Source organism: Kitasatospora sp. NPDC056273 (assembly GCF_042268845.1).
GTDB lineage: Bacteria > Actinomycetota > Actinomycetes > Streptomycetales > Streptomycetaceae > Kitasatospora.
On the sequence record NZ_JBHJSJ010000046.1, the window covers coordinates 1 to 56,331 of the forward strand.

General features: G+C 72.3%; 48 protein-coding genes, 2 tRNA genes, 1 other RNA gene and 1 pseudogene (1 of these 52 only partly in view). 32 read left to right on the top strand and 20 right to left on the bottom strand.

Features of this window, described 5'->3' with window-relative positions; all coding sequences use genetic code 11:
• Together ACFCY1_RS30885 and ffs are read right to left on the bottom strand one after the other, a co-directional pair.
• Positions 1-1,423 (bottom strand): DNA polymerase III subunit gamma and tau (locus ACFCY1_RS30885; protein WP_375876714.1); only part of this gene is annotated, 1,423 nt, incomplete at its 3' end.
• Positions 1,424-1,514: 91 nt separating this feature from the next.
• Positions 1,515-1,605, bottom strand: an RNA gene (gene ffs / locus ACFCY1_RS30890) — signal recognition particle sRNA small type.
• 111 nt (positions 1,606-1,716) lie between these two features.
• On the opposite strand from ffs, the gene ACFCY1_RS30895 reads away from it, so the two are divergent.
• The 6 genes from ACFCY1_RS30895 (at position 1,717) to ACFCY1_RS30920 (ending at position 8,216) form a co-directional block, all read left to right on the top strand.
• Positions 1,717-1,801: transfer RNA gene (locus ACFCY1_RS30895), tRNA-Ser, on the top strand.
• Between the two features lie 1,145 nt (positions 1,802-2,946).
• Positions 2,947-3,897: a hypothetical protein gene (locus ACFCY1_RS30900; RefSeq protein WP_375876715.1), complete on the top strand. Its 951-nt coding sequence runs from the start codon at positions 2,947-2,949 to the stop codon at positions 3,895-3,897.
• A 1,195-nt stretch (positions 3,898-5,092) separates the two neighbouring features.
• Positions 5,093-5,446: a hypothetical protein gene (locus ACFCY1_RS30905; RefSeq protein ID WP_049652311.1), complete on the top strand. Its 354-nt coding sequence runs from the start codon at positions 5,093-5,095 to the stop codon at positions 5,444-5,446.
• Positions 5,447-5,549: 103 nt separating this feature from the next.
• Positions 5,550-6,299: an ABC transporter ATP-binding protein gene (locus tag ACFCY1_RS30910; protein ID WP_375876716.1), complete on the top strand. Its 750-nt coding sequence runs from the start codon at positions 5,550-5,552 to the stop codon at positions 6,297-6,299.
• On the top strand, positions 6,296-7,564 hold the full coding sequence (locus ACFCY1_RS30915) for a hypothetical protein (RefSeq protein ID WP_375876717.1): 1,269 nt from the start codon (positions 6,296-6,298) through the stop codon (positions 7,562-7,564). Before ACFCY1_RS30910 ends, ACFCY1_RS30915 begins: the two co-directional genes overlap by 4 nt.
• 73 nt (positions 7,565-7,637) lie before the next feature.
• Positions 7,638-8,216: a hypothetical protein gene (locus ACFCY1_RS30920; protein ID WP_375876718.1), complete on the top strand. Its 579-nt coding sequence runs from the start codon at positions 7,638-7,640 to the stop codon at positions 8,214-8,216.
• A gap of 272 nt (positions 8,217-8,488) precedes the next feature.
• Here ACFCY1_RS30920 and ACFCY1_RS30925 read toward each other — a convergent pair whose 3' ends face one another.
• On the bottom strand, positions 8,489-9,172 hold the full coding sequence (locus ACFCY1_RS30925; RefSeq protein ID WP_375876719.1) for a hypothetical protein: 684 nt from the start codon (positions 9,170-9,172) through the stop codon (positions 8,489-8,491).
• Positions 9,173-9,282: 110 nt separating this feature from the next.
• Between ACFCY1_RS30925 and ACFCY1_RS30930 the strand changes: the two genes are divergently transcribed.
• From ACFCY1_RS30930 to ACFCY1_RS30945, 4 genes are all read left to right on the top strand, one after another.
• Positions 9,283-9,909: a TetR/AcrR family transcriptional regulator gene (locus tag ACFCY1_RS30930; protein ID WP_375876720.1), complete on the top strand. Its 627-nt coding sequence runs from the start codon at positions 9,283-9,285 to the stop codon at positions 9,907-9,909.
• Between the two features lie 106 nt (positions 9,910-10,015).
• A complete protein-coding gene (locus ACFCY1_RS30935; RefSeq protein ID WP_375876721.1) occupies positions 10,016-11,146 on the top strand; it encodes a hypothetical protein in 1,131 nt (376 codons plus the stop codon).
• 209 nt (positions 11,147-11,355) lie between these two features.
• Positions 11,356-13,806, top strand: coding sequence for a helicase-associated domain-containing protein (locus tag ACFCY1_RS30940; protein ID WP_375876722.1), 2,451 nt, complete (start codon positions 11,356-11,358; stop codon positions 13,804-13,806).
• 70 nt (positions 13,807-13,876) lie between these two features.
• On the top strand, positions 13,877-14,290 hold the full coding sequence (locus ACFCY1_RS30945) for a VOC family protein (protein WP_375876723.1): 414 nt from the start codon (positions 13,877-13,879) through the stop codon (positions 14,288-14,290).
• On the opposite strand, the gene ACFCY1_RS30950 is transcribed toward ACFCY1_RS30945, so the two are convergent.
• Complete coding sequence (locus ACFCY1_RS30950; protein ID WP_375876724.1) at positions 14,287-15,003, bottom strand: helix-turn-helix domain-containing protein; 717 nt, start codon at positions 15,001-15,003, stop codon at positions 14,287-14,289. The genes ACFCY1_RS30945 and ACFCY1_RS30950 overlap by 4 nt on opposite strands.
• 143 nt (positions 15,004-15,146) lie before the next feature.
• On the bottom strand, positions 15,147-16,661 hold the full coding sequence (locus tag ACFCY1_RS30955; RefSeq protein ID WP_117488578.1) for an MFS transporter: 1,515 nt from the start codon (positions 16,659-16,661) through the stop codon (positions 15,147-15,149).
• Between the two features lie 310 nt (positions 16,662-16,971).
• Between ACFCY1_RS30955 and ACFCY1_RS30960 the strand changes: the two genes are divergently transcribed.
• Complete coding sequence (locus tag ACFCY1_RS30960; protein ID WP_117488580.1) at positions 16,972-17,736, top strand: TetR/AcrR family transcriptional regulator C-terminal domain-containing protein; 765 nt, start codon at positions 16,972-16,974, stop codon at positions 17,734-17,736.
• Between the two features lie 102 nt (positions 17,737-17,838).
• On the opposite strand, the gene ACFCY1_RS30965 is transcribed toward ACFCY1_RS30960, so the two are convergent.
• Together ACFCY1_RS30965 and ACFCY1_RS30970 are read right to left on the bottom strand one after the other, a co-directional pair.
• Positions 17,839-18,612: an isocitrate lyase/phosphoenolpyruvate mutase family protein gene (locus ACFCY1_RS30965; protein ID WP_375876725.1), complete on the bottom strand. Its 774-nt coding sequence runs from the start codon at positions 18,610-18,612 to the stop codon at positions 17,839-17,841.
• On the bottom strand, positions 18,609-20,090 hold the full coding sequence (locus ACFCY1_RS30970; protein WP_375876726.1) for a hypothetical protein: 1,482 nt from the start codon (positions 20,088-20,090) through the stop codon (positions 18,609-18,611). Before ACFCY1_RS30970 ends, ACFCY1_RS30965 begins: the two co-directional genes overlap by 4 nt.
• A 163-nt stretch (positions 20,091-20,253) precedes the next feature.
• On the opposite strand from ACFCY1_RS30970, the gene ACFCY1_RS30975 reads away from it, so the two are divergent.
• Positions 20,254-20,949: an ArsR/SmtB family transcription factor gene (locus ACFCY1_RS30975; protein ID WP_375876727.1), complete on the top strand. Its 696-nt coding sequence runs from the start codon at positions 20,254-20,256 to the stop codon at positions 20,947-20,949.
• 43 nt (positions 20,950-20,992) lie between these two features.
• Here ACFCY1_RS30975 and ACFCY1_RS30980 read toward each other — a convergent pair whose 3' ends face one another.
• From ACFCY1_RS30980 to ACFCY1_RS31010, 7 genes are all read right to left on the bottom strand, one after another.
• Positions 20,993-21,496 (bottom strand): DinB family protein, encoded by a 504-nt coding sequence (locus ACFCY1_RS30980; protein ID WP_049660190.1) that lies wholly within the window; start codon positions 21,494-21,496, stop codon positions 20,993-20,995.
• A gap of 36 nt (positions 21,497-21,532) precedes the next feature.
• On the bottom strand, positions 21,533-22,330 hold the full coding sequence (locus ACFCY1_RS30985) for a VOC family protein (RefSeq protein WP_117488588.1): 798 nt from the start codon (positions 22,328-22,330) through the stop codon (positions 21,533-21,535).
• A gap of 128 nt (positions 22,331-22,458) precedes the next feature.
• Positions 22,459-24,948, bottom strand: coding sequence for a germacradienol/geosmin synthase (locus ACFCY1_RS30990; protein ID WP_375876728.1), 2,490 nt, complete (start codon positions 24,946-24,948; stop codon positions 22,459-22,461).
• A gap of 189 nt (positions 24,949-25,137) precedes the next feature.
• The gene (locus ACFCY1_RS30995; RefSeq protein ID WP_375876729.1) at positions 25,138-26,169 is read right to left on the bottom strand and encodes a hypothetical protein; all 1,032 of its coding nucleotides are present in this window, start codon (positions 26,167-26,169) and stop codon (positions 25,138-25,140) included.
• Positions 26,166-28,106, bottom strand: coding sequence for a hypothetical protein (locus ACFCY1_RS31000; RefSeq protein WP_375876730.1), 1,941 nt, complete (start codon positions 28,104-28,106; stop codon positions 26,166-26,168). Before ACFCY1_RS31000 ends, ACFCY1_RS30995 begins: the two co-directional genes overlap by 4 nt.
• Positions 28,103-28,885, bottom strand: a complete 783-nt coding sequence (locus ACFCY1_RS31005) for a toll/interleukin-1 receptor domain-containing protein (RefSeq protein ID WP_375876731.1) — start codon at positions 28,883-28,885, stop codon at positions 28,103-28,105. The genes ACFCY1_RS31000 and ACFCY1_RS31005 overlap by 4 nt, the downstream gene beginning before the upstream one ends.
• 77 nt (positions 28,886-28,962) lie before the next feature.
• Entirely contained in the window at positions 28,963-30,282 is a 1,320-nt protein-coding gene (locus ACFCY1_RS31010; protein ID WP_375876732.1) for a helix-turn-helix domain-containing protein, read from the bottom strand.
• Positions 30,283-30,928: 646 nt separating this feature from the next.
• Between ACFCY1_RS31010 and ACFCY1_RS31015 the strand changes: the two genes are divergently transcribed.
• Entirely contained in the window at positions 30,929-31,573 is a 645-nt protein-coding gene (locus ACFCY1_RS31015) for an HhH-GPD-type base excision DNA repair protein (protein ID WP_049660490.1), read from the top strand.
• Between the two features lie 108 nt (positions 31,574-31,681).
• On the opposite strand, the gene ACFCY1_RS31020 is transcribed toward ACFCY1_RS31015, so the two are convergent.
• On the bottom strand, positions 31,682-33,190 hold the full coding sequence (locus ACFCY1_RS31020; RefSeq protein ID WP_375876733.1) for an MFS transporter: 1,509 nt from the start codon (positions 33,188-33,190) through the stop codon (positions 31,682-31,684).
• Positions 33,191-33,319: 129 nt separating this feature from the next.
• Between ACFCY1_RS31020 and ACFCY1_RS31025 the strand changes: the two genes are divergently transcribed.
• On the top strand, positions 33,320-34,318 hold the full coding sequence (locus tag ACFCY1_RS31025) for a YafY family protein (protein ID WP_117488592.1): 999 nt from the start codon (positions 33,320-33,322) through the stop codon (positions 34,316-34,318).
• Between the two features lie 23 nt (positions 34,319-34,341).
• Here ACFCY1_RS31025 and ACFCY1_RS31030 read toward each other — a convergent pair whose 3' ends face one another.
• Positions 34,342-35,238: a hypothetical protein gene (locus tag ACFCY1_RS31030; protein ID WP_375876734.1), complete on the bottom strand. Its 897-nt coding sequence runs from the start codon at positions 35,236-35,238 to the stop codon at positions 34,342-34,344.
• Positions 35,239-35,252: 14 nt separating this feature from the next.
• On the bottom strand, positions 35,253-35,771 hold the full coding sequence (locus ACFCY1_RS31035; protein ID WP_049650163.1) for a YbhB/YbcL family Raf kinase inhibitor-like protein: 519 nt from the start codon (positions 35,769-35,771) through the stop codon (positions 35,253-35,255).
• A gap of 99 nt (positions 35,772-35,870) precedes the next feature.
• Between ACFCY1_RS31035 and ACFCY1_RS31040 the strand changes: the two genes are divergently transcribed.
• Both ACFCY1_RS31040 and ACFCY1_RS31045 read left to right on the top strand, forming a co-directional pair.
• A complete protein-coding gene (locus ACFCY1_RS31040) occupies positions 35,871-36,530 on the top strand; it encodes a rhomboid family intramembrane serine protease (RefSeq protein WP_375876735.1) in 660 nt (219 codons plus the stop codon).
• A 115-nt stretch (positions 36,531-36,645) separates the two neighbouring features.
• A complete protein-coding gene (locus tag ACFCY1_RS31045) occupies positions 36,646-37,812 on the top strand; it encodes a hypothetical protein (RefSeq protein ID WP_375876736.1) in 1,167 nt (388 codons plus the stop codon).
• Positions 37,813-37,840: 28 nt separating this feature from the next.
• On the opposite strand, the gene ACFCY1_RS31050 is transcribed toward ACFCY1_RS31045, so the two are convergent.
• A complete protein-coding gene (locus ACFCY1_RS31050) occupies positions 37,841-39,421 on the bottom strand; it encodes a helicase HerA-like domain-containing protein (protein WP_074001822.1) in 1,581 nt (526 codons plus the stop codon).
• Between the two features lie 192 nt (positions 39,422-39,613).
• On the opposite strand from ACFCY1_RS31050, the gene ACFCY1_RS31055 reads away from it, so the two are divergent.
• Positions 39,614-39,910: a type II toxin-antitoxin system VapB family antitoxin gene (locus tag ACFCY1_RS31055; RefSeq protein WP_030061387.1), complete on the top strand. Its 297-nt coding sequence runs from the start codon at positions 39,614-39,616 to the stop codon at positions 39,908-39,910.
• A 271-nt stretch (positions 39,911-40,181) separates the two neighbouring features.
• Complete coding sequence (locus tag ACFCY1_RS31060) at positions 40,182-40,865, top strand: LytR C-terminal domain-containing protein (RefSeq protein WP_049650160.1); 684 nt, start codon at positions 40,182-40,184, stop codon at positions 40,863-40,865.
• A gap of 99 nt (positions 40,866-40,964) precedes the next feature.
• Here the strand turns inward: ACFCY1_RS31060 and upp are convergent, their stop codons facing one another.
• Entirely contained in the window at positions 40,965-41,600 is a 636-nt protein-coding gene (gene upp, locus ACFCY1_RS31065; protein ID WP_049650159.1) for a uracil phosphoribosyltransferase, read from the bottom strand.
• A gap of 195 nt (positions 41,601-41,795) precedes the next feature.
• Between upp and ACFCY1_RS31070 the strand changes: the two genes are divergently transcribed.
• From ACFCY1_RS31070 to ACFCY1_RS31105, 8 genes are all read left to right on the top strand, one after another.
• A complete protein-coding gene (locus ACFCY1_RS31070) occupies positions 41,796-41,999 on the top strand; it encodes a hypothetical protein (RefSeq protein ID WP_049650158.1) in 204 nt (67 codons plus the stop codon).
• Between the two features lie 349 nt (positions 42,000-42,348).
• Complete coding sequence (locus ACFCY1_RS31075) at positions 42,349-42,906, top strand: tRNA adenosine deaminase-associated protein (RefSeq protein WP_049650157.1); 558 nt, start codon at positions 42,349-42,351, stop codon at positions 42,904-42,906.
• Positions 42,907-42,956: 50 nt separating this feature from the next.
• Positions 42,957-43,484 (top strand): tRNA adenosine(34) deaminase TadA, encoded by a 528-nt coding sequence (gene tadA, locus ACFCY1_RS31080; RefSeq protein ID WP_082345357.1) that lies wholly within the window; start codon positions 42,957-42,959, stop codon positions 43,482-43,484.
• Between the two features lie 67 nt (positions 43,485-43,551).
• Positions 43,552-43,638 (top strand) — tRNA-Ser (locus ACFCY1_RS31085).
• A 487-nt stretch (positions 43,639-44,125) separates the two neighbouring features.
• The gene (locus ACFCY1_RS31090) at positions 44,126-44,290 is read left to right on the top strand and encodes a hypothetical protein (RefSeq protein WP_181970620.1); all 165 of its coding nucleotides are present in this window, start codon (positions 44,126-44,128) and stop codon (positions 44,288-44,290) included.
• Between the two features lie 94 nt (positions 44,291-44,384).
• Positions 44,385-44,678, top strand: a complete 294-nt coding sequence (locus ACFCY1_RS31095; RefSeq protein ID WP_375876737.1) for a Dabb family protein — start codon at positions 44,385-44,387, stop codon at positions 44,676-44,678.
• Between the two features lie 314 nt (positions 44,679-44,992).
• Positions 44,993-45,838 (top strand): RNA polymerase sigma factor SigF, encoded by an 846-nt coding sequence (locus ACFCY1_RS31100; protein ID WP_375876738.1) that lies wholly within the window; start codon positions 44,993-44,995, stop codon positions 45,836-45,838.
• A 144-nt stretch (positions 45,839-45,982) separates the two neighbouring features.
• Entirely contained in the window at positions 45,983-46,891 is a 909-nt protein-coding gene (locus tag ACFCY1_RS31105) for an RNA polymerase sigma factor SigF (RefSeq protein WP_049650154.1), read from the top strand.
• Here the strand turns inward: ACFCY1_RS31105 and ACFCY1_RS31110 are convergent.
• Entirely contained in the window at positions 46,878-47,867 is a 990-nt protein-coding gene (locus ACFCY1_RS31110) for a tyrosine-protein phosphatase (RefSeq protein WP_375876745.1), read from the bottom strand. The two genes, ACFCY1_RS31105 and ACFCY1_RS31110, sit on opposite strands and share 14 nt — an antisense overlap.
• Positions 47,868-48,221: 354 nt before the next feature.
• Here ACFCY1_RS31110 and ACFCY1_RS31115 point away from each other — a divergent pair, with 354 nt between their 5' ends.
• The 6 genes and pseudogenes from ACFCY1_RS31115 to ACFCY1_RS31140 all read left to right on the top strand — a co-directional run.
• The gene (locus tag ACFCY1_RS31115; RefSeq protein WP_375876739.1) at positions 48,222-50,582 is read left to right on the top strand and encodes a hypothetical protein; all 2,361 of its coding nucleotides are present in this window, start codon (positions 48,222-48,224) and stop codon (positions 50,580-50,582) included.
• 82 nt (positions 50,583-50,664) lie between these two features.
• Complete coding sequence (pelF, locus tag ACFCY1_RS31120) at positions 50,665-52,179, top strand: GT4 family glycosyltransferase PelF (RefSeq protein ID WP_049650152.1); 1,515 nt, start codon at positions 50,665-50,667, stop codon at positions 52,177-52,179.
• 150 nt (positions 52,180-52,329) lie between these two features.
• The gene (locus ACFCY1_RS31125) at positions 52,330-53,868 is read left to right on the top strand and encodes a hypothetical protein (RefSeq protein ID WP_375876740.1); all 1,539 of its coding nucleotides are present in this window, start codon (positions 52,330-52,332) and stop codon (positions 53,866-53,868) included.
• Positions 53,869-54,027: 159 nt separating this feature from the next.
• Positions 54,028-55,020 carry an SDR family NAD(P)-dependent oxidoreductase gene (locus ACFCY1_RS31130; protein ID WP_117488606.1) on the top strand — a complete coding sequence of 331 codons (993 nt, stop codon included), beginning with the start codon at positions 54,028-54,030 and terminating at the stop codon, positions 55,018-55,020.
• A 75-nt stretch (positions 55,021-55,095) separates the two neighbouring features.
• Positions 55,096-55,797: pseudogene (locus ACFCY1_RS31135) on the top strand (NDP-sugar synthase); the annotation flags it as partial.
• 125 nt (positions 55,798-55,922) lie between these two features.
• Positions 55,923-56,331: the 5' portion of an NAD(P)-dependent oxidoreductase gene (locus ACFCY1_RS31140; RefSeq protein ID WP_074001826.1), read on the top strand. It continues 509 nt past the right edge of the window; 409 of the gene's 918 nt are visible here — the first part of the coding sequence; its start codon is at positions 55,923-55,925; the stop codon falls past the right edge of the window.

The following is a 56,331-nucleotide window of genomic DNA, read 5'->3' on the forward strand; positions in this document are numbered from 1 at the left end:
GGGGGGGGGCCCCGCCGGCGGGCGGGAAGCTGCGCGGGATCGGCCAGGCACCCGGCGCCGGCCCGGCGGGCGCGGCGGGCGCGGCGGCGGGCGGCGCGGCCTGTACGGGCTGGGGGGCCTGCGCGGCCGGTACGGCGGCGGGCTGGACCGGCGCGGGCGCCACCGGCACCTCGGCCACCGGCGCCACCGCCATCGGAGGCGTCGCCGTCGGAGCCGCCATCGGCATGCCCCCGGGCACCGCCATCGGCGCGGCGAACCCGCCCGCGGACGCCCGTCGCTCCAGCTTGTCCATCCGCGCCTGCAACGACAGCTCGTCGCTGTACGCGCCCGGCAGCATCACCCGGGCGCAGATCAGCTCCAGCTGCAGCCGGGGCGCCGCGTTGCCGCGCATCTCGGTCAGCCCGGTGTTGACCAGGTCTGCGGCCCGGCTCAGCTCGGCCGCGCCGAACGCGTCCGCCTGCGCCTGCATCACCGCGACCCGGTCGGCCGGGGCGTCGATCAGCCCCTTCTCCCCCGCGTCCGGCACGGTGGCCAGGATCACCAGGTCGCGCAGCCGCTCCAGCAGGTCGGTGACGAAGCGGCGCGGGTCGTGCCCGCCCTCGACCACCCGGTCGATCACCTGGAACACCGTCGCCCCGTCGTGCGCGGCGAAGGCGTCCACCACCTCGTCCAGCAGCGCGGAGTCGGTGTACCCGAGCAGCGCCGTGGCCATCTGGTACGTCACGCCGCCCTCGCCGGCCCCGGCCAGCAGCTGGTCCATGACCGACATCGAGTCACGCACCGACCCGGCCCCCGCCCGCACCACCAGCGGGAACACGGTGTCCTCGACCTGGATCCCCTCCCGGCCGCACACCTCCGCCAGGTAGTCGCGCAGCGTGCCGGGCGGGACCAGCCGGAACGGGTAGTGGTGCGTCCGGGACCGGATCGTCCCGATCACCTTCTCCGGCTCGGTGGTCGCGAAGATGAACTTGAGGTGCTCCGGCGGCTCCTCGACCACCTTCAGCAGCGCGTTGAAGCCGGCCGAGGTCACCATGTGGGCCTCGTCCAGGATGAAGATCTTGTACCGGCTGTGCACCGGCGCGAAGAACGCCCGCTCGCGCAGCTCGCGCGCGTCGTCCACACCACCGTGCGAGGCGGCGTCGATCTCGATCACGTCGATCGACCCGGGCCCGCCGGTCGCGAGGTCCCGACAGGACTGGCACTCCCCGCAGGGCGTCGGCGTCGGCCCCTGTTCGCAGTTGAGGCAACGGGCCAGGATGCGCGCGCTCGTCGTCTTGCCACAGCCGCGCGGCCCGCTGAACAGGTACGCGTGGTTGACCCTGTTGTTGCGCAGGGCCTGCTGGAGCGGAGCGGTCACGTGCTCCTGCCCGATGACCTCCGCGAAGGTCTCGGGGCGGTAGCGGCGGTACAGGGCTAGGGACACACCCCCGACGATATCGGGACGGACCGACAAACGCGTCGCCCCTCACCCCGCCGACCGTCCCCGACCGGCCCCGACCGGGCCCCGGGAACGCAAAGACCCCTCGCGCACCCGCCAGAGCCCTCTTACCCTTGCTGCCTTCCGGCCCTGGGGGGGTTCAGAGAGATGACGCCACACGAGGGGCTGACCCCCACAGTACCGGATCCCCGCCCCAACGATCCACAGGCCACCCCCACCCTCCCGCCTGCGGGACAGGTGGTCGCGAGCACCCCGAAACATGTACTAAGCTCTCCCACGGAGGATTCGCCTAGAGGCCTAGGGCGCACGCTTGGAAAGCGTGTTGGGGGCAACCCCTCACGAGTTCGAATCTCGTATCCTCCGCCGGCAGAAGGCCCGGACCGCTCAGCGGCCCGGGCCTTCGTCGTTGTCCCTCCACGGCCTCCGGCCCAGCTGTCCTCCCCAGGCCCCTTCACCGGGCTCCTCCGGCAGCAGTACCCGAACCTCTCCCTTGATCCGGTCGACCCCGGGCGGGCCACCGAGTCGCTGCACAAACTCTCGAACGTCCGACAGGCCGGCCGGAGCAAGCCGTTGCTCGACCCACCCTGATCGATTCGGCTCGAACAGGCGGGCACATGCGCGAGCGCCAGCCGGGGTACTACAAGCAGCCGGGAAAGAGCACCGAGCCTGCCATCGCCAGAGCCGTGATTCCCCTGGACTCCACGCGGCCCATCACCGATACCTTGCCCGAATTCGAGTGGAACAGCGCAGACCAACGCCCATCGAACAACTCTCCGGCTCCGCCCCAGCCCTATCTTCGGCCGGGCGCTGCTGATCGAGCGCGGTCATGCTCCTCCCCTCTCCCGCTATACCCGCCCGCGCATTGCGGCCGGGATCGCGGCGTCCGCCAGAGCGGACGCCGTGACTCCGCCCGCAGTTTGCGACCGAGAGAGCCGATAGACACTCATGTGCCCGCCAGGAATGGGGTCTTGCAATAACTTTAGCGTAGAGGAAGAGCGGGGCTCCGAACGAATCCACCCCCAGGGTCGCGGCATCACCTGCCCCAACCTTTCGATGCCTGCACCGGCGATCCACCCGGAACAACAAGCGATCTCGATTCCGAGCGATGCACAATCGAAGGGAAATGGCCGGAGTATTCCTGGTCTGGCTTGGTGCGACCCGGACCATCACGCCGGTTCCAAGGCCTTCAGGACCAGCTGCCATGGATTCAGCCTCGACCCCGGCGGCGCGGGCCGCCCGCCAGATGACGCCGCCCGCAGGTGTCAGACTGCCGTGATTCCCGCCCATTCCGAAATAAGCACCCACCTGCGATCACAGTCGATCAGAGTTCGCAGTACTTACGACAGGGCGCCCATTGAGATCGATCGTCTCTTTGCAAGAGTTGACTTAATTCACTATCTGACGACATCTGCCTCTAGCCTCGCCCCGAGGGAAGCGAGACGAACGGCCGACGAGCGCCTTCGAGTCGCGTAGATCTCTTCACCACGCTCCGAGAAGGAAATAGCACGATGGCCGATGAAGTCCGCACCAGCCCGCCCGTCTACACCGAGATCACCGAAGTGACTCCCGACAAGTGCAGCAACTGGATGAGCAAGAGGACATGCAACCGTGTCCCCCTGAAGCGATCCAATGTGGACAAATTCAAGACCATTCTGCGCAACGGCCAGTACCGCACCACGCACCAGGGATTCGCGCTCGACTGGCATGGCTGCCTGATCGACGGGCAGCACCGCGCCGCCGCGATCATCGAGACCGGTGCCACCGTGACCGCCCAGGTGACGTACAACCTCAACCCGGACACGTTCGCCGCGATCGACGGCGGCCGCATCCGCACCGCGGGGGACTTCGTCGCGCAGATCACCGAGATGAAGCAGGCCAACTCCAACGTATACGCGGCCGCTTTGAAGGTCCTCGCCAACCGCAGCGCACAGCTCCACTGGACCCGCTGGACCACCGGCCGACTGACGGCGGAAAAGCTGCAGGAGCTGGTGGTCAAATGGCCGATCGAGGAAGACCTGATCATCCGCATGGTGGGGAAGGGCAAGCAGTGTCACGCCAGCGCGACCGGGCTGGTCGTCGCCTACAAGATCATCACCGAGGAATGGCCGGAACCCGTGGCGAACTCGTTCTTCGACGGCATCGGTGAAGCCAGTCAAGAGTTCGTCGGCAAGGACCCCCGGGCCCTCTACACGAACACCATGACCAACGTGAACCGCGGGGTTGTCAGCCGGGACAGCGTGCAGCAGTCGGCCCAGGCCATCAAGGCCTTCAATGCCCTCGTCACGGGCGAGTCCATCGGCACCCTGAAGAAGATGAAGATGGGTGGCGTGAAGACCGTCATGGATCGGCGAACCGGCGAGGAGATCGAGCAGGAGTACCTCGCAGACCGGTACCCGGACGTCGTTCCGCAGACGCTCGACGTCAGTGACACGTGGCTCAGGGGTGGCGGTACGGACTGAGCACGGCCACCCCGCCAAAGGGCCTGGACCAGCCGGTGCGGACTTGGGCTCCAGGAGTCGTTACAACGCCCCAGTTCAGGGGATGCATTGGACTTCGGGATCCACGAGCGCCGGATGGCCCAGGCACCAGCACAGCCCGGGCATCGCCGCCGAGCCCAGCCCACAGCCCCTCTACGATCAGCCAGGAGATCCGCCGCAACCGCACCGACGGCGCCCGCAGGATCCTGTCGAAGCCGGAGTTTTCGGGATGCCGTCCAGGCGATGCCGGACGAGAAGTGGAGCCCGGAGCGGCTACGCCACGGTCAGCGGGCACAGCTCCCGACCGGCGACCATGACGCCGAGGCCGTCCGTGACGCCAGATGACCACTGCCCGAACTCTTCCGACACAGCTGAGGCTGTCCCTGACCTGAGATCAGGGCGGCGAGATGGACCGCCACCGGGAGTTCACCCTCGCCACCGACAACCCGATCTACTTCTGCGACATGGCCGGCCCTTGGCAACGCCGGCTCCGACGAGAACACGAACGGCCTGCTGCGGCGGCACTTCCCCAAGGAGACCGACCTCTCAGTCCACACCTCGGAGTGCCTGGCCTTCGCTGCCGACCATCTCAACCGCCCCCAGGCAAGGAAGACGCAGCAAACTCCGCGGACCCGGGAGTGCTACTCGTGTGGATCTGCCCTCTTGTCGACGAACTCCCCCAGGACGCCACACCGTTCGCCACCCCGACCCGGGAGGCAGAACTGCTCAGCGCACTCACGCTCGGGACCTTGTCCCCAATTGGTACACAGCAACGTATATGACGCTTCATCACATCAAGTAGACGAGGCGTACACCCATTCGAGAGGGCTTCACGGCCCATTCAACGGAGTTCATGACACCACCGTTACGCAACTGTTACGTGACACAACGAGCATGCCGATGAGTGATCAACCTGGACAAGTGAGCTTCATATAGCTCCGATGCGAACTTCATGTCGTCACACAGAGCGACTCGCTCACAGGCATCCCGACGGTGCCGATCGACCGCTCTTGCGGCCGCTCTTGAGGCACTGTCAGAATCTGAGCCGGGGGAAGACGTCACATGCGCATCAAGAGTTCCGCGTCAGCACTTCTCCCGCTCAAGGCGATCGGGCCCCAGTGCTGTCACACCGGGGCCCCTCCTCGCCACCATCGCATCCCAGCTCAGGAGGAAACTGATGGCGAAGCTCTTCGGCGCGCCCGCACGGGCTCACAGCCTGGCGACCAAGGTGGCTGCGGTCGCAGGCCTGGCCACCGTTGTGGCCCTCGGTGTGGCCCCGCTGGCCAGCGCCAGCGGCACCAGTGGCAAGACGAATGGATGCTACAGCACCTGGGGAACCACGGGGACCAACGGGCACTGCTACCCCGTCACGGCCGACGGCAACTTCCGAGTCTCGGCCGACTGCAACCTCGAGCCCGATGGCTCCAGCGGCTGGAGCTACTTCTACAAGAACGCCAACATCGGCGGCTTCGGTCAGTACGACTGCACCTTCAAGATCAACAGCTCGTGGGTGGAGTACTCCGGCGGCTGAGTCGAACCGGCGCGGAGCGGGCCCCGGTCCGGGTCGCGCCGTCAGTGAACCGTGGGCGCTCCCGGTGTGCCGGGAGCGCCCTTCCCGTACGTGGAAGGCGAACATGGCGCCCATCGCCAGCTTGTCATCAGTGATTCAGGGATACGGCAGCCGCACCGTACTGTCAGGAATCGACCTCGCGGTACACCAGGGGGTGCTGGGACTGCTCGGCCCGAATGGCGCGGGCAAGAGCACCCTGCTCCGCACCCTGGCCACCGCGACGCCGCCGCGCTCGGGCAGCGTCACCGTATCCGGGACGACGGTGACCAGCGAACGCGAAGCCCGCGTGGTTCGCCGTCAGGTCGGCTACCTTCCACAGGACTTCGGCTTCTACCCGTCATTCACGGTGCAGGACTTCGTGGAGTACTGCGCCTGGCTGCGCGGCGTCGCGCGCGGCGAGGCCCGCGACGCCACCAGACGAGCCATCGAAGCCGTCGGGCTGGCCGACCGGGCCGGCGCCAAGATGAAGTCGCTCTCCGGAGGCATGCTGCGCCGGGCGGGCATCGCCGCCGCCGTCGTGGGCGAGCCCGCGGTGCTGCTCCTCGATGAACCCACGGTCGGCCTCGACCCCGCCCAGCGTCTGGAGTTCCGCACCCTGCTGCGGTCGCTGCCGGACACCGCGATCGTGCTCTCCACCCACCTGGTGGAGGACGTGGCCGCGGTGTGCGACCGCGTCGTGGTGATGCAGGACGGCCGTTTCGTGTACGACGGCACCCCCGAAGATCTGGCGGGCCAGGCCAGCGCGGATGCGCCCGGGGACAGTGAGTTCGAACGCGGTTACATGGCCGTGCTACGGAGTGAGGTCGGCGCATGATCCGCGTCCTGCTCATGGAACTGCGTCGCTCCCCGCTGCGTTGGTGGCTGCCGGCACTCCTGCTGATCGACCTCGCCGCCCTCTTCGGCCGGAGTCGGTCCTGGATCGGGGTTTGGCCCGAAACCAGCGTCGCCGCCCAGGTACCCTCCTTCTACTTCGGCCCCGCACTGGCCGCGGCTGCGGCTTGGGCGGCCGGCCGCGAGGGCCGCGGCGGCGCGATGCCCGCCACCCCCACGTCGACCAGGCCCCGCTTCCTGCCCGAGCTGCTCCTGCTGACCGCAACCCTGGTGTACGGCACCGCTGTGTACGCGTGCGGAGCCCTGGTCGCGGCCGCCGTCAGCTGGTCGGAGGCGGGTCCCGGATTCCTGTGGCCGGGATATCTGGTCATCGGCCTGACCGTGATGACCGGGTGCGCTGCCGCAGGACAACTGGTGGGCAAGACGATTCGTTCCACCTTCCTTGCACCCTCGGTGGCCGGCCTCGGCAGCCTGGCTGTCCTCGCGTGGGTCGGCAGCCCACACGCCTTCGGGCTCTTCGTGCTCTCCGGGAGCCCTCAGGCGCAGGCTGCGCCGGCCGCGGTCGCACTTCGTGTGGGGCTCGCGCTGGCGGCGGCAGGACTGGCATTGACACTGCCGGACTGGTGGCAGGCCCGACGGTCGGTCCTGTTCAGGGCACGGTCGGGCCTCGCCGCAGTCGGCTTCGGCGCCCTCTTGGTGGCACTGGTGGCAGCGGCACCGCAGGCGGGCAGGGTGCAGGTGTCACGGAGCGCGCCCGCGCAGCCGCTGTGCACCACCACAACGCCGAAGCTGTGCATCTGGCCCGAGGAGCGCAAATACCTTCCGAAGCTCGCCTCGCTATCGGACCGGATCGCCCTGCTGCCCGCCGGACTGTTCGTCGTGCCCGACGCCTTCTACGAACAAGGGCTGCGCGGACCGGCCCACCAGTACACGGACTTCCCCATCAGTGAGGGCTCGGTGTGGACCGTGGCCGAGAGCATCTCGATTCAGATCCTCAGCGCGACTGCCCCTCCACGGTGCAAGAACCTGACGGAGGCGAACACCGAACGCATGGTGAAGGCCTCGTGGGAGCTCGGGAGGTGGCTGAACGTGACCATCACGGGCGGGCCGCAGCCGGACGACGTTCACGGTGGCCCGCCGGGCCTCGACACGGCCTCGATCGACCAGCTGGCAGGTGCGCCGCAGGCCGAGCAGATCTCCTGGGTGAATGAACGCCTGAGCGTCCTGCGGGAGATGCCCTGTGCATGAGCCCCGCCATTCGGGTGGAAGGTACCTCCGGTTCGCCCACGCACTGCGCTATGCGCGCAGTCGCCGCCTGCACGTGCTGGCGCTGAGCCTGCTGGCGCTCGCGGTGATGGAGGCCATGTGGGGATCGATCGGACTGGTACTTCCAACGGCCCGAACGGGCGATGTGGACGTGCCGTTCCGCCGTGAACTACCACTCGCTTACGCGGCGTTGGCAGTCAGCAGCCTTCACGGTCCGATGGAGGGCCTCGAGGCCGTGGCGGCCGGGTCGCTGCAGCGGATGCGGGCACTCCACCTCATCACCGCCGCAGTGCTGTCCGGGGTGGTGGTCGGTGTGCTGGAGGGCAGGCACGGTGGCGTGGCGGTCGGTGTGGTGGCGGTACGGGCCCTGGCGGTCTGGCTCGGGATCGCCGTGCTCTCCGGCCTCTGCATGGGCTGGGCCCTCGGCTGGGTCCTGCCCCTCGCGACGGTCTTTCCGCTGAGTTATTTCGGCAGCAGCGCCGATCCGCAGTGGTGGGACTGGAGCAGGGGCGCGCCCGGCGACACGGCCGCGAACCTGATGGCGGTCGCCGCGGTCCTGCTGGTGGTGGTCGGTCTGCTGTCCACTCCGTGGCGCCGGCGACGTAGGTCACCACGACGGCGCGGCGCCGTCTGACGCGAATCTGCAAGCGCTCGAGGCGCGGCCCGACGCGCGGGCGCCGACAGCGCGCAAGGCCGGTCAGGACTCGCCCGGTCCCGGACGGGCACTGCCGAGGAGAGCTGGACAGCGTATCGGAGCAACCACTCGCGAGTTCGAATCTCCTCCGCCTGGCCGAAGGCCCGGACCGCTGAGCGGTCCGGGCCTTCGGCGTTCCTCGGGGTCGCAGTCGTGCGCCGCTTGCCGTCGTGCCGCGAGTGGGCACCGGACAGACGCCGGAGGGCCGCGGGTCAGGCCGCCCGGCCGGGGGCCGGGTGGGACGCGCCGGCCGGGCGGAGCCGGCGGCGGACGGCCCAGGCGGCTGCCGCGAGGGCGAAGCCGTAGACGGAGACGAGTCCGTGGCCGTTCTCCTGGGCGATCCACATGGCGAGGCCGAGGGCGGGGACGCCGGCCGCCAGGGCGAGCTCCTTGGGGAGGCGGGTGCGGGTGAGGAAGGCCAGGGCGAGGGTGGCGCCGAGGAAGTAGGTGGCACCGGAGCTGCCGGCGAAGTTGCGGGGGTCGGTGCTGGGGCCGCCGCCGAGGCCGAGCAGGCTGTCGACGCGGCCGGGCAGCAGGATGCCGGCGAGGAAGAAGCCGAGGGTGAGCGGGCCGCCCCAGTACCACTGGGCGAGGGCGGCGACGGCGGCGAGGGTGACGAGGTTCCACAGGCCGCCGAAGAGGCCGCCGTTCTGCATGAACACCGAGGTGAACTCGCGCCACCAGCCGGACTTGGCGGGGTCCGCGTCGAGCGCGTCCATGGCGCCGGACCAGAGCAGCTGGAGCAGGACGCCGCCGACGGCGAGCGCGGTCAGGGCGACCGCCGTCCATGGGAGCGGCCGTCCGCGCAGGGTGTCGCGGCCGACGACGCCGAGCCCGCAGTTGACCATCATGACCATCAGCGCGGCCGTGGTCACGTTGAAGACGATCGCTCCCATGTCTGGCCCTCCCCCCGGTTCCGGCATTTTCCAACGCCGTTCGAAAACCTGATGACGCCAAGCTAGCACAGTTTTCGAACAGTGTTGGAAAACGTTGTACGGTGGACCGCATGAAGCTCACCAAGGAGCGCATCGTCGATGCGGGCATGGCCGTCTTCGCGGAGGTCGGCTACCAGAACCTGTCCATGCGCCAGGTCGCCGACCGCCTGGACGCCCACGCGGGCAGCCTCTACTACCACGTGCGCGGCAAGGACGAGTTGCTCGCCCTGATGGCCGACCGGGTCTGCCGCAGCGCGTACGACGCCGGCACCGAGGCCCTCGCCGCCCTCCCGCCCACCACCACCTGGCAGGACCGCGTCGAGGCCCAGGCCGCCGCCCTGCGCCTGAGCCTCAAACAGCACCCCGGCGGCGCCCAGCTCCTCGCCGAGAGCCCCGGCGTGCTCAGCCCCGGCGCCCTCTCCCTGATGGAACGCCTGCTGCGCACCCTCCTCGACGCCGGCCTCCCCGCCGACCACTGCGGCATCGCCGCCGACACCCTGCTCAGCCACGTCACCGGCTTCGTGCTCCAGGAGCAGAACCAGCCGGCGGCGCCACCGCCCGTCACCGCGGAGCAGTACGCCGAGCTGTGCGAGCGGTTCCCCCTGCTCATGGGCCCGTTGATCCCGCGCGTGGGCCAGGACGAGAAGTTCACCCGGAGCGTCCGCCTGCTCTGCACCGGCTTCGCGGCGCTCTCCTAGCGGCGCCCTCCCGGGCGAGGCGGGCCCGGACCCCTGGCGTCCCCGCGGGACCCCGCTGGGTGAACTCCGCGCGCCAGGCGATTCGACCACGACATAACTTCGCGTTATGAGACTTCACTCTTCGCGCATCAGGTTCTGGGGGCAGGCCGGCCTGGTCGCCGCCGCCGTGGTGGTGCTCGGCGCCACGGCGGCGGGGGGCGCCGTCGGCCGAGCACCGTTCCTCGGGCCGCTGAACACCGTGTCCCCGGTCGCCTCGACCGTGCCCGCGAACGGGGACGTGAACCCGTACGGCACGTTCGTGATCCGGCACAGCACGGGCAGGCTGCACCGCGGCAACGTCCTGATCAGCAACTTCAACAACGCGCAGAACCAGCAGGGCACCGGGACCACCCTGGTCCAGGTGAGTCCGGACGGCGCTGTCAGCACGTTCGCCCAGATCGACCCGGCGCACCTGCCCGGGCCGTGCCCCGGCGGGGTCGGGCTCTCGACGGCGCTGACCGTCCTGCCGGGCGGCTGGGTCGTGGTCGGCAGCACGCCCACCACGGACGGCACCTCCGCCACCGTCCAGGCCGGCTGCCTGCTGGTGCTGGACAGCAACGGAACGGTCCGCGAGACCATCGCGGGCGACGGCATCGACGGCCCGTGGGACATGACGGCCGTCAGCTCCGGCGACCGCGACGAGCTGTTCGTGACCAACCTGCTGAACGGCACGGTCGCGGGCGGCGGGGCCGAGGTCGACCAGGGCACCGTCCTGCGGATCACCCTGTGCCGGCCGGGCGGCGCACCGCCGCAGCGGATCGCGACCACCCGGATCGGTTCGGGCTTCGGCCAGCGCACCGACCCGGCCGCCCTGGTGATCGGCCCGACCGGCGTCGGCCTGGGCCACGACGGCACGCTCTACGTGGCGGACACCCTCGCCAACCGGATCGCCGCGATCCCCGACGCCGTCCACCGCGTCTCCGACGCCGGCACCGGCACCACCGTCAGCACCGGCGGCAACCTCAACGGGCCGCTCGGCCTGGCCGTCGCCCCCGGAGGCGACGTCCTCACGGTGAACTCCGGCGACGGCAACCTGGTCGAGACCACCCCCGCCGGCGACCAGGTCGCCGTCCGCACGCTCGACGACAGCGGCACCCCGCCCGGCGCCGGCGCCCTGTTCGGGCTCGCGGTCGACCTCGACCGCGACGCCGTGTACTTCGTCGACGACGCCACCAACTCCCTGAACGTCCTGCACTGACCGCCCTGCCGCGGGTGCTGCTCCCGTACGCTCCCGTCCCCGAGGGCCCGGACCGCGACCACCGACCGCGGCCCGGGCCCTCGCTGTCTCCCGAACCGCCCGCCGGTGGCTTCGCCGTGCGGCCCGAACCGCCCGCCGGCACACCGTGTTTGCCATGCTTGAGCCCCGGCCGGTTCCGACCTGGGACGGCGTCCGTCCTCTGTGGTGAGGTGTTCCCCATCGGCAAGACAAGTGGATCGACCCTGGTCGCGTGGCTGCGCGGCGCCGACGCGGCACAGGTGATGCGGGTCCTGGCCTCGCGCCCGGACGCCGCGGTGGAGCCGGAGCCGCGATCGGTCGGCGAACTGGCGGACCGGCTCCAGCGCCCGGCCTCGGTCGCGCTGGCGATCCCCCGGCTCACGCTGCCCGAGCTCCAGGTGGCGGAGGGCGCCGCCGCGCTGGCGCCTGCCACCCGGGACGTACTGGCGAACCTCCTCGACGCGACGGACGGGGAGCGCGCTCACCAACTGGACGCGGTACTGCGGGAGTTGGCCGATCGCGCGCTGGTGTGGCCGGGCGGCGACGGGCGGCTGCACGTGGCGGCGCCGCTGCGGCAGGTGTGGGCCGCACCCCTCGGGTTGGACGCGCCACTGGCACGGCTGCTCGCGGACACGACCTCCACCGATCTGGGCCGCATGCTCGCCGCCGTCGGCATCACGTCGACGGGCACCAAGCAGAAGCGGCTGGCCGCGCTGATCGACCACCACGGCGATCCGGACCGGGTCACCGCGCTGGTCGCCAAGGCCCCCGCGGCTACTCGGAAACTCCTGGAGCAACGTGCGCGGCAGGCACCGGAGCGGTCGGCCCGCATCCTGTACGGCCTCCCGCGGCCGGATCCCGGGCCGGGCGAACGGTGGGCGCTGGAACGGGGGTTGCTGATCCGGGACGGGCGCTGGTACGGGCCCGCCCGGATGCCCTCGGAGGTGGCCCTCGCGCTGCGCGGCACCGGCTGGCACGCCCCGTTCACGCCCGTCCCGCCCGCGGTCCGGACGCGGCCCGTCACCGGATCGGCGGTCGACCGGGAGGCCGCCGCCGCGGCGATGGCGTTCGCCGCCCACGCCTCCTCCGTCCTCGCGGCGTGCGCCGCCGCTCCCCCGGCCCGGCTGAAGTCCGGCGGGGTCGGAGCCCGCGAGCTGTCCCGGCTCGGCAAGGCCGCGAAGTGCGACGACACCGTGGTGCGCATCGCGCTGGAGTCGGCCGCCGCGGCCGGGCTGCTGGCCCGGGACGGCGACCGGGTCGCGGCGACCGAGGCCTACGACGGCTGGGCGGAGGGGGAACCCGCCGACCGGCTCGCCGTGCTCCTCCGCGCCTGGTGGACACTGCCGCTGACCCCCGGCGGGAGCCGCGACGAGGAGGGGAAGGCGCTGCCCGCCCTCACCGGAGCCCCGCCCCGCGGGGGCTGCGTCCAGGCCCGGCACGGACTGCTCGCCTCCGCGACGCGGCTCCCGCCGGGTGAGGGGGCGACCGACCCGGCGGACCTGGGGGCGCTGATCGCGTGGCAGCGCCCGCTCGTCGACCAACTCGCCCAGGACGCCAGCCCGTTCGCCACCCTGGTCCGCGAATCGGAGCTGCTCGGCGTCCTCGCCCTCGGCGCCCTGTCCCCGCTCGGGGCGGCCCTGGACGCCGACGGCCCGGACACGGTGGCCGCCGCCTGTCGACGGCTGCTGCCCGCCTCCACCGGGTCCGCCCGCTTCGGCAGCGATCTCACGGCCGTGGTCGCCGGCACGCCCTCGACGCCCCTCGTCACGCTGCTGGACTCCGTCGCCGACCGGGAGGCCACCGGTACGGCGTCGGTGTGGCGGTTCAGCCCGGACAGCGTCCGCCGCGCCCTCGACGCCGGCCAAACCGCCGACACGCTGACGGCCGACCTCGCCGCCACCGCCACCGCCACCGCCACCGCCACCACCACGGAACCGCTGCCACAACCGCTCGCGTACCTGATCCGCGACACCGCGCGCGGCCACGGCCGGGTGCGCGTCGTCTCCGCGGCCTGCGTGATCCACGGCGCGGAACCCGCCCTCCTCGCCGAACTGGCCGCCCACCGCAGGCTCGCCCCGCTCGGCCTGCGGCAGTTGGCACCGACGGTGCTGATCAGCCGGACCCCGCCGGACGAGACGCTCGCGGCCCTGCGGTCGGCGGGCTACGCCCCCGTCGCCGAGGAGCAGGACGGATCCGTCCGCATCGAGCGGACCCGGCGACACCGGGCAACGAACCCGCTCCCGACCCCGCGCCGACCCGCCGGCCCACGGCGGAAGGCCGTCCGCGTCGCGGGCGCCCGGACCGCCACCGACCTGGCAGCCGTCGCCGCCCGGCTACTGGCGGCCCCGCAGGAGGCTCCGGAGCCCGACCCCGACGACGGCCGCCCCTACGCCAGCGACACCGAGGAGATCATCGCCGGGTACGCGCGCAACCTGTCCTTCACCGACGTCCGCCAACTGGCCCACGCCGTCAACGAGAAGCAGCCGATCACCGTCGAGTACACCGCCACCTCGGGCAACACGACCGTCCGCACCCTGAGCCGCCTCGAACTCGACGCGCCCTACCTCCACGCCTGGTGCCACCTGCGCGACGCCGAACGGGTCTTCACCCTCTCCCGCATCCACGGGGTGATGCCCTCGTAGCCGGGCCCCCGGCCGGCCGGTGTCCGATTCGTTCAAGACCGGGTGGGGCGGGGGTGCCTAGCGTGGGGGCATGAACAGCACAGGTGTACCGCAGTTCGCGTTCGTCGGGCTGGCCGTTGCGGATGTGGCCGCCTCGGTCGGCTTCTACCGGCGGCTGGGGGTGGGGTTTCCCGAGGGGGCGGAGGGGGAGCCGCACGTCGAGGGCGAGGTGCCGGGCGGGCCGCTTCTGGTGCTCGATTCCGAGGCCACCATCCGGTCGTTCCATCCCGCCTGGCGGCCGCCGAGCGGCGGTGGCCGGTCCGCACTGGCGTTCCGCTGCGCGAGTCCCGCGCAGGTGGACGCGGTGTACGGGGAGTTGACCGGCGCCGGGTACCACGGGGAGTTGGAGCCGTGGGACGCCTTCTGGGGGCAGCGGTACGCCGTGGTGCACGATCCGGACGGCAACGGGGTGGACCTGCTCGCGCCGCTCGAGGACAGGCCCTAGGAGGAGAGCAGCGCGGTCAGCGGCAGGCCCGCCAACTCCCGTACGTCGCGGGCCAGGTGGGCCTGGTCCGCGTAGCCGGTCCGGGCCGCCGTCTCGGCCTGCGGGACGCCGGAGCGGGCGAGGGCCAGGGCGCGCTGGAGGCGCAGGATCCGGGCGAGGGTCTTGGGCCCGTAGCCGAAGGCGGCCAGGGAGCGGCGGTGCAGTTGGCGGGCGCCGAGGCCGACCGTTTCGGCCGTCGCGGCGACGGAGCGGCCGGCGGCGAGCGAGGCGGCCACGGCGCGGATCAGGCGGTCCTCGGGCTGGGCGTCGGCGGCCAGTTGCAGGGCCAGGGCCTCCAGGGCGGCGGCCGGGTCGGGGGCCGCGTCGATGCCTTCGGTCAGCCGCCGGACCTCGGCGGCGGGCCGCAGGTCGGCCAACTCGACGCGGCGGTCCCGTAGTTCGTGTGCGGGGACGCCGAGCAGGGCGGGAGCGGCGCCGGGCCGGAAGCGTACGCCCGCCCAGGGGCCGCGCAGTCCGGGGCCGGGGTGGAAGGCACGGGTGTCCGGTCCGGCGACCAGCAGCCGGCCCTCCGTCCACAGCAGGTCCATGCAGCCGTCGGGCAGGACGAGCCCGGCACTCGCATGCCCGCCCGTACGCCCGAGGGCCGGCTTCGTCCACAGGACCGCGCCGGGCAGCCGGCACGCGCGTTCCTGGTACGAGGCGGACGGTTCCATGATCCGAGGCTACGCGCCCCGTAGGGACCCGGCGGGCGGACGGCAGCAGGACAGCGACAGGAGGGCGGCAGGACGGCGGGCGGACGCCGACGGCCCCGGCCGCACGAGGCGGCCGGGGCGATCTGCCCGGGGAGAAGGGCCGGTCAGGCGACCGGCTCGGCCTCCGGCACCGCCGGGGGCTCGGCCCCCGTACCGGCGGTCTTCCGGCCGTCGCGCATCAGCACCAGGGTGAGCGCCGCCGCCGCGACGACCGCGATGCCGCCCGCCGTGAAGGTGGTGGAGGTGGCGGTGTTGAACGCCTCCCGGGCGGCCGCGACCAGGCCGCCGTCCCCGGTGGAGCCGGCCACCGCGAGCGCGCCGGTGATGTCGTGGCGGGCGGCGGCGGGGGCGGCCGCGGGCATCGCGCCGGTGTAGGTGCTGGAGAGCACGGTGCCGAGGATGGCCACGCCGAGCGCCGCACCGGACTGCTGGATGGTGTCGTTGAGCGCGGAGCCGACGCCGGCGTGCTCACTGGGGATGGCGCTCATCAGCGCGTTGGAGGCGGCCGGCATGGCGAGGCCGGAGCCGATGCCGAGCACCAGCATGGCCAGGGAGACCTTGGTGAAGCCGTCGCCGACCGAGAGGGTGGCGAGCAGTCCGAAGCCGCCCGCGATGATCAGCATGCCGATCGAGGTGAACACCCGCGCCGGGACCTTCTTGCCGAGCACCGCGCCCAGCGCGTTGAACACCAGCGAGGCGATGGCCAGCGGGATGAAGGCGAGGCCGGTGTCGGTGGGCGAGAACTCCAGCACGAACTGGAGGTACTGGGTGAGGACCAGCATCAGCCCGCCGGTCGCGAAGGTCAGCAGGATGAGCGAGAAGCTGGCGCCGGTGAAGACCCGGTTGCGGAACAGCTTGATCGGGACCATCGGCGAGTCGGTGCGGACCTGCCGGACGGCGAAGCCGACCAGCGAGGCCACCGCGAGGGCGAGTGCGCCGAGGGTGCTCGCGCTGGTGAAGCCGTCCTGGGGCAGCACGATGATCGACCACACCAACGCCGTCATGCCGACCATCGACAGCACCATGCCGAGCAGGTCGGGGCGGCGCCACGGTCCCTTGGACTCCGGCATCAGCAGCACCGCGGCGACGATGGCGACGGCCGCGATCGGCACGTTGAGCAGGAAGACCGCGCCCCACCAGAAGTGCGCGATCAGCGCGCCGCCCAGCACCGGACCGCCGACCAGGCCGACCATGGCCACCGCGGTCCACGCGGCGATCGCCTTCGGGCGCTCCTCGTCGTCGAAGACGGTGATCAGGATGGAGAGCGTGCTCGGCATGACCAGCGCGCCGCCGACGCCCATCAGGACGCGCCCGGCTATCAGCTCACCGGGGCTGCCGGCGTACGCCGCGACCAGTGAGGCGGCGCCGAACAGCGCCAGCCCGACGATCATCACCTTCCGCCGTCCGAAGCGGTCGGAGAGGCTGCCGGAGGTGAGCAGCAGGCCGGCGAAGACCAGGATGTACGAGTCGATGATCCACTGGATGTCCTGCGCCCCGGCCTTGAGGTCCTCCGCGATCGGCGGGATGGACACCGTGAGCACCATGTTGTCGATCACCAGCACCAGGCTGCTGAGACAGAGCACGACCAGGATGAGCCAGCGCTGCGGATGACGTTCCACGGCGTTTCCCCCTTCGAACTTCGGGCTTCGAGCGTCGGGTTCCGAGCTCGGGCGTCGAGCGTCGGAACGGGCGCGCGGGCCGGGCTGTGACGCCGGAGCCGCGCGGAAGTCGTCGCGGGCACACCGTCCTCCGTCCCCAGGGGAACGGTGTGCGCCGCTCCGAACACTGTACGGACACCGCACACTGTTCGCAACGTCGCACACCGTTCGATCTCCGCACGCTGTTCGTCTCCCCGTACACTGTTCGCATCAACCCGTGGCGAGCGGCGCCGAACCGGACCGGATCCGGACGATTGGTGAGGAGGGCCCGATGGCGGCCAGGACAGAGGACGGCGCGACCCCGGGCATCCCCATGCCGTGGAACCGCCCCGAGCGACGGCGGGAACAGCCCGCCCTCAGCCGCGAACAGATCGTCGCCGAGGCCTTCGCGCTGCTGGACTCCGGCGGCATCGAGGCGCTGAGCATGCGCAAGCTCGCCGCCCGGCTGAACGCCGGCGCCACCTCGCTCTACACCCACGTCGCCAACAAGGACGAGCTGCTCGCCCTGGTCGTCGACCAGGTCTTCGGCACCCTCCCGCACCCCTCGGCCGAGGGGTCCGAGGAGCCGAAGGTCTGGCGCGCGAAGATCGCGGAGTGCGCCGAGAGCATGCGCACGGCCATCATCCGCCACCCGTGGATGGTCGGGGTGATCGGAGACGTCGGGATGATCTACCTCGGCCCCAACTGGATGCGGCTCTCCGAAGCCCTGCTGGACGTCCTGGAGGCGGCCGGCTTCGAGATCGTCGAGGCGAACGACGCGATGAACGCGGTCATGGGCTACACCATCGGGACCGCCTGCGTGGAGGCCGCCTGGCTGGCCGCGCTGGCCCGCAGCGGCCAGGACGAGCAGGAGTGGATGAACCGGCTGCTGCCCGTCGTCACGGAGGCCACCAAGGACTTCCCGCGGCTGCACCGGCTGTACACCACCTCGGTTCCGGACGAGGTCGCCGGAGGCCGGGACAGCACCTTCGCCCGGGGCGTCAACGTCATCCTGGACGGGATCGAAGCGGCCAGGACGGCCCGCGGACAGCACTGAGCCCTCCGGGGGCCGCCCCCGCCCGACGTGCCGCCTCCCGCCCGGCCGCACGGTACAGCGCCGTCCCGGCCGCCCGGCCCAGCGCCGCCCCGACCGCGCGGCTCAGCTCCCGCTGAGCGCCTGCACCTCCGCGTACCCCGGCACCGGACCGACCGGCTCCCCCGCCGCGACGGCCGCAGCCGTGGCCACCGCCGCCGCCAGTGCCGCGCGGTACAGCAGCGACCCGAGGCTGACCCGGGCCACCCCGAGCGCGGCCAGCTCGGCGAGGCCCGGGCCGGTCGGCGTCCAGAGGATGTTGAGCGGGACGGCGAGCGCGCCGACCAGCCGGCCGATGGCCGCCGGACCGGTCAGCCCGGGGACGAACACGCCGTCCGCGCCCGCCTGTTGGTAGGCGTCCAGGCGGCGGAGCGTCTCCGCCTCGGGGGCGTCATGCCCGCACCAGTAGGTGTCGGTACGGGCGTTGACGAACAGCTCCGGGGCGGCCGCCTTCACCGCGGCGATCTTCGCGGCGTGGCGGGCGGACGGGGCCAGCGTGCCGTCCGCCCGGCCGTCCTCCAGGTTGATGCCGACCGCGCCGGCCTCGGCCAACTCCACGGCCAGCTCGGCGACTTCGTCCGGGTCGTCGCTGAACCCGGACTCCGCGTCGACGCTGAGCAGGAAGCCGCCGCGCCCGAGCCGACGCGCCAGCCGTACGGTCTCCGCGCGGGTGGCGGCGGCGCCGTCGGGGAGGCCGGCGACGGCCGCCACACCCAGGCTGGTGGTGCCGATCGCGGGGTGGCCCTGGGCGGCGAGGGCGACGGCCGAGGCGTGGTCCCAGGCGTTGGGGAGCAGCAGCGGGCGCCCGGGGCGGTGGTGCAGGGCGGCGAAGGGGGTCATCGGGTCGTCTCCATCGGCTCGTTCGCACGGTGTCCGGTCGGGTCCGCCGGACTGTCGGTCACCCACATCGGGCCGTCGGTCACCCACGCCGGATCCGCGGCACCGCCCCTCGCACCCGCCAGGCTCCCGACCGAGTCCGCGTAGTAGTACCCGGCCTCGGAGACGTGGCAGACGATCTGCCGGAAGCTCCAGCCCGTCCCCGGGGAGTCGTCCAGCCGTTCGTCCGGCAGCGCCGCGACCCGCCGGGACCAGATCCCGGCCAGCCGGGTCAGCCGACTGCGGGCCTCGTCCAGGTCGGCGGTGGTGAACGGGGCCAGGTCGGCCGGGGTGGTGGCGTTGGAGGCGTGCCAGCGGTCGGGCTCGGTCGGTTCGCCGACCAGCCGGGCCTCCACCTCGGCGAGGTGGTCGACGAGATGGTCGGTGATGCGGCGAACGGCCTTGTGCGGCGCGTAGGTTCGGCCGTCGGTGTTGACGATCGGACGGCCGTCCCAGGCCGTCCAGCCGACCGCCAGGGCGAGCACGTACGTGACCATCTCCGGCACCAGGGCGGCCAGTTCGGCCTTGTCGAGGTCCGGGGTAGGCGGCGGCGTCCCGGTGTCCGCCGGGTCGGAGGCGCCGTACAGGATGCCCTCGGCGATCACCAGGGCCTGCGAGCGGCCCGGGCAACTCCGGGGCGGGGCACCGAAGGTGAGCGCGACCCCGGCCGGCGCCCCGGCCTGGGCGGCGGCAATGTCGAGCAGGACCCGCGTGCCGGCCGGCACCGCGACCCCGCCGACCTCGGTCGCCCGGACGGCGATCCGCCGCATCGTCCGGACCGGCGGGTCCGTGCGCAGCACGCCGGCCAACCCGTCCTCGTGCCGGCGGGCGCCCTCGACCAGCGCGGCGGTGGCGTCGCAGGCCTGGACGAGCAGGCCGATCCGGTTCGCGGCGGTCTCCTCGTCCCGGTCCCCCATCGCGGGCAGCAGCCGGGCCACCGCCGCATCGGCCGCCGGGTCGGCCGACGCGCCGTCCACCACCGGGTCCACGGCCGGGCCCGCCACCGGGCCGTCCGCCACCGGGCCGTCCGCCGCCGAACAGGCCGGCGCGTCGGTGAAGTACGCCCGGGACACCGTCGCGACGTCCCGCGCCACGGCCTCCGGGTCGGCCAGGCCGAGCTCCGCCGCGAGCACCCGGACGACCCGCAGCCGGACGTCGGACTCGAAACCGCCGGCCGCGGCCACCCGCAGCCGGTCCGGGTCCAGCCGCTCCAGGTCGGCCAGCACCAGCGCCCGGCGCCGGGCGTGCGGTTCCCCGGAGCTGAACCGGGCGACGGCGGACCGCAGCCAGGCCACCGTGCCGGGGGCACCGCCCGGCACACCAGGCGCGGGGGCCGCCGCGGGCAGCGGCACCAGCGCGGGATCGGCCAGGGCCGCCGTCACATCGTCGTAGCGGGAGAAGGTCGTGGTCGCCGTCCCGGGGACCACCGTGGTTTCGCTCATGCCGTCATCGTGGCCCCGGGTCGTTTCGGCCCCGGCCGAACCGTGCCGGGGCGACCCTGGAGGCATGTCCCCGGCTCCGCTCCCCCACGCGGCCCCGCCGCCGCGACCGACCCGTCCCCCGCACCAGGGCATCCACGCACCGCCGTGCCCCGACCATGGAGGCATGACGCTCGCCGCCCTCGCCGCCCTGCTCGCCGACCCCACCCGGGCCGCCATCTGCTCCGCCCTGCTCGACGGCCGTGCCTGGACGGCCGGTGAGCTGGCCCGGCACGCGCGCGTCGCGCCGTCCACGGCCAGCGAGCACCTGTCCCGGCTGATCGCGGGCGGGCTGCTGGCCGAGGAGCGGCAGGGCCGGCACCGGTACGTCCGGCTGGCCTCGCCCGCGGTGGCCACGCTGATCGAGGACCTCACCGTCTTCGCGGAGTCCGGTCCCGGCCCCGCGAGCGCGCCCCGCAACCTGACCGAGGCCACCCGGCTGAGCGCCGAGGCCCGCGCCCGCACCTGCTACGACCACCTGGCCGGACGCCTCGGCGTGGCCGTGTCGGACGCGCTGTTCGCACGCGGCCTGGTCACCGAGGAGGACGGGCTGGCCCTCACCGGACGGGGCCGGGACTGGCTGGCCGCGCAGGCGATCGAGCTGCCGCCGGGCGCGGGCCGCCGCGGCGGACGCCCGGTGGTGCGCAGCTGCCTGGACTGGACGGAGCGCCGCGGCCACCTGGGCGGGGCGCTGGGCGCGGCCCTCTGCCGGGCCGCCCTGGACCGCGCCTGGGTGGAGCGGATCGGCTCCGGCCGGGCCCTCCGGGTCACCCCGGACGGCGGCCGGGCGCTGCGCGAACTCCTCGGCGTGGAGCTGCCCTGACGGCCGCCCCGGCGCCGCTCCCGCTCAACGGCGCCGCTCCGGCTCAGCCCATCGACTTCGCCCCGTCCAGCGCCTCCCGGATGATGTCCGCGTGCCCGGCGTGCTGCGCGGTCTCGGCGATCAGGTGCAGCAGCACCCGCCGGGCCGACCAGGCCGTGCCCGGCGGGAACCAGGGCGCGGGCGGCAGGTCGTGGGCGGCGTCGAGGTCGGGCAGGCTCCGGACCAGCTCGTCCGTCCCGCGCGCCGTCCGCTCGTACTCGGCGAGCAGCCCGGCCAGGGTGTCGCCCTCCGCCATCCGGAACTGGGCCGCCCAGGCGTCCGGGTCGGCGGCGCCCGCGTCCCCGCTCCGCATCGCCTCCGCACCGCCGGTGATGAACCGCGCCCAGCGCGCCTCGACCCCCGCCACGTGCTTGATCAGGCCGCCGAGGCTCAGCTCGCTGACGGTGGTGCGCTCGGCCGCCTGCGCGTCGGTGAGGTCCCGTACGGTGTGCCGCAGCAGCCCGCGGTGCTTGTCCAGCGTCTCGACGAGTTCCTCGCGCTCACCCATCGGCCACCCCTGTCGCTCGTCGTCCCGTCGGACGCATCAGACGTCCTCCGTCTCCGGCTGCTCCCCTACCCGCCGGTCGAGGTCGATCAACCCGAAGGCCGCGCCCTGCGGGTCGCCGACCGCCGCGAACCGGCCGAACGGGCTGTCCATCGGCCCGAAGTACACCGTGCCGCCGCGCGCCGTCAGCCGCCCGATCGCGGCGTCGGTGTCGTCCACCGCGAAGTAGACGCTGATGTACGAGGGGGCCTCGGGCGGCAGGAAGTCGCCCTCCGCTCCCATCCGGCCCAGCACCGGCCGGCCGCCGACCTGGAACATCCGGTAGTCGAAGTCCCCGCCCGCCATCTTCTGCACGCCGTACGGGAAGACCGCCGGGAAGAAGGCGTCCGCCTTCGCGGGCTCGCGGGTCACCACCTCGGCCCAGCTGTACGCGCCGGGCTCGCCCTGCTTCTCGAAGCCCTCGTGCCGCCCGGCCTGCCAGACGCCGAACACCACGCCGCCCGGGTCCCTGGCGATCACCAGCGTGCCGAAGTCGCCGACCTGCATCGGCCCCATGACCACCTCACCGCCGTTGGCGCGGATCCGCGCCGCGGTGGCGCCGGCGTCCGGTGAGGCCAGGTACAGGCACCAGGCGGACTGGGCCTCCGCGCCGGGCATCGGCGGCACGACCGCGGCGACCGCCTTGCCGTCCGAGTACGCCTGGGTGTAGTTGCCGAACTCCGACGAGCTCTCGCCGAAGGTCCAGCCCAGCACGTCGCCGTAGAAGGCCTTGGCGCCCTCCAGGTCGGTGAACATCGCGTCGGCCCAACAGGGTGTGCCCTCAGGTAGCGCAGCCATCTCTCTGCCCTCGTGTGTGGCGAAGCGCGCGCGCCGGGAGGGCGCACGCCGGCCCCCGGTTCGTCAGCCTAGCCACGACGCGCCGCACCCGCGCGGGCGGGAACCCGCGCGGGTGCGGACCTCCGAGGTCAGCCGCCCGCCGACAGGCGCAGCGAGGCCGTGCCCAGGCCGGTCGGGCCGAGCGGCACCGGGGGCGCCGAGGGCACCGGCACGCTCGGGACCACCGGGGCGGTGCCCGCCGCCGGAGCCTCGGCGGCCGCCGCCGTGGCCGCCCGACGGGCCTGCGAGGCCTCCACCAGGTCCCGTTCGGCGCCGAAGTGCCGCTCCAGGTCGGCCGTGCCGTACCGGAGGCAGCCCCCGTGCCAGTTGAGGATGCCCGCGAGCCAGTTCTCCAGCTCCCCCACGTACCCGTCGAGCAGTTCCCTGGCCGCCTGCTCCAGCCCGAAGTCCTCGTACATGACCGGGAGTTCCTTCTGCGCGACGTGCTGGAACTGGCCCAGCCGCGAGTGCATCAGGTCGTCGACGATCCGGACCCCGGACGGGTAGTCGCAGCCGAAGAAGTTCTGCACCACCAGGACGGCGTTGTGCAGCTCGCCCTCGTACTCGACCTCCTTCTGGTACGAGAAGAGGTCGTTCATCATGCACGCGTAGTCCATCGCGGAGTTCTCCAGCGCGCGCATCGAGCCGTGGTCGTACACCTCCTGCGGCACGGTCTGCCCGTGGCCGAGGCGGGAGAGGCTCGTGGTGAGCTCGGAGCCGAAGGTGGAGCGGCGCATCTCCAGGTAGTCCACCGGGTCCGGGATCCGGTTCTGGATCTGGTTGGCCAGCTCCCAGATCCAGCTGTCCAGCATCACCTCGACGGCCACCCGGAACCGGCCCCTGGCCTCGACGGCCATCGGGCCGGCGGTGCGCTCCCAGATGTCGGCGAGGCCGCGCTCCAGCGCGTTGACGGGCTCCGGCGCCGGGGTGCCGTCCACCGGCATGAACAGGGACAGCCGCGCGTTGGCGGCCTTGGCGCCGCCCAGGTCGCGGGTGCGTCCGAAGGCCCGGGGGTAGTAGTCGTCGGCCCAGGTGCCCCAGGCCAACCAGGCGGAGGCGATGTCGAGTTGGTCGGCGGTGGCGTCCGGGTGGAGGCCGGCCGCGCAGAGCGGGAGGTCGTAGTCGCGCATCGACTCGGCGTCCCAGATGCCGGACGCGGGGACGCCCGGCTCCGCCGCCAGCAGCCCCATCCGCCCGGCCCACTCGATCACGCGCTCCCGGGCGCCGTCCAGGTGCGGGCTCAGCCGGAGCTCGTACGGCAGCTCGAACTCGGGCAGCAGGGACGGCCCGACGGCCTGGTGCGGCACGTGGCCGTGCGACCGCGCCCGCCGCACGGCCGGGCCCGCCGCACCCTCGGCCGCACCCGTCGGGCTCGCCTCCGCCGCTGCCGCCTCCGCCGCGGCCGTCGAGGCCCCGGCGGCCGTGCTGCGCAGGATGTCCAGCGCCGAGGTCCCGATGCCGCCGATCGCGTACTGGTCCCACCAGTTGCCGCCCCCGGGCCCACCCGGCAGCCCCGGCAGCCCACCGCCCGAGCCGGGCGCCACCTCGCCGCCCGAGGCCGCCGAACCGGACGAACTCGCCGCCGCCCCACCGCCGTTCATGTACCGGCTGGAGCGCAGGTGCCACTCGTGCCCGCCGGACTGCCAGTCCTGGAGGCCCTTGACGTACGCCATCACCCGGGCACGGCCCGCCGGGTCCAGCCCGGTCTCCGCGAACAGCACCGGCAGTTCGGTGAACACGGTGTTCTCGAACTGCTGCAGCCGCGAGGTGAGCAGGTCGTTGACCGCCTCGGCGGCCTCCTGGGTGGAGCACTCCAGGAACCGCTCCAGCACCAGGATGCCGTTGCTCAGCTCACCCTCGTCCTCCACCTCCCGCTGGTACGAGAAGATGTCGTTGCGTAGGTGCACCCCGTCGGAGAAGGCGTCCATCAGCACCCGCAGCGCCCGCGAACCCGACACCTCCTTCGGCACCTCGGCGCCGGCCGCGTACTCCACCAGCTGCGCGGACCAGGGCGCGCCGCCGACCTTGCGGCGCATCTCGATGTACTCGACCGGGTTGGCCACCCGGCCCTCGTTGATGTTGGCGAGCTCCCACAGCGACTCGTTGAGCAGGTTCCGGGTGCTCGCGGCGAACCGGAGCCGCCAGTCCTCACCCATCACCGGCACGGTGCGCCGCCACAGGTCGGCCAGTCCCGCCTCGACCGGGTTCTCCGGTTCCGGCAGCTCGGCGGCCGGGTCGGCCGGCATGAACAGCGGCAGCCGGTCGAGGTGGGCCTTGCCCGCCCCGCGGTCGTTGGTGCGCTTGTACATGTCGAGGAAGTGGTCGTCGAAGAAGAAGACCCACACGTACCAGTCGGTGACCAGGGACAGCGCCTCGGCGGAGGCGTCGGGGTGGGTGTACGCGCAGAGCAGTCCGTAGTCGTGGGCCTCCAGGTCGGCCTGATCCCAGATCCCCGACCCCTCCAGCATCCCCATCTCCCGGGCCCAGCCGGTGGAGTGGGCCCGTGCCTCGTCCAGATGCGGGTTGAGGCGTGCCGGGTGCGGCACGTAGAAGGACGGCAGTTCGAACGGCTGGGTCACGGCGGGCGGGCCTTTCTGGACGTGTCGAATTGGACCAAGAATGACCCGCCGTCAGCTCGCCGCACCGTCACAACAGAAACAGTCATATGAAATGACTCGTTCCCCCCGTCCAGAACCACCCACCCGGCCGAGCGCCCTCCCCAACCCCCCACGCCCCGGCATCCGATACTACGTTCGAGCTTTCAGTCGTCACTCGTCCGTCGGTCCCGGCTGACCGGGCACGACGTCGTCCTCCCCCAACAGCTTCGCCCGGATCAGCCGTGCGAACTCCGGTCGGCCGGCCGCAGCGGTGAAGTCCGCCACACGGTGCGTGTAGACCTTCCGTTCGGCGGAGTCCTCGTCCAGCTCGACGTCGTCCAGCAACTGCCTCAACGGCCCGATCACGGAGGGCCCCCCGGCCGGACCGTACGGCCCGGCCGGTCCCGCGGGCCCCTCCTCGTCATCGTCCCCTGAGTCGTCCGGAGAAAGCCCGGCTCCCGGCACCAGGTGCGTGTACAGCTCGCTCACGGCCTGGTCGTTGGCAGCAGCCGAGAGTTGTGCGAGCGGGCCGATCAGGTCGACCGCCTCCCTGATCTGCTCGTCGTGGCGGGCCAGCCACCACACCATCGCACTTCCCGGCGACTTCAGGACGTCGTCGCCGAGATAGGCCCGCTTGCTCTGCTCGTGGCGGCGTTCGTGCTCCCAGACCTCCTCGGTCTTCCGCACCTCCGACAGCTTCCCGAGCCGGTGCCGGTCGTCCTCGGACAGCCGGAGCTCGACCCGCCCGCCCATGGCTTCCACCAGGCCCGACCGGTCCTGGCTCTGCGTTCCGAGAACACCGTTCAACCGGTGCTGCACCAGGTCCAGCCGCCCCGGGATCTCGCACGCCGTCACCTCACGGGCCCGCTCCAGCACCGTTTCGACCGCCAGGCCCGCCGGGTCCGCGTGCACCAGCCCGGTGAGGTTCGGGATCGGACGCCACCACACCGTGGCCGAGAAGTGGAAGTCGTAGTCCGGCACCAGGCTCGGCAGTGCCACTCCGGCCACCCTGGTCTTCTCCCACGGCGGCTCCGCCGGCTTCGGAGCCCTGGCCGATGCCTGCAGGACCGCCAACAGGAGGGCCATCGTGGCCGGCACCGCCCACAGCCAGACCGGCCACCTGGCCAACAACCCGAGTACCACGGTCACCGAGCCCGCCGCCAGCGCCAGCCCGACCAGCGGCGCCTTCCCCGTACCCTTCACAGCCCTCTCCCCCCGGTCGCCCCGACAAGTGGTTCGATCCCCTGGACGTGGTCGATCTTTCGGCAGAAGCGCGTCGCGACTTCCGCCCGGCTCACCGGCCCCGGGTGATCTTCGGGTCCGGCCGCCCACTCATGGGCCAGCAGGTAGTAGCGGCTGAGTACCTCGCCCCGGCCGTCCGCGGCCTGGACGAGGATCCTCATCAGCCGCTCGCCCCTGTCCTGCGCCTGTCGCGCGGCCGACAACCAGCTCCTGACTCCGGGCTCCCACGCCTTCGGAGACAGAGCCACGGCCAGTACCCACTGCCAGGCCCGAACCACCTCCTTGTCGGGCACCCAAGACGGCAGCGGGTCCACCAGCTCCAGGAAGATGTCGATGTCCGATCGCACCGGCTCGCTCTTCTCCAGCCCGTCCCGGACTCGGGAGAGCAGCCCGAGGTACAGGCGCTTGTCCTTGCCGGCCAGTTCCCGCAGGGCCTCCCGGGCATGCCGTGGGCCATCGACGGCCTCTCTCCGCGCGAGATGGTGCAGGCGGACAAGGGCCTGGTCCGGATGGTACGCAGCCATCACGTCGACGCAGATCCGGGCGAGGACCTGCACCAGGTTGGCGTGCAGAGGCGGGCCCACCGCCCAGTCGTAGATCTTCGCCCGGAAGGCCGAGCCACAGGTCTCGCTCGTGATCCCCTCCTCCAGCACCAGCATCGCCTCCGGCAACAACCTGGCCTCTTTCGCCCATGCCGCCACCAGGCCGGTCAGCAGGCCCACGTCTCGGGCCCGCAATGCCTGTTCGGTGAGTCGAACGACCACCTGCTGACGATCAGGCGTGTCCAGCCACGTCGTCGCCCTGATCGTGTCTCCGAGCCACGCCCCGAACGTGTCCCGCAGATCCGGGTAGTAGAGCCAGACGTGGGCCCGGACCGCTTCCGCGTACGCCAGCGCCTTGAATCCGATCCGGCCTTCCTTCACCGCCATCCCGAGCTCCCGCACCCGTTGTCCGAGGTCGGCCCGGTCAAGGCGGGGCCGCTCGTCCTCCGGGTGGCCGACCCTCGTCAGCAACTGATCGGAAAGGCGGAACGCCGCGGCTGCGGGTGCCCCATCCAGCATGGCCGCCGTGAACAGCAGCGCCCGTTGGCGACCGTCCGCGAGTTCGGCGATCTGCCTGGCCACCTCTCCGGCACGCTCGCTGAGAGCCGTACTGGCCTTCTCCGCCCACTCCGCAAAGTCACCTCCCGCCGAACGTGCTTCGACCACAAGCTCGTGCAGCCGTTGCAACTCCCGCATGGGAGAGCTGTCCAGAAGCTCGCCGAGGGTCGACCGGCGCAGTTCCGCGAGGGTCACCGTGACACCGGCCCGCCCCAGGTGCTTGGCCAGCACCTGGTCACCCGCAGGTCGGCCGATCCGCATCAGCAGTTGCCGTACATCCGATTGCAGGAGCTGCTCGTGATCCCGCGACAGAACCACCGCCAGTCGGCCGCCGTTGTGTTCCGCCTTGGCCCAGTACGACCTCACCAGACCCTGTGCGTCGGCGACCTGCTGGTCGGACATATCCGACAGGTCGATCAGGACGAGCTCACCTCGGGCGAGGTCCTCCGGTTCCTCCTGCCCGTCCTCCAACGCGATCTCGCGGAACGGAGCACCCGGCTCGCCCGCGCGGTGCAGAAGCACCACGGCAGCCGTGCGGCGTCCACTGCCCTCGGCTCCTGAGATCAGAACGGCCGTACCGGGGCCCTCCAGCTTCCTGAACGCCTCCGCGTATCCGTCCGGTGGAACGAAGCGCTGACTCAACCAAAGCCGTCGCTCAGCCGCCATCCGCAGCGGATCTCCTCCACTACGGATCAGCCTGTCCGAGGCAGAGACGATGTAGTTGTACTGGTTACCACTGCCCGTATGCGTCTGCCCCTGGGCGTTGCCGATCCACGTCGCGTCCCCGTGGTCACTCACCGCCGCCGGCCCTCGCGGTCACGACGGTCGCCGAAGGTGTTGTTGACGGTGCCGCGTTCGACGTAGTTGCTGCCGTCGCCGTGGAACTCGACGCCGCCGTTCCGGATCGTGTTGTTCTGCGTGCCGTTGCCGGTGTGGACCGGGCCGCTCGCGTTGTTGATGAACGTCCCCACGTCGCGGCCCACGTTGCCGATCCCTCCGCTCTGGTCGTGCCGGTAGTCCCCGGCCTGCACCACGCTGCCGTTCACCCGGCCGACCTCGTTGCGGGTCTCCGTCGCCCCCTTTGACTTGGCGATCTGCCGCTCCGCCTCCGCGAGCCGGGGGACCGCTTCGGCAAGGTCGTCACCGAGGCGCAGGAGGCAGTGCTCGGCGTCGCGATCGTCGTACCGGCGGTACTGGCAGTCGGCCAGCTCGGCGATCTCGGGCGGGAGGGTCCGTCGGTCGAGCCGTGTCAGGCGGCCGACGAGGACCGGAACGACCAGGGCTTCGTTCTCGAAGGCCTCGACGATCTCCCGCCGGGTCCAGTCCTCCGGGTCGTCCAGCGCGCGTCGACCGTCCGCCGTACGGGCATCGGTCCAGCGCGGACCGATGACCGCGATGAGCACGCTGCTACGGCGGACGGCGGTCAGCAGTTCCTGGGGGAAGGGTCGGCCGATCTTGATGGACTTGCTGGCGCGGAACACCCGATCGGTTCCGAACCGCTGGGAGAGCTCGCGCTCGATGACCGTGGCGGCCGTGCCCTCGTCGCTGGTGCGGTAGTTGACGAAGATCTCGGGCATGACGAAATCACCTCTCCAGGTGAGTGAGGGATGAGGAACGGTGTGGCGGCCGGGGACGGGCCGGGAGTTCAGGCGGTCTACGGGTGCAGCGCCTGCGCGAGCAGGGGCTGGAGGGCCTGCACGGGTCGGCCGGCCCGGAACCGGTGCAGCTCGTGGGCGAGCCTGCGGACGTCGGACCGGATGGTGGCCGACCGCAAGGCCGGGATCAAGGGCAGGAGCTCCGCGGCGAGTTCGCAGGCGCGTTGCGGTTCCCCCGTGGCCGCGTGGGCGAGGGCGCGCCGGATGCCGTACCGGGCGCGGCTGCGGACGGCGTGCGCCGGGATCCTCGGGTACTCGTGGTCCAACACTTCGGCGGCCTGGCGCGGGCGGCCGAGGTCGTACAGGCACCAGCCGGTGACCACGGCCGCCGGGTCGGCCAGGTGGGTGGTGCCGAGCAGGGGTGTACCGCCGTTCTCGGTGTCGGCCCTGGCCAGCAGTTCTCGGGCCCGGTCGAGGCTGCGCAGACAAGCGGTGTGGTCGCCGGCGAGAGCGTGCCCCTGAGCCTCCCGCTGTGCTGCGAGGCCCCGGATCCGTGGTGGCAGGGCATCGTCCTGCGCCGGTTCGACCAGTTGTACGGTCTGGGTCGCGTCACCTGCGTAAAAGGTGATCAGGGCGCGTCGGACCAGCGCGTACGACGCCAGGTCGCGGTCTCCGCCTGCCTGTGCGAGTTCGACCGCCCGGGCGGTCCACCACAGTGCCGAGGTGTTGTCGTCCGCCTCCTGCGCCATCCAGCCTGTGTACTCCGCGTACCGCGCGGCCAGCACGAGCAGTCGGCCCCGGTTCACCGGGTCGGCCCGGGCGGCGAGCTCGCGCAAGGTGTGGGTCTGGACCGTGAGCAGCGGGATCAGCGTGCCCGGGTCACCGGACTGGCCGAGTTGTCGCATCTGGTCGAACTGGGCCCGGAAGATCTCGACCGGGCCGGATTCCGCGACGGCGGTCGCCGAGGCCTCCGTCGGCAGGGTCGCGGTCAGCCCGCCACCGATCAGTGAAGTGGCCCCGACGGCAAGCAGCTGCCGCCGTCCAAAGGCCCCGGGCCAACGGACCCCTTCCTGGTCGGCCCCGATCACTGCTTCCGCTTCACCGACGACGCCGCTCTGCACCGGTCCGCCGGACGGCGCCGACTCGGCCCCACCACGTCCCGCCAGCAGCCGCTCCAGCTCGCCGCCCGCGTCGAGCTGAACGTCACAGCGACGCGCCAACTGAGGCGGGGGTGGCTTGTGCCCACGTTCGATCTTGCTCAGGTGTCCCTTGCTGTAGCTGAGCAGTTCGGCCAACCGGGTGAGGGTCAGCCCGGCGGCGATCCGACGTCTGCGCAGTTCCGGACCGAACTCTCCGGACGACAATCTGGACACGCTCATGCCAACCCCCGTCTGGATCCGACCGCCCTGGCATCTGCTGCATCACGGGCCGGAAGCGGTCACCCCTCGCTTCCGCCTGGAATCTTGGCATGCGATCAAGCCGGTCAAACGGCGATCGACGGGGTTTCCCGTTTCCTCTTTCCCCCTCGAATGACCATGCGAACAAAACGAGTTGGCGACATGTCCACGCACCAGAGCAACACATATGAACGCGCTCCCGCCCGGGCGGGCCGGTCGTGGCCTGCCCGGGCGGGAGCAGCGGTTCCGGCTCAGGCCGCGAGGCCGAGGGCGAGGGCGGGGGAAGGTGGGCGCCAGACAGAGAAGAGGGAAGGGAGCGTGGGCGCGGACGCCGAGCGGTGACGACGGTGTGGGCGGCGGGCTTTGGAGTGCCCTCCATTCGACGGCTGTTCGGTTCGACGCGCCCCCACTCCGGGACCCCCGGCGGATGCGACAGGCGCGGGCAAAAAATATCCCTCGCGCCCCCGCTGGCACCCCCGGCAACCGCTCCGCCAACGAACAATGCAGCTCTGGCAAGGCCTTGAACAGACAAGACTTCCCCGGCTACGGGCGTGTTGACCGCGTACGCCAACGCCGCTTCCACCAGACTGGGCGCCGACCCGACGTCAACTCCGAGGAGGGCAAGCCCATGAACGTCACCGTCCGGCTCGCACAGCAGCCCGAGGCCGACGAACTGCTCGGACGCAGCGCGCTCGCCGCACTCGTCGGCATGCTGCTGGACCAGCAGGTCCCGATGGAGTGGGCGTTCACCGGCCCGCTGACCATCGCCCAGCGCCTCGGCCACGACGACCTGGACGCCCACGAGATCGCCACCTACAACCCGGAGGAGTTCGTCGCGCTCCTCTCCGCCAAACCGGCGGTCCACCGCTACCCGGCCGCGATGGCCAAACGGGTGCAGCAGCTCTGCCAGTTCCTCGTCGCGCAGTACGACGGCGACGCGGCCGCGCTGTGGAAGAACGTCCGCACCGGCAAGGAGCTGCTCAGCCGGCTCAACGCCCTGCCCGGCTTCGGCAAGCAGAAGTCGCAGATCTTCCTGGCCCTGCTCGGCAAGCAGTACGGGGTACGGCCGGAGGGCTGGCGCGAGGCGGCCGGGGTGTACGGCGAGGAGGGCGCGCACCGCTCGGTGGCCGACATCACCGGCCCCGAATCGCTCACCCTGGTGCGGGAGTTCAAGCAGGAGGTGAAGCGCGCCGCGAAGGAGGCCAAGGCCGCCGCCAAACCGCGCACCACCACCCGCGCGTCCGCCGCCCCCACCCCGACGGGGGTGCGCTGAGCACCGGCTGACCCACCCGGCCGGCCGTACCGGGGCCGGCCCCGCCCAGAGCGCGACGCGGGCCCCGGCCGCGCCGCGCGACCGGGGCCCGTGAACGGGAGCGCTCCGTCAGGCCACGACGGGCGCCTGCTGCTCCGCGGTGGAACCGTCCGCGGAGCCACCCGCGCCCCCGGAGCCGGCCACCGCCCCGAGCGCCTTGCGCCGCCGCGGCAGCGCGAACATCAGCAGGAAGACCGCGAGCAGCACCCCGGCGACCCACCACATCGCGTGCACGAAGGCCCCGCCGAACGCCGTCCCGACCGCCTCCGGCGCGACCACGTCGTCCATCGCCCCGAAGAAGGCCACCGACACCAGGCCGAGCCCGAGCGCGTTGCCCACCTGCTGCACGGTGTTGATCAGCCCGGACGCCGAACCGGCGTGCTCACGCGGCACCTCGGCCAGCACCGCGTCGGTGATCGGCGCGACGATCAGCCCCATCCCGAGGCCCATCACCACCAGCGGCAGCGCCATCTGCCAGGCGGTGATCGTCGTCCCGTACCGGTCCGCCTCCCAGATGTAGACGAGCACGCCCGCCGCCATCACCAGCGCGCCGGTCTGCAGCACCTTCCGCCCGAACCGCGGCACCAGCTTCTGCACCGACAGTCCGGCCGCCGTGGAGACCGCGATCGAGAACGGGATGCCGGTCGCGCCGGCCTTGAGCGGGCTCCAGCCCAGCCCGATCTGCATGTAGAGGGTCCAGACCAGGAAGTAGATGCCGAGTGCCACGCCGAAGGCCAGCTGCACGCAGATCCCGGCCGCGAAGGACTTCACCCGGAACAGCGCCAGCTCCACCAGGGGAGAGCCGTCCCGCCGCGTCTTGACCTTCTCGTACGCCACGAACAGCGCGAACACCGGCAGGCTCCCGGCCATCGACAGGTAGCCCCACAGCGGCCAGCCGGCCTCCCGGCCGTGCGTCAGCGGGTAGATCAGCATCAGCAGGCCGAGGCTGGCCAGCGCCACGCCCACCAGGTCCAGCTTCAGCGCCTGGTCGGCCTTGGACTCGTCGATGAAGCGGCGGCCCAGCAGCAGTCCGGCGATGCCGACCGGCAGGTTGATCAGGAAGATCGGCCGCCAGGCCAGGCCGAACAGGTCCCACTCGGTGAGCAGCGCACCGATCATCGGACCGGAGACCGCGCCCAGCCCGACCACCGCGCCGAACAGGCCGAACACCTTGCCGCGCTCCTCCGCCGGGAAGGTCGCGTGGATGATCGACAGCACCTGCGGCACCATCAGCGCGGCCGTGCCGCCCTGGAGCACCCGGGTCGCGATCAGCATCTCCGGGCTGGAGGCCAGCCCGCACAGCGCCGAGGCCAGCGTGAAGCCGCCGATCCCGATCAGGAACACCCGCTTGCGGCCGTGGATGTCACCCAGCCGGCCGCCGGTGATCAGCCCGATCGCGAAGGCCAGCGCGTAGCCCCCGGTGACCCACTGGACGGCGCTGAACGAGGCGCCGGTGTCCTGCTGGATGCTCGGGATGGCGATGTTGACGATGGTCACGTCCACCAGGTCCATGAAGGAGGCGACCATCACGATCGTCAGCGCGATCCACCTCCGGCGCTCCGCTGCCGCGGTGCCCATTCCGTACTCCTCTACCTTTTCCACGTCCACGACAGTAGCGGGCATCTAGGTCAGAATCTGTCCCAGTTGGTCCGGCATTCTGGACGGCACGAGCGACGGCACGAGCGAGCGAAGCATCGAGAGGCGCACATGAGCGACACCCCGGCACGGCTGTTGAACCTCCTCTCGCTGCTCCAGACCCCGCGCGAGTGGCCCGGCAGCGAGCTCGCCGAACGGCTCGGCGTCAGCCCCCGCACCATCCGGCGCGACATCGACCGGCTGCGCGAGCTCGGCTACCCGGTGCGGGCCAGCATGGGCGCGGAGGGCGGCTACCGGCTGGTCGCGGGCACCGCGATGCCCCCGCTGCTGCTGGACGACGAGGAGGCGGTGGCCATCGCGGTCGGGCTCCGCGCGGCGGCCGGGCACGCCGTGGTCGGCATCGAGGAGGCCTCGGTACGGGCGCTCGGCAAGCTGCTCCAGGTGCTGCCGGGCCGGCTGCGGCACCAGGTCGGGACGCTCAACTCCGCGACCGTGCCGCTGCTCGCCGGGGACGGCCCGACCGTCGACCCGGAGGACCTCACCGTGCTCGCCCGCGCCGTCACCGCCCGGGAGCGGCTGCGCTTCGGCTACCGGGCGTACGACGGCGCCGAGACCAGTCGGCAGGTCGAGCCCGAGCGGCTGGTCTCGGTCGGCCGCCGCTGGTACCTGGTCGGCTACGACCTGGACCGCGCGGACTGGCGGCTGTTCCGGGTCGACCGGCTGAGCGGCCCGGCCGCCACCGGCGTCCGCTTCACCCCGCGCCCGCTCCCCGCCGAGGACGCCGCCGCGTACGTGGCGGGCAAGCTGCGCCGCCCGTCACCGAGCGGCACCGTGGTCGCCACCGTGCACGCCCCGGCCGAGCGGGTCCGCGACAGCCTCCGGCCGGGCGACTCCGAGGTCGAGCCGATCGACGGGCACAGCTGCCGGCTCCGCTCCCGTTCCGACTCGCTGGAGTGGACGGCGATGCGGCTGCTGTCGCTGGACTGCCCCTTCGAGGTGCACGAGCCGCCGGCGCTGCGCGAGCACCTGCGCCGGCTCGCCGACCGCGCCCACCACGCGGCCGGCCCGGAGGCTCGGACCCCGGGCCCCGCCCTGGGGGCCGGCACCTGAGGCCGCGACCCGAGGGCCGGAACCTAGGCCTCGACCCGGAACCAGCCGTTGCCGGAGCGGAACCAGAGCACCCCGTCCCGGCCGTGCGCGCGCCCCCGGTCGAGGCCGCCGGGGACGCCGACCCGCTCGCGGCGCACCTCCCGCCAGCCCTTCCGGCTCTCCCGTTCGCACCGGATCAGCTCGCCGCCGGGCTGGAGGAAAACGGCCCGGTCCCCGGCGATCGCGAAGCCCACCGGCTGGCGGGCCGGCAGCCGCATGACGACGGGCTCGCCCCCGTCCGGGTCGATCCCGGTGAGGTGGCTCCTGTCCCCGTACCAGGCCAGCCAGGCCCGCCGTCCCTCGGTGGCGGCGGCGAGGCCCTCCAGCGGCTGGTCGCCCAGCTGCCCGAAGTCCGGCTGCCAGACGATCCGTCCGGCGGTGTCCAGCCCGAGCAGGCCGTACTGGCCGAGCGGGTTGTCCCCGTAGTTGCCCTCGTCCCCGAAGGCGAGCCAGATCCGGCCGTCCCGGTCGGTGGTCAACGCCTGGACGTCGTCGCCGAGTTGCAGCTCCCGTGTCAGCCGGCCGTCCGGCCCGAAGACCTGGCCGTTGCACTCCCAGCCGTCCGCCGACTCCTCGGCCCTGCCTCCGACCAGCAGCACCCGGCCGCCCGGCAGCAGCGCCAGGAAGTCCGGCGGGACCCCGACCCCGGTGAGCGGCACCCGCCACTCGCCCCGCGGGCCGCGCACCACCACCTCGCCGTCGAACGGCAGCCGGGCGCACGGCCACGAACCGGCCGGTGCCGCGTACCGCTCCGGCACCACCAGGACGGCCAGCTCCCCCTGCGGGCCGACCGTCCAGGTCAGGGCCCGGTGGCCGGCCCGGACGTCCTCCGCGGGCAGCCGCCAGACCTCGACCGGACGGTCGGACACCGGTATCGACATCGATCGGGCCCCGCTCAGACCCCGTACTCGGCGGTCAGCAGTGCCCGGCCCAGGGTGTGGAAGGTGAGGTTGAAGCCCACCTGGGCCGGCGGGGTGTCGGCGGCGACGTCCAGCTTCTCCACGTCCAGCGCGTGCACCGCGAAGACGTAGCGGTGCGGGGCGCCGGGCGGCGGGGCGGCGCCGTCGTACCGGTTGCCCGGGAAGTCGTTGCGGCCGTGGAAGGAGGCCTCGCCGGGCAGGCCGGCGTCCGAGGAGCCGGCGCCGCGCGGCAGGCCGGCGGTGTCGGCGGGCAGGTTCAGGGCGAGCCAGTGCCACCAGCCGGAGCCGGTCGGCGCGTCCGGGTCGTAGCAGGTGACCGCGATGCTCCGGGTGCCCTCCGGCAGGCCCGACCAGGCCAGCTGCGGCGAGAGGTTGCCGTCGGCGTGGACGAACTCCGGGCCCAGCGTGCCGCCTTCGGTGATGTCCTCGCTGCTCAGCGGGAAGGACGGCACCTGCGGAAGGAACTCGTACGGCAGCGGCGCGCGCTTGCTCATGGGCTGGTCACCTCTCACGGTCGGAATGACACAGGTCACTCTAAACGGCTCGCCGTAATCGGGTGCGTGTGCGATCCCGCCGCCCCTAGAGTCGACGGCATGGCCTCCAGAATGACCCGTCTGCTCTCCGACTCGCGCGACGCACTGTTCACCATGCTCGGCCTCCAGGCCGTCATCTGGTCCGTCCAGGTGGTCAACTGGCTGGACGACTACGGGCTGTCGCAGGAGTTCGGCCTGCGCTCGGAGCGGATCGGCGACCTGCCGGAGATCTTCACCTCGCCGTTCCTGCACTTCAGTTGGGACCACATCGCGGCCAATGCCTGGCCGCTGTTCCTGCTCGGCTTCCTGTCCGCCTACCGGGGCATGAAGAAGTTCCTGCTGGCCAGCCTGGTGATCACGATGTCCGACGGGCTGCTGGTCTGGCTGCTGGAGAGCCCGAACACCGTGACGGCCGGGGCGAGCGGCCTGGTCTACGGCTACCTCGGCTACGTGGTGCTGCGCGGCGTCCTGGATCGCAACGTGCTGGACGCGGCGGTCGGCATCGTCATCGCGGCGGTCTACTCGACCATCCTGATCGGCGTGCTGCCGGTCACCCCGGGCGTCAGCTGGCTGGGCCACCTGGGCGGACTGATCGGCGGGCTGGCCGCCGCCTTCCTGCTCCGCAGCCGGCCGGCCGAGCAGCGGGCCCCGAAGCCCGCCGCCGCCCCGGACAGCCCCGGATCCGCCCTGCTCAAGCAGCTGGACGACCTGGGCCTGTAGCCCCCGGCCCGGCGGCTGTCGGCCCGGTAGCCCACCCGGGCCATCAGGTATAGACCAATCCCACCCCTGCGGCTAGCGTGGACGGCTCACCCTCCCCCAGCTCCGGAGCCGCACCGTGGAGTCGTCCGTCCTCGCCTTCGCCACCGACCTGCTCGACGAGGGCGCCGACACCTTCTTCGGCAACCTCACCGACCGCGCCGGGGTCGGCGGCGTCACCCTCGCCTCCGTCTACCACGAGGCCCGCGACGTCTTCCCGCACAACCCCCGCCGGGTGGTCCGCTACCTGGAGCCGGGCGCGGCGTACTTCCGCCCCGACCCGGCAGCCTGGCGGGGCCGCCGGCTGGCCCCGGCGCCGTCCACCGCGATCGGCGACCGCGACCCCTTCGCCGAGGCCGGCGAGGAGGCCCGCCGCCGCGGCCTGAAGCTGCACGCCTGGACGGTCTTCTGCCACAACGACCGGCTCGGCTTCGCCCACCCCGGCTGCGCCCCCGCCAACGCCTTCGGCGACCGCCACCTCACCGAGCTCTGCCCGGCGAACCCGGAGGTCCGGGAGTACGCGCTGACCCTGGTGGCCGAACTGGCCCGGTACGGCGTGGACGCGGTCCGCGCCGAGTCCCTGCACTTCCACGGGCTGCGCCACGGCTACCACCACGAGCGCTACTTCGAGGAGCTGGGCCCGACCGCCGAGGCCCTGCTCGGGGTCTGCTTCTGCCCGCACTGCCGCGCCGCCGCCACCGCCGCCGGGGTCCCGGCCGAGGAGGTGGCCGAGGCGGTCCGCGCCGAGCTGCGCCACCGGCTGGCCGACGAGTCCGCCGCCGCCCGGCCCGCCGACCTCAGCGCCCTCGCCGACGGCGCCTTCGCCGCCTACGTGGACGCCTCCGCCGCCACCGTCACCGCGCTGGCCGCCGACCTCTCCGAGCAGGCCCGCCGGCACGGCATGCGGCTGAGCTTCATGGACGGCGGCGGCCCGGGCACCGGCTGGCTGGCAGGCATCGACCTGCCCGCCCTCGCCGGGGCCGCCGACCAGATCGAGACCCTCGGCTACGCGAGGACCCCGGAGGCCGTCCGGGAGAAGCTCGCCGCCTTCGCCCTGCACGGCGTCCACCCGAAGTCCATGGCGGTGATCCTGCGCCCGATGTCCTCCGACTGCGACGGCCCGGAGAACCTCGCCGCCAAGATCGCCACCCTGCGCGAACTCGGCGTCCCCGAGGTCGAGTTCTACCACTACGGCCTGATGCGGCTGTCCTCCCTGGACCGGATCGGCGCCGCGCTCTCCGCCTGAGGCCGGCCGCCGCCCGCCCCGGAACCGGTCACCGCCGCCGCTTGGACGTCCCGAACAGGCTGCGCGAGATCTCCTGCCCGAGCTGCTTCCCGGCCGAGCGCGCGAAGGACTTGACGCTCGGGTTGTTCAGCAGCGACCCGAGCAGCCCGCCCACGCCCGCCTGCTCCCGCGCCTTCCCCTCCCGCTCCTCCCGCCGCGCCGCCGGCTCGGGAGGAGCCGAGGCGGGAGGCCCGGCCGGCGCCGCCTCCGGCCGGGGGGCGCGCGCCGCCAGCTTCTCGTACGCCGACTCCCGGTCGATCGCGTCCCGGTAGCGCGCCGTCAGCGGCGAGGCGTCCACCACCGCCCGCAGGTCCGCCGCCTCGATCGGACCCATCAGCGACTGCGGCGCCCGCAGCCTGGTCGCCGCGACCGGGGTCGGCGCGCCCTTCTCGGAGAGGACGGTGACCACGGCCTCGCCGGTGCCCAGCGAGGTCAGCACCGCGCCGAGGTCGTACGAGGAGCGCGGGAAGGTCGAGACGGTGGCCTTCAGCGCCTTGGCGTCGTCGGGGGTGAAGGCGCGCAGCGCGTGCTGCACCCGGTTGCCCAACTGCGCCAGCACGTCGGACGGGACGTCCCGCGGCGTCTGGGTCACGAAGAAGATGCCGACGCCCTTGGAGCGGATCAGCCGCACGGTCTGGGTGATCGCCTCCAGGAAGGCCTTGGAGGCGCCCTTGAACAGCAGGTGCGCCTCGTCGAAGAAGAACACCAGCTTGGGCTTGTCCGGGTCGCCCACCTCGGGCAGCTCCTGGTAGAGGTCGGCGAGCAGCCACATCAGGAAGGTGGAGAACAGCCGCGGCCGGTCCTGTACGGCGGGCAGTTCCAGCACCGAGACCACGCCCCGGCCGTCCGGAGCGGTCCGCAGCAGTTCGGCGGTGTCGAACTCGGGCTCGCCGAAGAACGCCCCGGCGCCCTCGTTCTCCAGCACGGTGAGCGCCCGCAGGATCACCCCGGCGGTGGCCGCCGAGAGCCCGCCGATGGTCCGCAGCTCCTCCTTGCCCTCGGGCGAGGCGAGGAAGGCGATCACCGCAGTGAGGTCCTTGAGGTCGTAGAGCTCCAGGCCCTTGGCGTCGGCGTAGTGGAACACCAGGGTGAGCGAGGACTCCTGAGTCTCGTTCAGGTCGAGCACCTTGGCCAGCAGCAGCGGCCCGAAGCTGGTGACGGTGGCCCGGATCGGGATGCCCGCGCCCTGCCCGCCGAGCGCGTAGAACTCGGCGGGGCAGCCGCGCGGCTCCCACTGCTGCCCGACCTCGGCGGCCCGGGCACCGGTCCGCTCGCTCGGCGTCCCGGGCGCGGCGACACCGGAGACGTCCCCCTTGATGTCGGCCAGGAACACCGGCACGCCCTGCGCGGAGAGCTGTTCGGCGATCAGCTGGAGGGTCTTGGTCTTGCCGGTGCCGGTGGCCCCGGCGACCAGCCCGTGCCGGTTGAGCACGCCCAGCGGGATGCGCACCTGGGCGTCCGGGTACGCGGTGCCGTCCAGCAGCACCGCGCCGAGGTCGAGGGCAGGGCCGGTGAAGGCGTACCCGGCGGCGATCTCCCGGACGGCCTGCGGGGTGAGGTCGGAGTCCATCGGTGAACACTCCTGAGCGGATCGGAACGCTTCGGAACGCTTCGGCATCGGCACGGAACCCGATCGGCACCGGGCGATGTTCGCGACATTTCCCATCAAACAGCGGCATTCGTCCATGCGCAGTTCACACCGGCGCGCGTGGCGGAGCCTCGGCTGCTGCGCCATCCGCCGTCCGAACGGTAGGCTTTCCGTGTGATCTTCAAGCGCATCGGCAATGGGCGGCCGTACCCGGATCACGGCCGGACGAGCACCCGCCAGTGGGCTGACGTCGCCCCGCGCCCGGTGCGACTCGACCAGCTGGTGACCACCAAGGGCCAACTCGACCTCGAAACCCTCCTGGCCGAGGACTCGACGTTCTACGGGGACCTCTTCGCCCACGTGGTGAAGTGGCACGGCGACCTCTACCTGGAGGACGGCCTGCACCGGGCCGTCCGGGCGGCGTTGCAGCAGCGCCAGGTGCTGCACGCCCGCGTCCTCGAAATGGAGTGACGGACCCCCGACCGGGCCGTCGGACCCCCACGGGCTTTCCGGACCGCCCCCTCGCCACCCGGCGGAGGGCGGTCCGCGCGTACCCCGGTACCCCCTTTCGGGTACCGGGGTACGCCAGATGATGATCGTTTAGTACCTTCGAGGCTGTCCGGCACTACGCTGCTGACTACGGCCGCGACCAGGGGATTCCGCCCGCACCGGGGGAAGCCCCCACCCGGCCGATCCGTCATCCCGACCCCGCCCTGGTACGAGGGGGAGACAAACCGTGAGCATGTTGACTCCCCAAGGCCTCAAGGGGAAGCAGTACCGCGTCACCGGCAACACCTACCCGCGCCTGGGCCGGCCTCCGAAGAAGAGCCGCAAGGTGATCGCCGCACTCGCCGGCCTGCTCGCCCTGGCCCTGGTCGCGCTCGGCGGCGTGCAGCTGTACGACATCTTCACCGGCAGGAACAAGAACGCCTCGGCCCAGGCCTGCGCGGACCCGTCCGGCAAGCCGCTGGCCGCCCCGACGCCGGGGGCCGCCCCGGGCACCCCCGCCGCCTCCGGTGCGCCCGCCGCCGCGCAGGGCGACCCGCACGCCGTCCCGCAGGCCTCCGCCGTCACCGTGAACGTCTACAACGCCACCACCAAGGCCGGGCTGGCCGGCCGGACGGCCGAGGAGTTCAAGAAGCGCGGCTTCGTCATCGGCAAGGTCGGCAACGCCCCGGCCGAGCTGGACAAGAAGGTGCCCGGCACCGCCCAGGTGATCGCCGGTCCGGCCGGCGCCGGCGCGGGCACCCTGGTCGGCTCGCAGATCGCCGGGGCCGCCGTCACCGCCGACGCCCGCACCGACACCACCGTGGACTTCGTGATCGGCGACAGCTACAACGCCCTGCTGGACGAGACCCAGGCGGCCGCCGCCCTCGCGCTGGCCACCAAGCCCTCCCCCGCCCCGACCGCCACCGGCAGCTGCTGAGACGGCACCGACCGGACGCGCGGCACCACCGAACACCGAGAGCCCCCGGCAGACGCAGTGCCGGGGGCTCTCGGTGTTCGGTGGTTCGGGAGGGGAGGCTCAGCCGGCCGTGCCGTACAGCCGGTCGCCCGCGTCGCCGAGGCCCGGGACGATGTAGCCGTTCTCGTTGAGCCGCTCGTCCACGGCGGCGGTGACGACGGTGACCGGCAGGCCTGCCAGCTCCCGCTCCATCACCTCGACGCCCTCGGGGGCGGCCAGCAGCACCACGGCGGTGACGTCGGTGGCACCGCGCTCGATCAGCATCCTGATCGCGGCGACCAGGGTGCCGCCGGTGGCCAGCATCGGGTCGAGCACGTAGACCTGGCGGCCGGAGAGGTCGTCCGGCATCCGGGTGGCGTAGGTGGAGGCCTCCAGGGTCTCCTCGTTGCGGACCATGCCGAGGAAACCCACCTCGGCGGTCGGCAGCAGCCGGGTCATCCCGTCCAGCATGCCGAGGCCGGCCCGCAGGATCGGGACCACCAGCGGGCGCGGGTAGCTGAGGCGGGTACCCAGCGTGACCGCCACGGGGGTGGTGATCTCCACCTCGTCGGTGCGGACGTCCCGGGTGGCCTCGTAGGCGAGGAGGGTCACCAGCTCGTCGGTCAGGCGACGGAAGGTCGGCGAGTCGGTGCGCTCGTCGCGCAGGGTGGAGAGCTTGTGGGCGACCAGGGGGTGGTCAACAACGTGGAGACGCATGTATCGAGGTTAGCCCGGTCCTGGACGGGTGTACGACTCGCCGTGCCCACCGGGGCGCCGGTCCGGGTGACGCTCCCGTGACTCGCCGTGACCCGGCGCGGCCGTCCGGACGGAAGTGCCTCCTGTGGTATCAACCGGGCCGTTCTGGGAATGTCACCTCTTATGACGAGCAACCCGAACCCTGGGGACGGCTCGATGGACGAGCCCGTCGACGGGGTGGGCCGGAGCCCGGGCCCGCCGTACGACCACCCCGAGACGGAAGCGGAGCGCCGCAAGCGGCGGGCCGTCTTCCTGCGCGAGCTCACCGAGGCGCGCGAGCTGCGGGAGCGGGTCCAGCCGCGGCGGACCAAGGAGCGGCGGATGCGCGAGGCGATGCGGATGCGGACCTTCCGGATCTGACCGGGCCCGGGGCCGCCCCCGGAACCGCCTCGGGAGGCACCCCCGGGCCACCCTGATGCCGCCCTGGCGCCCGTCCGGCGCGACACCCGGACGGCCCCGGGAAGGGACCCGAACGGCCCCGCCGGGCGTTCGGAGCAAATTTCGACCGGCCTCGGACCGCCCCGGCCCGGCTTCGCCGTCCGCCACCCGGTCCTTCCGACACGACCTGCAAAGACGCGCTGCAGAACACCCCCCGCAAGGGCGGGCTTTCTGTCACGATTCCGATGGGACGGTCCGAACAAGCGGACCGCCTCTGGCGCGGGGGCGGCCAGATTTCCGCGTTGCCCGTGCGCGCCGACAGCCGAGACCGATGATCTTGGGAGTGTCCCTGGTGGCGTACTTCGCTGCAGTGCTTGCTCGCACCGAGGACGGGTGGGATGTGAGCGAGACGGAGCTCGACGACGTCGAAACCCTCGCCGATCTGGCCGACCTGGCCCGCGGATCCGCCCAGGACGACGACAGCGTCCTGATCTTCATCGAACAGGAGGACGCCTGGTTCGCCGTCGTCCGCGTGGACGGCGAGGAGGACCCGCGGATCTTCGTGTCGGACGGCGCCGCGGCCGCCCGCAGCTCCTACGGCTCCGTCCTCACTGACGAGTTGGTCGACCAGGCCGGCGAGAGCGAGTTCGGCGACCTGGACCACCTGCTGGACGAGGCCGAGGAGGCCGAGGAGCAGGACGAGGAGGACGCCGACGCCCGCGGCGGCGTCCCGGTCGGCCCGCTCGGCGACGCCCACCTGCTCACCGAGTTCGGCCTCGCCGCCGACGAGCTGCTGGCGCTCAGCGGCGAGGGCGCGGTCCCGGGCGACGCCCTGGAGGAGATCGCCGAGGCCCTGGGCTGCGGCGAGGTCCTGGAGGCCGTCCGGTAGCGGCGTCGGCCATGCCGGTGTCCACCACCGGATACCCGACACTGGATGCCATGCAGCCCGCATCCACTCCGCTGACCGTCCCGCACGTCCCCCCGCTGCCCGCCCCCGTCCGCCCCGACCCGGTCCGCGACCGCTGGGCGGCGCCGATGCGCCTCGCCATGGCCGAGGCCGCGCTGGCGCCGGCCACCGGGGACGTACCGGTCGGGGCGCTCGTCCTGGACCCGGACGGCGAGGTGATCGGACGCGGCCACAACGAGCGCGAGGCGGTCGGCGACCCGACCGCGCACGCCGAGGTGGTCGCGGTCCGGCAGGCCGCGGAGAAGACCGGGGAGTGGCGGCTGAGCGGCTGCACGCTGGTCGTCACGCTGGAGCCGTGCACCATGTGCGCCGGCGCCATCGTGCTGTCCCGGATCGACCGGGTGGTCTACGGCGCCCTCGACGAGAAGGCCGGCGCGGCCGGCTCGCTCTTCGACGTGATGCGCGACCGCCGGCTCAACCACCGGCCCGAGGTGATCCCGGGCGTCCTCGCCGACGAGTGCGGCGCGCAGCTGCGCGCCTTCTTCGACACCCACCGCTGAGGGCCCGCCGGGCACCGCGGTGATACGGATTTCGTGACTGCGCCACCCCTCCGGTAGAGTTCCTCTCGGTAGCGTGTCCGAGCGGCCAAAGGAGCACGCCTCGAAAGCGTGTGTGGGGGCAACTCCACCGTGGGTTCGAATCCCACCGCTACCGCTCGAGAGCCCGAGGGCCCGTCCGATCCGGACGGGCCCTCGGCGTTTGTATGCCCGCGTCGCGGGAGCCGCGGGGCATCTCCGGAGCGGCCCCGGACATGGGAACGGCTCCGTACCCCGGGCCGATGACCACCGGTGCCCGGTCCGTACGGAGCCTGGAGGGGGAGCGGTTCGGGGGGACTGACCGCTCCCCCGGCGGAGTCCCACAACCGGCGCCGCGTCGGGGGGAAGCCGCGGCGACCGGTCCCACAGCGGGGAGCTCCGGATCCATGCACCGGGGATTCCTGCCAGATCCTCGGTACGTCTTCCATCCTGCCGTCCGGCCCGCGAGCGGGCATCCGGAGAAAGGCCCCACTCGCGGGGACCTTCGTCCCGCCGGCCGAACGCGTCGCACACTTGATAGCCCGTCCGGGTGGATAAGCTGCCCCCTGCAGGCCGCTCGGGGACCGGATGACGGCGGCCCACAGCTGGGAGGAAGAGGTCACCCGATGGCGCAGGCGAAGAAGATCGGCATGGCCCTCCTGCTCATCTTCGTGCTCTACTCGATCATCACCTCACCCTCCCGGTCCGCCGAGCTGGTCCAGCTCGGCTTCGAGGGGATCTCGAACGCGGCCAAGGCCGTCGGCACCTTCATGACCGGTCTGATCAAGTGACGGACGGCCCGCACCCATTCGGGTAGCGGTCGGCCCCCGGGCACCGGCTACGGTGAGCGGGACCCTCTGTCCCCGTCCGCGAGGAGCGGCAATCGTGATCCGCCACCTGGTCCTGTTCAAGCTCAACGAAGGCGTCAGCAAGGACGAAGAGCGCGTGCTCGCCGGCGCCAAGGCCTTCGACGCGCTCGGCTCGGTGATCCCCGAGCTGCGCGAGTGGGAGTGCGGCTGGAACACCACCGAGCGCGACATCGCGTACGACTACGCGATCAACAGCCTGGTCGAGGACCGCGACGCCCTCCAGGCCTACCTGACCCACCCGGACCACCAGGCCGCGGCCGGCCTCTGGCGCGAGTTCGCCACCTGGGTGATCGCCGACATCGAGGTCTGAGCACCCGTCCGGCCCCACCCGTCCGACCCGGACCACCCGAAGCCCGACCCCGGCGCTTCCCCCGGACGGACCGCGGCGCCCCGTCCGGCTTCCGGGCGGGGCGCCTTGCTCCGTCCCGGAACGATCCCCGCGGCGGTTCGCCGGCCGGCCCGGGAAAGGTTGAACGGCCCACCAACACACCTCCATCGGGTGCTTGCCCGACCTGTGCCCACCTTGTGATGCTATGACCGGTTTTGCCGGACATGGCGAGGTCGTGAACCCGCCGTGGCACCCGCTCCGCAGGGCCCGCCGTTGACGACTTTGGGAGGGGTGAGGTGTCCGTGGACGAAGTGCTGGCTGCGATCACCAGCCCGGCCGGCGAGCTCCGACCGGACCGGCTGCGCGGCCCCGGCGGCCGCCCCGCCGTGGACGTCCGGACGCTGACCCGGGTGCTGTTCGAACGGCTCGCCGAGCTGCCCCCGGACGCCCCCGAGCGGGAGCGGGTCCGGGCCGCCCTGATCGAGGTGAACATCCCGCTGGTCCGCTACGCCGCCACCCGCTTCCGCAGCCGCAGCGAGCCGATGGAGGACGTCGTCCAGGTCGGCACCATCGGCCTGATCAACGCGATCGACCGCTTCGACCCCGGCCGCGGCGTCCAGTTCCCCACCTACGCGCTGCCGACCATCCTGGGCGAGATCAAGCGCTACTTCCGGGACAACGTCCGCACCATGCACGTCCCGCGCCGGCTCCAGGAGCTGTGGGTCCAGGTCAGCGGCGCGATGGAGGAGCTGACGGTGCTGCACGGCCGGGTGCCCAAGGTGCCCGAGATCGCCGCCAGCCTGCGGATCCCCGAGGAGGACGTACGGGCCTGCCTGGACGCCGGGCGGGCGTACAACGCGGCGTCCCTGGAGGCGGCACAGGAGCACGAGGGCGGGCTCGCCCTGCTCGACCGGCTCGGCTACGAGGACTCCGCGCTGGCCGAGGTCGAGCACCGGGACATGGTCCGCCACCTGCTGGTCCAGCTCCCCGAGCGGGAGCGGCGGATCGTGATGCTGCGGTTCTTCGCCAACCTGACCCAGTCCCAGATCAGCACCGAGCTGGGGATGTCCCAGATGCACGTGTCCCGGCTGCTCTCCCGGATCCTGACCAGGCTTCGGACCGGCAACTCCTGGGAAGAGTGAGATTGCAGCGAGTTACCCCGGCGTGACATCTTGCGACGTTCGGGTTTGCCGTGGACCGTGTTCCGGTATGCAGGGGGAAGGCCCTCGCCGGGAACCACCGCGCGACGGCCCCCGTTCAACTGACAGTCACAAGGGGGTGGGTGCATGTCCGGAGAGCTGGGCACTGCGGAGATCCACGCTGGCGGCCAGGCCAACGGCACGGCCGTCGTCGAGGACCTGGTCCCGCGGCAGCGGGTCGAACCGGCCCGGCCGCCCGGCCCCGACACGGGACCGGAGACGCCGCCCGGCTCGGTGCTGGACACCCGGACGCTCTCCCGCTCGCTGTTCCTGCGGCTGGCCGCGCTGGACCCGGGCAGCGCCGAGCACACCTACGTCCGCGACACCCTGATCGAGCTCAACCTGCCGCTGGTCCGGTACGCCTCGGCGCGCTTCCGCAGCCGCAACGAGCCGATGGAGGACATCGTCCAGGTCGGCACGATCGGCCTGATCAAGGCGATCGACCGGTTCGACCCGGAGCGCGGGGTGGAGTTCCCCACCTTCGCGATGCCCACCGTGGTCGGCGAGATCAAGCGCTTCTTCCGGGACACCAGCTGGTCGGTCCGCGTTCCGCGCCGGCTCCAGGAGCTGCGGCTGGCGCTCACCAAGGCCGGCGACGAGCTCTCCCAGCGGCTGGACCGCTCCCCCACCGTCGCCGAGCTGGCGGCCTGCCTGGGGGTCAGCGAGGAGGACGTGGTCGAGGGCCTCGCGGTCGGCAACGCGTACACCGCCAGCTCGCTCGACTCCAGCACCGGCGAGGAGGACAGCGACGGCCCGCTGGCCGACCGGCTCGGCTACGAGGACCTGGCGCTGGAGGGCGTCGAGTACCGGGAGTCGCTCAAGCCGCTGCTGGCCAAGCTGCCGCCGCGCGAGCGCCGGATCATCATGCTGCGGTTCTTCGGCAACCTCACCCAGTCGCAGATCGGCGAGGAGATCGGGATCTCCCAGATGCACGTCTCGCGGCTGCTCACCCGGACGCTCACCCAGCTGCGCGAGGGGCTGATCAACGAGGGCTGAGCCGACCGCCGGGAGCCGGGCCGCCCCGCTCGGCTCCCGGGTCGTCCAGCAGGTTGGCGCGCAGCCCGGCCAGCACCTCCCCGTCCAGTCCGAGTCCGTCCCGCCAGTAGGCGTCGAAGCCGCCCCAGCCGGCCGCGACCTCGGCGAAGGCCGCGTCCAGGTAGCCGCCGTCGGCGTGGAAGACCGGCAGGAGCAGCTCGGGCTCGCGCATCAGGCCGCGGGCCCCGAAGTCGTCCAGCACCCGCCGTACGACCGGGGCGGAGCGCTCGTTGGTGAGCAGGTAGTCGGCCAGGACGGTCTCCCGGTCCACCCCCAGGGCGGTCAGCAGGAGGGCCGCGGCCCAGCCGGTGCGGTCCTTGCCCGCCGAGCAGTGGAACAGCAGCGGCGGCCCCTGAGGGTCCGCCAGCAGCCGTAGCAGGGCGGCGAATCGCTCGCGCGCCACCCGGTCCGTGACGAACCACCGGTAGAGGCCGGCCATCCGGGCGGCCGCCCGGCCGTCGCCGAGCAGCGCCCGCTGGCGCTCCGGGTCATGGTCCGCCAGCGCGTCGCGGACCAGCAGGACGATGTCGAAGTCCGGTGCCAGCAGCGGGAGATGGTGGAGCGTCACACCGCCGGGCAGGTGGTCCAGACCGGTCTCGCGGACTTCGGCCATGCTCCGCAGGTCCACCACGCTGTGCAGGCCGAGCGCGCCGAGCGGGCCGAGGTCCTCGGCGGTGACACGGTTCAGGCCATCGCTGCGCAGTGCCACCCCGGGCCGGAGAATCCGCCCGTCAGCCGTCCGGTACCCGCCCAGATCACGGGCATTCAGCGCACCGCGCAAACCGAGACTGCGTCCGACCAGCGGCGTTCCGCCCGCCTCCGGTGACGCATTCCGTACGCTCGGGAATCCCCCGGACTCGGTATGCTGATCGACCATGTGAGCACCTCCATTGCATATTCGGACTGTCACATGGCACAGCCGTGCCCGATATTGCATGAACCTGCCCAACTGGGCGGCGAGATGTGCAAGAGTGTCATGCGCAACGACGACAGTGTAGGTGTCCCGCCCGCCCCACTGGGCCGCACCGTCGGTAACCACGTGTAGCAGTCAGCTTCCGGTTTTTCATTTTCAATTCACTATTTGCGCCGCCGGTCCGGTTCCGGTCACAATCAGCGCCTTCATGGCTTCGCCATGAACGTTGGTAACAGGTTCGCTGCACTCTCGCCCAATTGGTCCCTCGCACCACCGTCCCTCGACCAGGATGGGCCCGGGCAGCCTGCTGCCCGCGAACAGCTACACGGGCAGGCGAGCGCCGAGCAGCGTGACGCCTGCACCAAGGGGAGGATCACCATGGGTCGAGCGACCCGAAGAGTCGCCGCGTGCGCGGCGGCAGTCCTGCTGGCCAGCGGCTTGCAGACCACCCTGGCCCACGCCGACGCGGCGCCGCCCAGGATCGACCTCACCGTCCTGGTCGTCGACGACGGCGGCCCGTCCGTCGCTGCCATCACCGCCGAGTTGAAGAGCCAGGGCACGCCCTACAAGGTCATCAGCCTCAATGACCCCAACCGCCCCGTCATCAACTCCGCTTTCCTGAGCGACACGCTGAACGGCCAGCCCCGCGGGAAGTTCCAGGGCATCGTGCTGCCCAACGAAAACCCCTTCCCCAACAGTGCCACCGAGATGACGGCGATCGCGACCTACGAAGCCGCATTCAACGTCCGCCAGATCGACGCGTACACGTGGGCCAACCCGGCGGTGGGGCTGAACTACGCCCAGAATCCCGGATTCGTGGGCACTCTCGACGGATTCCAGGGCGCCACCACCGCGGCCGGAACTTCGGGCCCGTTCGGGTACCTCAAGGGCAGCGTCCCGTTCGAGGACAACGACCCGAACGTCGGCGAGAGCTACGGCTACCTGGCCACTCCGCTCGCCAGCCTGCCGGCCGGCGCCTCGTTCGTCCCGCTGGTCGACGCGCCGATACCCAACACGGCCAGCCGCGGTTCGCTGGTCGGCGAGTACACCCACGACGGCCGCAAGGAACTGGTCGTCACGTTCGTCTACAACCAGTACCAGCAGCAGTACCGGCTGCTGGCCCGCGGCATGGTCGACTGGCTCACCCAGGGCGTCCACCTCGGCTACGACCGCAACTACTTCGCCACCCACGTGGACGACGTCTTCCTGGCCGACGACCGCTGGGACACCGTGCTCAAGTGCACCCCCGGCGACGTCACCTGCCCGCCCGGCACCCCGGACACCGCCAACCCGATCCGGATGACCGTCGACGACGCCAACCACCTCAAGCAGTGGCAGGCCGCCAACAACTTCACCCTGGACATGGTGTTCAACGGTGGCGGCAGCGAGGACTGGAAGGCCGACCACCAGACCACGGTGGACCCCACGGCGAACCAGATGATCGCCGACCAGAGCAACTACCGGTGGGTCAACCACACCTACACCCACCCGTACCTGGGCTGCGAGCAGAACGTCACCGTGGTGCCGTGGGTCTGCGCCAAGAACACCGCGGGCGCCACCGTCTGGGTCGACCAGAACACCATCTCCTCCCAGATCAAGACCAACGCCGACTGGGCCACCGCGAACGGTCTGGGCTTCGACCCGCAGTCCCTGGTCACCGGCGAGCACTCCGGCCTGCTGACCGCCCCGCAGGAGACCAGCGACAACCCGAACCTGGCGCCGGCGCTGGCCGCCAACGGCATCAAGTTCACCGCCAGCGACGCCTCCCGCGAGACCGGCCAGCGGCCCGTCGGCTCGGCCCTGACCGTGCCGCGGTACCCGATGAACGTCTTCTACAACGCCGGTACGGCGAAGGAGGAGGCCGACGAGTACAACTGGATCTACACCAGCAAGGCCAACGGCGGCAGCGGCGTCTGCGAGAACAACGCCAACTCCACCTGCCTGCCCCAGCCGCTGGACACCACCACCGGCTACCAGTCGTACATCGTGCCGCTGGAGGCCCGGATCGACCTCGGCCACGTGCTGAGCAACGACCCGCGGCCGCACTTCGTGCACCAGTCGAACCTGTCCGAGGACCGCATCCTGTACCCGGTGCTGGAGAAGATCCTCGGCACCTACCGCTCGCTGCACGCGGACAGCGCCCCGATCGTGAACCTGAGCCAGCGCGAGATCGGCCAGGAGTTCCAGCGCCGCGCGGCCTGGAACAGCGCCCTCGCCTCCGGCCAGGTCACCGCCTACCGGGTCGGCAGCACCGTCACCGTCAACGCGCCGTCCGGCGTTCAGGTCCAGGCCACCATGCCGACCGGAACCGCTCAGAAGCTGGCCATCGGAACGGGCGGGTTCGGTTCGTCCTACGCCGGTACCCTCTCGGGTTGGGTGTCCCCGGGCGCGCTGCAGAGCAGCGTCACCCTGCAGCTGCCGTCCGCGCCGGCCGCCCCGGCCCCCGTCGCGCCGGGCGTCGCGGCCAAGTCCGTCCCGGCCCCGGCGCCGGCGGACAAGAAGGTCGTGCCGCAGGGTGTCGCCACCCCGGTCCCGGTGGGGCCGAGCGACACCACCCGCAAGCCCGCTCCGTCCCTGGTCCCGGGTAGCGGAACCCCGGTGCCCGGCAAGGATGTCCTCGCTGGCACCATCGGTCAGGGCGGCAACGGCCACGACGACAAGGCTGCGACGAAGAACGGCAAGGCCTCTGGGGGGACGGCCACGCCGAGCAGCACCACCGGACGCTCCGGCAACCGGTAACCGGTAACCAGCACCACCCGCCACGGCTCCCGTTCCGGTCATCCAGGCCGGAACCTACGCAAGAACAGGAGGGGGGACAGGAATGCGCGTCACCCTGCTCACCGAGGGGACGTATCCGCACCAGCACGGCGGCGTGAGCGTCTGGTGCGACCAGCTCGTTCAGGGCATGCCGGACGTCGAGTTCGACGTCATCGCCGTCACCGGAACCGGCCACGAGCCACTGGCCTGGGAACTGCCCGCCAACGTACGGTCGGTCACCACCGCGCCGCTGTGGGGGCCCGCCTCGGAGGGCCGAGCGCCCCGCGGCAAGGAGATGCGGCGCTTCCTCAACGCGTACGAGCGCTTCCTGCACTCCATCCTCGACCCGGTCTACACCACCCACTTCGGCACCGAGCTGTACAACTTCGCCGACCTCGCCCGGCACGGGCTGCTCAGCCCGGCGCTGCGCAGCGAGCGCGCGCTGCGCACCCTCCAGCAGGTCTGGACCCGCGACTACCTGCCGACCGCCGTCTCCCGGCCCACCCTGCACGACGCCCTGAACGCCACCGACCTGCTGGAGCACGCCCTGCGGCCGCTCTCGGTCGAGCCGCCCAAGGACGGCGTCGCGCACGCGGCCAGCGGTGGCCTCGCCACCCTGCCGGGGCTGATCGCCGCCCAGCAGTACGGCGTACCGTTTCTACTCACCGAGCACGGCATCTACCTGCGCGAGCGCTACCTCGGCTACCGCACCGGCCCCTACCGCTGGCCGGTCAAGGCGCTGCTGCTCGGCTTCTACCGGATGCTCGCCGAGGAGAGCTACCGGCAGGCCGCCCTGGTCACCCCCGGCAACCGGTACAACCGGCGCTGGGAGGAGCGCGGCGGCACGCCGTCCTCGCACATCCGCACCGTCTACAACGGGGTGGACCCGGCGGCCTTCCCGCCGGCCGGCCCCGAGCCCGAGACGCCGACCCTCAGCTGGGCCGGCCGGGTCGACCCGATCAAGGACCTGGAGACGCTGATCCGGGCCTTCGCCATCGTCCAGCGGGAGATCCCCGAGGCGCGGCTGCGGCTCTTCGGCGGCACCCCCAAGGGCGGCGAGGCGTACCGGGACGGCTGCATAGCCCTGGCCGCCGAGCTCGGCATAGCCGACTCGGTGGCCTTCGAGGGCCGCGTCGCCGACATCACCGACGCGTACGCGGCGGGCAACGTGGTCATGCTCTCCAGCATCAGCGAGGGCTTCCCGTTCACCCTGATCGAGGCGATGTCCTGCGGCCGCGCGACCGTCTCGACCGACGTCGGCGGCGTGCGCGAGGCCGTCGGCGACACCGGACTGGTCGTCCCGCCGCGCGAACCCGAACCGATGGCGGCCGCCGCGATCGAGCTGCTGCGCGACGCCGAACGGCGCGCCCGGCTCGGCGAGGGCGCCCGGCTGCGGGTGATCGAGCAGTTCACCCTCCGCCAGAACATCGACGGCTTCCGCGGCATCTACACCGAGCTCCTGGGCACCGCCCGCTGGATGCCCGGCGGCATGGTCGCCGTCACCGACCAGGTCCCCAGCCCCGACTGGGACCAGCAGCTGGCCGCCGCCCGCCCCGAGCCGAGCGAGGTCGGCGCGTGAACGGGCACGGCGACAGAACCATCGAGAGGCGCGTGTCCCGCTCAGCGGCCGCCGAGCACAGCGAGGTGGACGCGTGAACGAGCGCAGCGAGCGAACCATCGAAAGGCGCGTGTTCCGCTCAGCGGCCGCCGAGCACAGCGAGGTGGACGCATGAGCGGTCCGTTGCGACTGATTCCGGGCGAGGCCGGCCCCGACCAGACCGTGCAGCTGCGCGCCCTGCCGCTCAAGCGCCGCCGTCCCGCCCCGTCGGAGCAGGAGCCGGAGCCGGAGCCGGAGCCGGAGGACTCGCTCTACCTCCCCGCGGACCCGCTGGACGAGCTCGCCGAGCGCCTGCGCGACGTCTGCGCCGACGCCGTCCACCCGTACGAGATCGCGGCCTTCCTGGAGTCCGACGGCCTGTCGGACGAGCAGGCCGCCCTGCTGTACGGCCGCCCCGACGCGTTCACCGTCGCCGAGGAACTGTTCGAGAAGGTCGAGCGCCGCTACCCCGGCCCGAGCTCCGAGTTCGCCAACCCCTGGCGGGCCGACCCCTGGCGCTGCGTGGTGCGCGGCCTGGTGTTCGCCCTGCCGGGGCTCGGCTACCTGCTCGGCGCCAACCTGTTCGCGACCACCCGGATGCGCTTCGGCCTGCCCTCGGGCATGCTCGCGCTGTCCGTCGCCACGCTGGTCAGCTGGGGCTTCAACCAGGCGCTGGCGCACCGCTCCTACCGCTGGCTGGGCCGGCTGCGCCGCCGTGAGGCCGCGGTCTGCCTGGCCATCGGCGCCCCGGTCGGCGCGCTGGTCGCGGCGGCCGCCGCGTACGTGGTCGGCGGGCCGCTGGGCGCGCTGTGCTTCGCCGCCGGGCAGTCCTGCTACCTGGGCGCGGCGACCGTGCTGCTGGTGCTCGGGCGAGAGAAGTTCCTGCTGCTGGCGCTGGCCCCGGCCTCGGTCGGCGCGGGCGTGGTGCTGGCGGCGGACGTCCCGCAGCCGGTCCGTACGGTCGTGCTGCTCGTCTCGCTGGTGCTGGCGGTCGGACTGGCCGTCCGGGAGCTGCTGGTCTGCATCCGCGGCGGCGAACGCGAGTCCGTCGAGCTGAGACTGCCGGTCCGCCAGGAGGTCCCGCACCTGCTGTTCGGCCTGGCCTGCGGCGCGCTCACGCTGATCGCCGGCCTCGGCGGGACGATCCACCAGGCCGTGCAGTCCGGCGGCCTCCCCGCGCAGGCCACGTCGACCACCCCGACCGGACCGGCCATGATCGCGCTGACGCTCAGCCTGGGCCTCGCCGAGTGGCTGCTCTTCCGCTACCGGGCGATGGCGGTGGCCGCCCTGCGCACCAGCCACACCAGCGGCCAGTTCACCCGCCGCACCGGCGGGATCCTGCTCGGCTGCCTGTTCATCTACCTCACCACCGTGGCCGCGCTGGACGCCGCCGCGACCGTGCTGTGGCCCGGCGCCCCCGCGCTCGGCGTGCCGCAGCTCGGCGCGATGCTGCTCCTCGGCGGCTCGCTCTGGCTGGCGCTGCTGCTGAACGCCTTCGGGTTCAGCTGGAGCACCGCCCTCGTCTGTCTGGCCGCCGCGGTCGCCGAGAGCGCCGGGCTGCTGGCGGGTGCGGACCCGATCGTCCTGCAGCTGATCGGCTGCGGGACGGCCGCCTTCGTCCTCACCGCACTGGCCGGGCCCGCGCTCGGCCGCACCACCCAGCACCGCTGAAAACGCACCACCCAGCACCGCTGAACACATCGAATATCCCGCACGCCTCCTTCGCGTGCACCGCCGTACCCGTTCCACCTGAGACACCCACCGGGCCAACGGCGGCCGGCCACCCCAGTGCGTCCGGCCGCCCCGGCAGATCGAGAAAGCGACATCCGCATGAGCAGCGTTGCGGTTACCGGAGCCGAGGGCTTCATCGGCTCCCACCTCGTCGAGACCCTGGTCGCCGACGGGCACCACGTCCGCGCGATGGTCCAGTACAACTCGTTCTCGTCCTTCGGCTGGCTGGAGACCCTGTCCGAGGAGGTGCTGGACTCGGTCGAGATCGTCCTCGGCGACGTCCGGGACCCGGGCTCGGTCAACGGCCTGGTCAAGGGCACCGAGGCGGTCTACCACCTGGCCGCCCTGATCGCGATCCCGTACTCCTACCGCGCCCCCCACTCGTACGTGGACACCAACGTCACCGGCACCCTGAACGTGCTGGAGGCGGTGCGCCACCAGGAGATCCCCCGCCTGGTGCACACCTCCACCAGCGAGACCTACGGCACCGCGCAGACCGTGCCGATCACCGAGGACCACCCGATCAACACCCAGTCCCCGTACGCCGCCTCCAAGGCCGGCGGGGACCGGCTGGCCGACAGCTACCACGCCAGCTTCGAGACCCCGGTCGTCACCCTGCGCCCGTTCAACACCTTCGGCCCGCGCCAGTCGATGCGCGCCGTCATCCCGACCGTGATCGCCCAGGTCGCGGCCGGCCAGACCGAGATCACCCTCGGCGACCTGCGCCCGACCCGCGACTTCACGTTCGTCAAGGACACCGCCAACGCCTTCCGCACGGTGGGCACCGCGCCCGCCGACACGGTGGTCGGCCGGACCTTCAACGCCGGCACCGGCGGCGAGATCTCGGTCGGCGACCTGGTCACCCTGGTCGGCAAGCTGATGGGCGTGGACCTGGTGGTGAAGGAGGACGAGCAGCGCATCCGTCCGACCAACTCCGAGGTCATGCGCCTGGTCGCGGACGCGACCCGGCTGCGCGAGGCCACCGGCTGGGCCCCGAACTTCAGCCTGGAGCAGGGCCTGGAGCAGACCATCGAGTTCTTCCGCGACCCGGCCAACCTGGCCCGCTACAAGACCGACATCTACAACGTCTGACCCGCCCCGACCGATCTTGCTCGTCCTGGTAACCAAGGTTCGTGTCCTGCACATCCTTTCCGTGGGGGAAACACCATGCACGCAGTGATCCTGGCCGGCGGTAAGGGCGTCCGTCTCCGCCCGTACACCACCGCGCTTCCCAAGCCGCTCGTCCCGATCGGCGACCAGCACGCGATCCTGGAGATCGTGATGCGCCAGCTCGCCGCCGCGGGCTTCCAGAGCGTCACCCTGGCCATCGGCCACCTCGGCCACATCATCCGCGCCTACGTCGGCAACGGCTCGCAGTGGGGCCTGCGGGTCGGCTACGCCGTCGAGGACAGCCCGCTCGGCACCATGGGCCCGCTGCTCACCATGCAGGAGCGCCTGCCCGAGCACTTCCTGGTGATGAACGGCGACATCCTGACCGACCTGGACTTCGCCGGGGTGCTCAAGCACCACGAGGCGTCCGGCGCCCCGCTGACCATCGCCACCTACGCCCGCCAGGTCAAGATCGACTTCGGCGTGCTGACCTCCGAAGAGGGCACCATCACCGGCTTCCAGGAGAAGCCCAGCATCGACTACCGCGTCTCGATGGGCGTGTACGGCGTCTCCCGCTCGGCGCTGGCCAAGTACACCCCCGGCCTGCCGCTGGGCTTCGACGAGCTGGTGCTCGACCTGCTGGCCGCCGAGACCCCGCCCGCCGCGTACGAGTTCGGCGGCTACTGGCTGGACATCGGCCGGCCCGACGACTACGACCGGGCCAACGCCGAGTTCTCCACCATCCGTCCGGTCCTGATGCCCTTCGAGTCGAGCGGCATCACACCGGGTGTCGCGGAGCTGCCGATCCCGGCCGCCCGCACCGCCCCGGACGACGCGACCACCGAGCCCGCCACCGCGGGCGTCGAGAGCGACGGACGGGCCGCGTGAGAATTCTGCTCCTCGGCGGCGACGGCTTCCTCGGCCGTCACGCCACCGCCGTCCTGCGGTCAGTGCCCGGTGCCACCGTGCTGACCGCGGGCCGGCGGCCCGCCCACGACCTCCGGCTGGACCTGGCCACCGCCCAGGCCGGCCCGCTCGGCGAGGAACTGTCCGCGCTGGCCCCCGACGCGGTGGTCAACTTCGCCGGCGCGGTGGCCGGCAGCGCGGTCAAGCTCGCCGAGGTGAACGCCCGCGGCCCGGCGGTGCTCTGCGAGGCGCTCTCCCTCGGCGCCCCGAAGGCCCGCCTGGTGCACATCGGTTCGGCCGGCGAGTACGGCGTCTGCGCGCGGGGCGAGTCCCTCGCCGAGGACGCCGACGCCCGCCCGGTCGGCGTGTACGGCGCGACCAAGCTGG

What these genes read in the sequence shown, in the direction of transcription:
- tadA (WP_082345357.1), top strand. Translation starts at nt 42,957, where the DNA reads ATGCAGCCCGCATCCACTCCGCTGACCGTCCCGCACGTCCCCCCGCTG.
- ACFCY1_RS31075 (WP_049650157.1), top strand. Translation starts at nt 42,349, where the DNA reads ATGATCTTGGGAGTGTCCCTGGTGGCGTACTTCGCTGCAGTGCTTGCT.
- ACFCY1_RS31050 (WP_074001822.1), bottom strand. Translation starts at nt 39,421, where the DNA reads ATGGACTCCGACCTCACCCCGCAGGCCGTCCGGGAGATCGCCGCCGGG.
- ACFCY1_RS31090 (WP_181970620.1), top strand. Translation starts at nt 44,126, where the DNA reads ATGGCGCAGGCGAAGAAGATCGGCATGGCCCTCCTGCTCATCTTCGTG.
- ACFCY1_RS31015 (WP_049660490.1), top strand. Translation starts at nt 30,929, where the DNA reads ATGAACGTCACCGTCCGGCTCGCACAGCAGCCCGAGGCCGACGAACTG.
- ACFCY1_RS30945 (WP_375876723.1), top strand. Translation starts at nt 13,877, where the DNA reads ATGAACAGCACAGGTGTACCGCAGTTCGCGTTCGTCGGGCTGGCCGTT.
- ACFCY1_RS30925 (WP_375876719.1), bottom strand. Translation starts at nt 9,172, where the DNA reads ATGGGAGCGATCGTCTTCAACGTGACCACGGCCGCGCTGATGGTCATG.
- ACFCY1_RS30950 (WP_375876724.1), bottom strand. Translation starts at nt 15,003, where the DNA reads ATGGAACCGTCCGCCTCGTACCAGGAACGCGCGTGCCGGCTGCCCGGC.
- ACFCY1_RS30930 (WP_375876720.1), top strand. Translation starts at nt 9,283, where the DNA reads ATGAAGCTCACCAAGGAGCGCATCGTCGATGCGGGCATGGCCGTCTTC.
- ACFCY1_RS31115 (WP_375876739.1), top strand. Translation starts at nt 48,222, where the DNA reads ATGGGTCGAGCGACCCGAAGAGTCGCCGCGTGCGCGGCGGCAGTCCTG.
- pelF (WP_049650152.1), top strand. Translation starts at nt 50,665, where the DNA reads ATGCGCGTCACCCTGCTCACCGAGGGGACGTATCCGCACCAGCACGGC.
- ACFCY1_RS30985 (WP_117488588.1), bottom strand. Translation starts at nt 22,330, where the DNA reads ATGGCTGCGCTACCTGAGGGCACACCCTGTTGGGCCGACGCGATGTTC.
- ACFCY1_RS30910 (WP_375876716.1), top strand. Translation starts at nt 5,550, where the DNA reads ATGGCGCCCATCGCCAGCTTGTCATCAGTGATTCAGGGATACGGCAGC.
- ACFCY1_RS31125 (WP_375876740.1), top strand. Translation starts at nt 52,330, where the DNA reads ATGAGCGGTCCGTTGCGACTGATTCCGGGCGAGGCCGGCCCCGACCAG.
- ACFCY1_RS30970 (WP_375876726.1), bottom strand. Translation starts at nt 20,090, where the DNA reads ATGAGCGAAACCACGGTGGTCCCCGGGACGGCGACCACGACCTTCTCC.
- ACFCY1_RS31040 (WP_375876735.1), top strand. Translation starts at nt 35,871, where the DNA reads ATGGCCTCCAGAATGACCCGTCTGCTCTCCGACTCGCGCGACGCACTG.
- ACFCY1_RS30980 (WP_049660190.1), bottom strand. Translation starts at nt 21,496, where the DNA reads ATGGGTGAGCGCGAGGAACTCGTCGAGACGCTGGACAAGCACCGCGGG.
- ACFCY1_RS30965 (WP_375876725.1), bottom strand. Translation starts at nt 18,612, where the DNA reads ATGACCCCCTTCGCCGCCCTGCACCACCGCCCCGGGCGCCCGCTGCTG.
- ACFCY1_RS30935 (WP_375876721.1), top strand. Translation starts at nt 10,016, where the DNA reads ATGAGACTTCACTCTTCGCGCATCAGGTTCTGGGGGCAGGCCGGCCTG.
- ACFCY1_RS31020 (WP_375876733.1), bottom strand. Translation starts at nt 33,190, where the DNA reads ATGGGCACCGCGGCAGCGGAGCGCCGGAGGTGGATCGCGCTGACGATC.
- upp (WP_049650159.1), bottom strand. Translation starts at nt 41,600, where the DNA reads ATGCGTCTCCACGTTGTTGACCACCCCCTGGTCGCCCACAAGCTCTCC.
- ACFCY1_RS30960 (WP_117488580.1), top strand. Translation starts at nt 16,972, where the DNA reads ATGGCGGCCAGGACAGAGGACGGCGCGACCCCGGGCATCCCCATGCCG.
- ACFCY1_RS31010 (WP_375876732.1), bottom strand. Translation starts at nt 30,282, where the DNA reads ATGAGCGTGTCCAGATTGTCGTCCGGAGAGTTCGGTCCGGAACTGCGC.
- ACFCY1_RS31025 (WP_117488592.1), top strand. Translation starts at nt 33,320, where the DNA reads ATGAGCGACACCCCGGCACGGCTGTTGAACCTCCTCTCGCTGCTCCAG.
- ACFCY1_RS31035 (WP_049650163.1), bottom strand. Translation starts at nt 35,771, where the DNA reads ATGAGCAAGCGCGCGCCGCTGCCGTACGAGTTCCTTCCGCAGGTGCCG.
- ACFCY1_RS30975 (WP_375876727.1), top strand. Translation starts at nt 20,254, where the DNA reads ATGACGCTCGCCGCCCTCGCCGCCCTGCTCGCCGACCCCACCCGGGCC.
- ACFCY1_RS31070 (WP_049650158.1), top strand. Translation starts at nt 41,796, where the DNA reads ATGGACGAGCCCGTCGACGGGGTGGGCCGGAGCCCGGGCCCGCCGTAC.
- ACFCY1_RS31030 (WP_375876734.1), bottom strand. Translation starts at nt 35,238, where the DNA reads ATGTCGATACCGGTGTCCGACCGTCCGGTCGAGGTCTGGCGGCTGCCC.
- ACFCY1_RS30915 (WP_375876717.1), top strand. Translation starts at nt 6,296, where the DNA reads ATGATCCGCGTCCTGCTCATGGAACTGCGTCGCTCCCCGCTGCGTTGG.
- ACFCY1_RS30905 (WP_049652311.1), top strand. Translation starts at nt 5,093, where the DNA reads ATGGCGAAGCTCTTCGGCGCGCCCGCACGGGCTCACAGCCTGGCGACC.
- ACFCY1_RS31110 (WP_375876745.1), bottom strand. Translation starts at nt 47,867, where the DNA reads ATGCAATATCGGGCACGGCTGTGCCATGTGACAGTCCGAATATGCAAT.
- ACFCY1_RS31105 (WP_049650154.1), top strand. Translation starts at nt 45,983, where the DNA reads ATGTCCGGAGAGCTGGGCACTGCGGAGATCCACGCTGGCGGCCAGGCC.
- ACFCY1_RS31060 (WP_049650160.1), top strand. Translation starts at nt 40,182, where the DNA reads ATGTTGACTCCCCAAGGCCTCAAGGGGAAGCAGTACCGCGTCACCGGC.
- ACFCY1_RS31130 (WP_117488606.1), top strand. Translation starts at nt 54,028, where the DNA reads ATGAGCAGCGTTGCGGTTACCGGAGCCGAGGGCTTCATCGGCTCCCAC.
- ACFCY1_RS30900 (WP_375876715.1), top strand. Translation starts at nt 2,947, where the DNA reads ATGGCCGATGAAGTCCGCACCAGCCCGCCCGTCTACACCGAGATCACC.
- ACFCY1_RS31005 (WP_375876731.1), bottom strand. Translation starts at nt 28,885, where the DNA reads ATGCCCGAGATCTTCGTCAACTACCGCACCAGCGACGAGGGCACGGCC.